General features: G+C 71.5%; 55 protein-coding genes and 1 pseudogene (1 of these 56 only partly in view). 19 read left to right on the top strand and 37 right to left on the bottom strand.

Annotation, left to right across the window (positions count from 1 at the left end; translation table 11 throughout):
- Positions 1-438 precede the first annotated feature (438 nt).
- Positions 439-2,604 (top strand): DEAD/DEAH box helicase, encoded by a 2,166-nt coding sequence (locus tag QBL25_RS26870; protein ID WP_409059534.1) that lies wholly within the window; start codon positions 439-441, stop codon positions 2,602-2,604.
- 135 nt (positions 2,605-2,739) lie between these two features.
- A complete protein-coding gene (locus QBL25_RS26865; RefSeq protein WP_409059533.1) occupies positions 2,740-3,594 on the top strand; it encodes an alpha/beta fold hydrolase in 855 nt (284 codons plus the stop codon).
- Between the two features lie 28 nt (positions 3,595-3,622).
- Here QBL25_RS26865 and QBL25_RS26860 read toward each other — a convergent pair whose 3' ends face one another.
- Positions 3,623-4,546, bottom strand: coding sequence for an NYN domain-containing protein (locus QBL25_RS26860; protein ID WP_409062793.1), 924 nt, complete (start codon positions 4,544-4,546; stop codon positions 3,623-3,625).
- Positions 4,547-4,743: 197 nt separating this feature from the next.
- Between QBL25_RS26860 and QBL25_RS26855 the strand changes: the two genes are divergently transcribed.
- Positions 4,744-4,896: a hypothetical protein gene (locus QBL25_RS26855; RefSeq protein ID WP_363308038.1), complete on the top strand. Its 153-nt coding sequence runs from the start codon at positions 4,744-4,746 to the stop codon at positions 4,894-4,896.
- Between the two features lie 151 nt (positions 4,897-5,047).
- Here QBL25_RS26855 and QBL25_RS26850 read toward each other — a convergent pair whose 3' ends face one another.
- The 3 genes from QBL25_RS26850 to QBL25_RS26840 all read right to left on the bottom strand — a co-directional run bounded on the left by QBL25_RS26850 (position 5,048) and on the right by QBL25_RS26840 (position 7,570).
- The gene (locus tag QBL25_RS26850) at positions 5,048-5,653 is read right to left on the bottom strand and encodes a MarC family protein (protein ID WP_409059532.1); all 606 of its coding nucleotides are present in this window, start codon (positions 5,651-5,653) and stop codon (positions 5,048-5,050) included.
- A gap of 73 nt (positions 5,654-5,726) precedes the next feature.
- Positions 5,727-6,602, bottom strand: a complete 876-nt coding sequence (locus QBL25_RS26845; protein WP_409059531.1) for a PHP domain-containing protein — start codon at positions 6,600-6,602, stop codon at positions 5,727-5,729.
- A gap of 326 nt (positions 6,603-6,928) precedes the next feature.
- Positions 6,929-7,570: a DUF6758 family protein gene (locus QBL25_RS26840; RefSeq protein WP_409059530.1), complete on the bottom strand. Its 642-nt coding sequence runs from the start codon at positions 7,568-7,570 to the stop codon at positions 6,929-6,931.
- Between the two features lie 172 nt (positions 7,571-7,742).
- Between QBL25_RS26840 and QBL25_RS26835 the strand changes: the two genes are divergently transcribed.
- On the top strand, positions 7,743-8,996 hold the full coding sequence (locus QBL25_RS26835; RefSeq protein WP_409059529.1) for an MFS transporter: 1,254 nt from the start codon (positions 7,743-7,745) through the stop codon (positions 8,994-8,996).
- A gap of 48 nt (positions 8,997-9,044) precedes the next feature.
- Here the strand turns inward: QBL25_RS26835 and QBL25_RS26830 are convergent, their stop codons facing one another.
- Positions 9,045-9,629 (bottom strand): suppressor of fused domain protein, encoded by a 585-nt coding sequence (locus QBL25_RS26830; RefSeq protein WP_409059528.1) that lies wholly within the window; start codon positions 9,627-9,629, stop codon positions 9,045-9,047.
- Positions 9,630-10,101: 472 nt separating this feature from the next.
- Between QBL25_RS26830 and QBL25_RS26825 the strand changes: the two genes are divergently transcribed.
- Positions 10,102-11,217 (top strand): magnesium and cobalt transport protein CorA, encoded by a 1,116-nt coding sequence (locus tag QBL25_RS26825; RefSeq protein ID WP_409059527.1) that lies wholly within the window; start codon positions 10,102-10,104, stop codon positions 11,215-11,217.
- 42 nt (positions 11,218-11,259) lie between these two features.
- Complete coding sequence (locus tag QBL25_RS26820; RefSeq protein ID WP_409059526.1) at positions 11,260-11,784, top strand: hypothetical protein; 525 nt, start codon at positions 11,260-11,262, stop codon at positions 11,782-11,784.
- Between the two features lie 6 nt (positions 11,785-11,790).
- On the opposite strand, the gene QBL25_RS26815 is transcribed toward QBL25_RS26820, so the two are convergent.
- On the bottom strand, positions 11,791-12,510 hold the full coding sequence (locus QBL25_RS26815) for a hypothetical protein (RefSeq protein WP_409062792.1): 720 nt from the start codon (positions 12,508-12,510) through the stop codon (positions 11,791-11,793).
- Between the two features lie 268 nt (positions 12,511-12,778).
- On the opposite strand from QBL25_RS26815, the gene QBL25_RS26810 reads away from it, so the two are divergent.
- From QBL25_RS26810 to QBL25_RS26800, 3 genes are read left to right on the top strand one after another with little or no spacing between them, the layout of a single operon-like run.
- The gene (locus QBL25_RS26810) at positions 12,779-14,035 is read left to right on the top strand and encodes a magnesium transporter MgtE N-terminal domain-containing protein (protein ID WP_409059525.1); all 1,257 of its coding nucleotides are present in this window, start codon (positions 12,779-12,781) and stop codon (positions 14,033-14,035) included.
- Positions 14,022-14,597, top strand: coding sequence for a DUF1003 domain-containing protein (locus QBL25_RS26805; protein ID WP_409059524.1), 576 nt, complete (start codon positions 14,022-14,024; stop codon positions 14,595-14,597). Before QBL25_RS26810 ends, QBL25_RS26805 begins: the two co-directional genes overlap by 14 nt.
- Positions 14,598-14,641: 44 nt before the next feature.
- Positions 14,642-15,775, top strand: a complete 1,134-nt coding sequence (locus QBL25_RS26800; protein ID WP_409059523.1) for an Mrp/NBP35 family ATP-binding protein — start codon at positions 14,642-14,644, stop codon at positions 15,773-15,775.
- 90 nt (positions 15,776-15,865) lie between these two features.
- Here QBL25_RS26800 and QBL25_RS26795 read toward each other — a convergent pair whose 3' ends face one another.
- From QBL25_RS26795 to sigE, 5 genes are all read right to left on the bottom strand, one after another.
- Positions 15,866-16,537, bottom strand: coding sequence for a hypothetical protein (locus tag QBL25_RS26795; protein WP_409059522.1), 672 nt, complete (start codon positions 16,535-16,537; stop codon positions 15,866-15,868).
- Positions 16,538-16,723: 186 nt separating this feature from the next.
- Positions 16,724-17,206, bottom strand: coding sequence for a sec-independent translocase (locus tag QBL25_RS26790; RefSeq protein ID WP_409059521.1), 483 nt, complete (start codon positions 17,204-17,206; stop codon positions 16,724-16,726).
- Between the two features lie 82 nt (positions 17,207-17,288).
- The gene (locus QBL25_RS26785; RefSeq protein ID WP_409059520.1) at positions 17,289-18,917 is read right to left on the bottom strand and encodes a trypsin-like peptidase domain-containing protein; all 1,629 of its coding nucleotides are present in this window, start codon (positions 18,915-18,917) and stop codon (positions 17,289-17,291) included.
- A 666-nt stretch (positions 18,918-19,583) separates the two neighbouring features.
- Positions 19,584-20,675 (bottom strand): anti-sigma factor family protein, encoded by a 1,092-nt coding sequence (locus QBL25_RS26780; RefSeq protein ID WP_409059519.1) that lies wholly within the window; start codon positions 20,673-20,675, stop codon positions 19,584-19,586.
- Positions 20,672-21,439 (bottom strand): RNA polymerase sigma factor SigE, encoded by a 768-nt coding sequence (sigE, locus tag QBL25_RS26775; protein ID WP_409059518.1) that lies wholly within the window; start codon positions 21,437-21,439, stop codon positions 20,672-20,674. The genes QBL25_RS26780 and sigE overlap by 4 nt, the downstream gene beginning before the upstream one ends.
- Positions 21,440-21,592: 153 nt before the next feature.
- Between sigE and QBL25_RS26770 the strand changes: the two genes are divergently transcribed.
- A complete protein-coding gene (locus tag QBL25_RS26770; protein WP_409062791.1) occupies positions 21,593-22,291 on the top strand; it encodes an O-methyltransferase in 699 nt (232 codons plus the stop codon).
- A gap of 98 nt (positions 22,292-22,389) precedes the next feature.
- Here QBL25_RS26770 and QBL25_RS26765 read toward each other — a convergent pair whose 3' ends face one another.
- A complete protein-coding gene (locus tag QBL25_RS26765; protein WP_003966491.1) occupies positions 22,390-22,557 on the bottom strand; it encodes a DUF3117 domain-containing protein in 168 nt (55 codons plus the stop codon).
- Between the two features lie 320 nt (positions 22,558-22,877).
- Here QBL25_RS26765 and QBL25_RS26760 point away from each other — a divergent pair, with 320 nt between their 5' ends.
- The gene (locus tag QBL25_RS26760; protein WP_409059517.1) at positions 22,878-23,678 is read left to right on the top strand and encodes an enoyl-CoA hydratase/isomerase family protein; all 801 of its coding nucleotides are present in this window, start codon (positions 22,878-22,880) and stop codon (positions 23,676-23,678) included.
- Here QBL25_RS26760 and QBL25_RS26755 read toward each other — a convergent pair.
- On the bottom strand, positions 23,675-24,268 hold the full coding sequence (locus QBL25_RS26755) for a DNA-3-methyladenine glycosylase I (protein ID WP_409059516.1): 594 nt from the start codon (positions 24,266-24,268) through the stop codon (positions 23,675-23,677). The genes QBL25_RS26760 and QBL25_RS26755 overlap by 4 nt on opposite strands.
- Entirely contained in the window at positions 24,265-24,669 is a 405-nt protein-coding gene (locus tag QBL25_RS26750; protein ID WP_409059515.1) for a DivIVA domain-containing protein, read from the bottom strand. Before QBL25_RS26750 ends, QBL25_RS26755 begins: the two co-directional genes overlap by 4 nt.
- A 124-nt stretch (positions 24,670-24,793) precedes the next feature.
- Between QBL25_RS26750 and folP the strand changes: the two genes are divergently transcribed.
- Positions 24,794-25,654, top strand: a complete 861-nt coding sequence (gene folP, locus QBL25_RS26745) for a dihydropteroate synthase (RefSeq protein ID WP_409059514.1) — start codon at positions 24,794-24,796, stop codon at positions 25,652-25,654.
- A gap of 50 nt (positions 25,655-25,704) precedes the next feature.
- Here folP and QBL25_RS26740 read toward each other — a convergent pair whose 3' ends face one another.
- Together QBL25_RS26740 and dapE are read right to left on the bottom strand one after the other, a co-directional pair.
- Complete coding sequence (locus tag QBL25_RS26740) at positions 25,705-26,457, bottom strand: TIGR00730 family Rossman fold protein (protein ID WP_409059513.1); 753 nt, start codon at positions 26,455-26,457, stop codon at positions 25,705-25,707.
- Between the two features lie 88 nt (positions 26,458-26,545).
- Positions 26,546-27,637 carry a succinyl-diaminopimelate desuccinylase gene (gene dapE / locus QBL25_RS26735; protein ID WP_409059512.1) on the bottom strand — a complete coding sequence of 364 codons (1,092 nt, stop codon included), beginning with the start codon at positions 27,635-27,637 and terminating at the stop codon, positions 26,546-26,548.
- 62 nt (positions 27,638-27,699) lie between these two features.
- Between dapE and QBL25_RS26730 the strand changes: the two genes are divergently transcribed.
- Entirely contained in the window at positions 27,700-28,617 is a 918-nt protein-coding gene (locus QBL25_RS26730) for a heavy metal transporter (RefSeq protein ID WP_409059511.1), read from the top strand.
- Between the two features lie 303 nt (positions 28,618-28,920).
- Positions 28,921-29,391 carry an ATP-binding protein gene (locus QBL25_RS26725; RefSeq protein ID WP_409059510.1) on the top strand — a complete coding sequence of 157 codons (471 nt, stop codon included), beginning with the start codon at positions 28,921-28,923 and terminating at the stop codon, positions 29,389-29,391.
- Between the two features lie 70 nt (positions 29,392-29,461).
- On the opposite strand, the gene QBL25_RS26720 is transcribed toward QBL25_RS26725, so the two are convergent.
- Both QBL25_RS26720 and fdxA read right to left on the bottom strand, forming a co-directional pair.
- Positions 29,462-30,565 (bottom strand): bifunctional succinyldiaminopimelate transaminase/glutamate-prephenate aminotransferase, encoded by a 1,104-nt coding sequence (locus QBL25_RS26720; RefSeq protein ID WP_409059509.1) that lies wholly within the window; start codon positions 30,563-30,565, stop codon positions 29,462-29,464.
- Between the two features lie 93 nt (positions 30,566-30,658).
- Positions 30,659-30,979 carry a ferredoxin gene (gene fdxA, locus QBL25_RS26715; protein WP_030573070.1) on the bottom strand — a complete coding sequence of 107 codons (321 nt, stop codon included), beginning with the start codon at positions 30,977-30,979 and terminating at the stop codon, positions 30,659-30,661.
- Between the two features lie 143 nt (positions 30,980-31,122).
- Here fdxA and QBL25_RS26710 point away from each other — a divergent pair, with 143 nt between their 5' ends.
- Positions 31,123-32,142, top strand: a complete 1,020-nt coding sequence (locus QBL25_RS26710) for a GNAT family N-acetyltransferase (RefSeq protein WP_409059508.1) — start codon at positions 31,123-31,125, stop codon at positions 32,140-32,142.
- A gap of 40 nt (positions 32,143-32,182) precedes the next feature.
- Positions 32,183-33,019 (top strand): tetratricopeptide repeat protein, encoded by an 837-nt coding sequence (locus QBL25_RS26705; protein WP_409059507.1) that lies wholly within the window; start codon positions 32,183-32,185, stop codon positions 33,017-33,019.
- A gap of 79 nt (positions 33,020-33,098) precedes the next feature.
- On the opposite strand, the gene QBL25_RS26700 is transcribed toward QBL25_RS26705, so the two are convergent.
- Complete coding sequence (locus QBL25_RS26700; RefSeq protein ID WP_409059506.1) at positions 33,099-33,917, bottom strand: AraC family transcriptional regulator; 819 nt, start codon at positions 33,915-33,917, stop codon at positions 33,099-33,101.
- Positions 33,918-33,966: 49 nt separating this feature from the next.
- On the opposite strand from QBL25_RS26700, the gene QBL25_RS26695 reads away from it, so the two are divergent.
- The gene (locus QBL25_RS26695; RefSeq protein ID WP_409059505.1) at positions 33,967-34,518 is read left to right on the top strand and encodes a DUF2000 family protein; all 552 of its coding nucleotides are present in this window, start codon (positions 33,967-33,969) and stop codon (positions 34,516-34,518) included.
- Between the two features lie 69 nt (positions 34,519-34,587).
- Positions 34,588-35,433 (top strand): transglutaminase family protein, encoded by an 846-nt coding sequence (locus tag QBL25_RS26690; protein WP_409059504.1) that lies wholly within the window; start codon positions 34,588-34,590, stop codon positions 35,431-35,433.
- An 18-nt stretch (positions 35,434-35,451) separates the two neighbouring features.
- Here QBL25_RS26690 and QBL25_RS26685 read toward each other — a convergent pair whose 3' ends face one another.
- The 7 genes and pseudogenes from QBL25_RS26685 to QBL25_RS26655 all read right to left on the bottom strand — a co-directional run bounded on the left by QBL25_RS26685 (position 35,452) and on the right by QBL25_RS26655 (position 41,947).
- Positions 35,452-36,081 carry a response regulator gene (locus tag QBL25_RS26685; protein WP_409059503.1) on the bottom strand — a complete coding sequence of 210 codons (630 nt, stop codon included), beginning with the start codon at positions 36,079-36,081 and terminating at the stop codon, positions 35,452-35,454.
- Positions 36,078-37,298 (bottom strand): sensor histidine kinase, encoded by a 1,221-nt coding sequence (locus QBL25_RS26680; RefSeq protein WP_409062790.1) that lies wholly within the window; start codon positions 37,296-37,298, stop codon positions 36,078-36,080. The genes QBL25_RS26685 and QBL25_RS26680 overlap by 4 nt, the downstream gene beginning before the upstream one ends.
- Positions 37,299-37,330: 32 nt before the next feature.
- Positions 37,331-37,633: pseudogene (locus QBL25_RS26675) on the bottom strand (ABC transporter permease); the annotation flags it as partial.
- Positions 37,634-37,860: 227 nt separating this feature from the next.
- The gene (locus tag QBL25_RS26670) at positions 37,861-40,068 is read right to left on the bottom strand and encodes a hypothetical protein (RefSeq protein ID WP_409059502.1); all 2,208 of its coding nucleotides are present in this window, start codon (positions 40,066-40,068) and stop codon (positions 37,861-37,863) included.
- A 170-nt stretch (positions 40,069-40,238) separates the two neighbouring features.
- Positions 40,239-40,697, bottom strand: coding sequence for a DUF6113 family protein (locus tag QBL25_RS26665; RefSeq protein WP_409059501.1), 459 nt, complete (start codon positions 40,695-40,697; stop codon positions 40,239-40,241).
- Entirely contained in the window at positions 40,694-41,668 is a 975-nt protein-coding gene (gene mshB, locus QBL25_RS26660; RefSeq protein WP_409059500.1) for an N-acetyl-1-D-myo-inositol-2-amino-2-deoxy-alpha-D-glucopyranoside deacetylase, read from the bottom strand. The genes QBL25_RS26665 and mshB overlap by 4 nt, the downstream gene beginning before the upstream one ends.
- Before the next feature lie 84 nt (positions 41,669-41,752).
- Positions 41,753-41,947 carry a hypothetical protein gene (locus QBL25_RS26655; protein ID WP_344521425.1) on the bottom strand — a complete coding sequence of 65 codons (195 nt, stop codon included), beginning with the start codon at positions 41,945-41,947 and terminating at the stop codon, positions 41,753-41,755.
- A 149-nt stretch (positions 41,948-42,096) separates the two neighbouring features.
- Between QBL25_RS26655 and QBL25_RS26650 the strand changes: the two genes are divergently transcribed.
- Entirely contained in the window at positions 42,097-44,280 is a 2,184-nt protein-coding gene (locus QBL25_RS26650; protein WP_409059499.1) for a prolyl oligopeptidase family serine peptidase, read from the top strand.
- Between the two features lie 159 nt (positions 44,281-44,439).
- On the opposite strand, the gene QBL25_RS26645 is transcribed toward QBL25_RS26650, so the two are convergent.
- From QBL25_RS26645 to QBL25_RS26595, 11 genes are all read right to left on the bottom strand, one after another.
- Complete coding sequence (locus QBL25_RS26645) at positions 44,440-45,513, bottom strand: ABC transporter ATP-binding protein (protein WP_409062789.1); 1,074 nt, start codon at positions 45,511-45,513, stop codon at positions 44,440-44,442.
- Positions 45,514-45,565: 52 nt separating this feature from the next.
- A complete protein-coding gene (locus QBL25_RS26640) occupies positions 45,566-46,612 on the bottom strand; it encodes an ABC transporter ATP-binding protein (RefSeq protein ID WP_409059498.1) in 1,047 nt (348 codons plus the stop codon).
- A 6-nt stretch (positions 46,613-46,618) separates the two neighbouring features.
- On the bottom strand, positions 46,619-47,596 hold the full coding sequence (locus QBL25_RS26635) for an ABC transporter permease (RefSeq protein WP_409059497.1): 978 nt from the start codon (positions 47,594-47,596) through the stop codon (positions 46,619-46,621).
- On the bottom strand, positions 47,589-48,512 hold the full coding sequence (locus QBL25_RS26630) for an ABC transporter permease (RefSeq protein WP_365861848.1): 924 nt from the start codon (positions 48,510-48,512) through the stop codon (positions 47,589-47,591). Before QBL25_RS26630 ends, QBL25_RS26635 begins: the two co-directional genes overlap by 8 nt.
- A gap of 66 nt (positions 48,513-48,578) precedes the next feature.
- A complete protein-coding gene (locus tag QBL25_RS26625) occupies positions 48,579-50,213 on the bottom strand; it encodes an ABC transporter substrate-binding protein (protein WP_409059496.1) in 1,635 nt (544 codons plus the stop codon).
- A gap of 123 nt (positions 50,214-50,336) precedes the next feature.
- Positions 50,337-50,990 (bottom strand): hypothetical protein, encoded by a 654-nt coding sequence (locus tag QBL25_RS26620; RefSeq protein WP_409059495.1) that lies wholly within the window; start codon positions 50,988-50,990, stop codon positions 50,337-50,339.
- Positions 50,983-51,528, bottom strand: a complete 546-nt coding sequence (locus QBL25_RS26615; protein WP_409059494.1) for a SigE family RNA polymerase sigma factor — start codon at positions 51,526-51,528, stop codon at positions 50,983-50,985. The genes QBL25_RS26620 and QBL25_RS26615 overlap by 8 nt, the downstream gene beginning before the upstream one ends.
- Before the next feature lie 139 nt (positions 51,529-51,667).
- Positions 51,668-52,816, bottom strand: a complete 1,149-nt coding sequence (locus tag QBL25_RS26610; RefSeq protein WP_409059493.1) for an ABC transporter ATP-binding protein — start codon at positions 52,814-52,816, stop codon at positions 51,668-51,670.
- Positions 52,809-53,870, bottom strand: a complete 1,062-nt coding sequence (locus QBL25_RS26605; protein ID WP_409059492.1) for an ABC transporter ATP-binding protein — start codon at positions 53,868-53,870, stop codon at positions 52,809-52,811. The genes QBL25_RS26610 and QBL25_RS26605 overlap by 8 nt, the downstream gene beginning before the upstream one ends.
- Before the next feature lie 11 nt (positions 53,871-53,881).
- Positions 53,882-54,838: an ABC transporter permease gene (locus QBL25_RS26600; RefSeq protein WP_409059491.1), complete on the bottom strand. Its 957-nt coding sequence runs from the start codon at positions 54,836-54,838 to the stop codon at positions 53,882-53,884.
- Positions 54,831-55,340: the 3' portion of an ABC transporter permease gene (locus tag QBL25_RS26595; RefSeq protein WP_409059490.1), read on the bottom strand. 420 nt of this gene lie beyond the right edge of the window; only the last 510 of its 930 coding nucleotides appear in the window; its start codon lies beyond the right edge, outside the window — the gene reads right to left on this strand; the stop codon is at positions 54,831-54,833. Before QBL25_RS26595 ends, QBL25_RS26600 begins: the two co-directional genes overlap by 8 nt.

The following is a 55,340-nucleotide window of genomic DNA, read 5'->3' as shown; positions in this document are numbered from 1 at the left end:
GCAACGTGTAAGGGCCTGGTCAGTGACTGTGACGACGACTACGTGACCAATTCGCCAGACACGGCTGCGAGATTCCGGGGTACAGTGGTAATGCGCCTGCCGAATATTCGACGGGCCGTACGAATGAGGATGCCCGGTCGGAGGCCCGATCGGCTCCGACCCGACAGCCCTCCAGGCGGCCCGCACAGTGCGGACGGCACGAGGAGGGAACCTCAGCGGTACGAGCGCTCGAGCGCAGGCAGTGGTCCCGCGCCCCCGGCCCCGCCCCCCAAGCAGCCGGCGGTAGTGGCACGGTCACGACCCCCAGCGTTCGCCTCGGACTGCGTCCACAGAAGAGGCAATGCCCTGACTACGACTTTCCGCGATCTCGGAATTCTTCCCGAGACGGCCGAGGCCCTTGAGGCCGTCGGCATCATCAGCCCTTTCCCCATCCAAGAGATGACGCTGCCCGTGGCGCTCTCCGGGACCGACGTCATCGGCCAGGCCAAGACCGGCACCGGCAAGACGCTCGGCTTCGGACTGCCGCTCCTGGAGCGCGTCACCGTCCCCGCGGACGTCGAGGCGGGCCGGGCCAAGCCCGAGCAGCTGACCGACGCCCCGCAGGCGCTCATCGTCGTCCCCACCCGTGAGCTGTGCCAGCAGGTCACGAACGACCTCCTGACCGCCGGCAAGGCGCGCAACGTCCGCGTCCTCGCCATATACGGCGGCCGTGCCTACGAGCCGCAGGTCGAGGCCCTCAAGAAGGGCATCGACATCGTCGTCGGCACGCCGGGCCGGCTGCTCGACCTCGCGGGCCAGAAGAAGCTCAACCTCAAGCACATCAAGTGCCTGGTCCTCGACGAGGCCGACGAGATGCTCGACCTGGGCTTCCTGCCCGACGTCGAGCGCATCATCAACATGCTGCCGCCCAAGCGCCAGACGATGCTGTTCTCGGCGACCATGCCGGGCGCGGTCATCGGCCTGGCCCGTCGCTACATGTCGCAGCCCACGCACATCCGCGCCACCGCGCCGGACGACGAGGGCCAGACCGTCGCGAACACCAAGCAGCACGTGTACCGCGCGCACAACATGGACAAGCCCGAGATGGTCTCGCGCATCCTCCAGGCCGAGGGCCGCGGACTCGCGATGATCTTCTGCCGCACGAAGCGGACCGCCGCGGACATCGCCGAGCAGCTCGAGAAGCGCGGCTTCGCCTCGGGCGCCGTGCACGGCGACCTCGGCCAGGGCGCCCGCGAGCAGGCGCTGCGCGCCTTCCGCAACGGCAAGGTGGACGTGCTCGTCTGCACGGACGTCGCCGCGCGCGGCATCGACGTCGGTGGCGTCACGCACGTCATCAACTACCAGTCCCCCGAGGACGAGAAGACCTACCTGCACCGCATCGGCCGCACCGGCCGCGCGGGCGCCAAGGGCATCGCGATCACGCTGGTCGACTGGGACGACATCCCGCGCTGGCAGCTGATCAACAAGGCGCTGAACCTCGGTCTCAGCGACCCGGTCGAGACGTACTCCAGCTCTCCTCACCTGTACGAGGAGCTGAACATCCCGGCGGGCACGAAGGGTGTGCTGCCGCGCGCCGAGCGGACCCGTGCCGGGCTCCGTGCCGAAGAGGTCGAGGACCTCGGCGAGACGGGCGGCAAGGGTGGCTCGCGCGGTCGCGACCGCGGTGGTCGTGACGGCCGGGACAGCCGTGACCGTGACCGTGGTGGGCGCGCCGCCGAGGCGGAGCGCGAGCCGCGTGAGGCGCGTACGCCGCGTCGCCGCCGCCGCACCCGTTCGGGTACGCCGCTGGAGGCTCCGGCGGCAGTGGTCGCCGAGGCCGCCGCTCCCGCACCCGTGGCCGCCCCCGCCGCCACCGAGCCGACGGAGCCGCGCACGCCGCGTCGCCGCCGCCGGACGCGGAGCGGTTCCGAGGCGGCGGAGGCCGCGGTCGCCACGGTCGAGGCCGTGGAGACCCCCGTGGCCGAGGCCCCCGTGGCCGAAGCCCCGGCGACGAAGCCGCGCCGCAGGACCCGCAAGGCCGCGGAAGCGGTCGTCGACGCGGTCGAGGCAGTCGTGGAGACGGCGGAGCCGGTCGCGACGAAGCCGCGCCGCACTCGCAAGACGGCGGCGCCCGCCGTCGACACGGCGGAGACGGCCGAGGCCGTCGTGGAGCCGGTGGCGACGAAGCCGCGCCGGACCCGCAAGGCCGCCGAGCCCGTGGCCGAGACGGCGGAAGCCGCCGAGGCCCCGGCCACCAAGCCGCGCCGCCGCACCCGCAAGGCCGCGGAAGCGGCCGTCGACGCGGTCGAGGCCGTCGTGGAGACGGCGGAGCCGGTCGCGACGAAGCCGCGCCGCACCCGCAAGGCCGCCGAGCCCGTGGCCGAGACGGCGGAAGCCGCCGAGGCCCCGGCCACCAAGCCGCGCCGCCGCACCCGCAAGGCGGCCGAAGCGGTCGTCGACACGGTCGAGGCCGCGGAGATCCCCGCTCAGCCGACGGAGGAGACGAAGCCCCGCCGCCGGACGCGCAAGGCCGCGGAAGCTCCGGCTGCCGCCGAGGAGACGGCGGTCGCGAAGCCGCGCCGCCGCACCCGCAAGGCGGTCGCTGCGCCGGCCGAGGAGAGCTAGACCGCTCCGCGAAGGCGAACCCACGAGAAAGGCCCGGCCCCCGAGGGGGGGACCGGGCCTTTCCCGTACCCGCACACCGCCCAGGGCGACCCAACCCCCGCCCCGCAAGAACGCCTCGGCGGCTAACCTCGACCCATGAGCAGGCCCCCCACCTTCATCCCACCCCCCGGCGTGGACGCCCGCGTCCTCAAGACGGCCAGGGGCGACTTCGCCGTCCTGGAGGCCCGCCCGGCGGGCGAGGCCAAGGGGACCGCCCTCCTCCTCCCCGGATTCACCGGCAGCAAGGAGGACTTCATCGCCCTGCTGAGGCCCCTCGCAGAGGCCGGGTACCGGACCATCGCCGTGGACGGTCGCGGACAGTACGAGAGCACGGGCCCCACCGACGACGAATCCCCTTATGAACAAGGGGAGTTGGCCCAAGACGTCCTCGCTCAAGCCGACGCCGTGGGCGGCACCCCGCACCTCCTCGGCCACTCCCTCGGCGGACTCATCGCCCGCGCCGCCGCCCTCCGCGCCCCGGCGGACACCTTCGCCTCGCTCACGCTGATGGCCTCGGGCCCGGCCCGCATCGCGCCGTCGCAGCAGGCCCGCGCCACGATGCTGACGGACGCGCTCGGGGTCCTGTCGATGGCCGAGGCCTGGGCGGCCATCCAGGCCATGGATCCGCCGGAGGACGCCGACCTCGACGGCACCGCCCTGCGCGATCGCTGGCTGCGGCACAGCCCCGCCCAGCTCATCGCCACCGGCAAGCAGCTCTGCGTGGAGCCCGACCGCGTCACGGAACTGGCCGCCGTCCCGCTGCCCAAGCACGTCGTCTCCGGCGAGCGCGACGACACCTGGCCCATCCCCTGGCTCGACGACATGGCGGCCCGCCTGCACGCCCACCGGACGGTCATCTCCGGGGCCGAGCACTCCCCCAACACCGACCGCCCCGCGGAGACGGCTGCCGCCCTCATCACCTTCTGGGACCGGACGGCCAAGCGGCCCTGACGGACCACACCGGCACCGACGACCCCCGCTAATACTGCGTCTGAAGGTGCTCCCAGAACCCGTCCCGCAGCGCCCGCCGCAGATCCGACTGCCCCCGCAGCGAGTACGCGAGCAGCTTCTCGGCCTCCACCAGGAGCTCCTGGTCCACGGAGCCGGGCAGGTACGGATGGCCCGGCAGCAGATCCACCAGGGCCTCACGGCCCCGCGCCGCCAGCCACTTCGCGGCGATCTGCGCGCCCACGAACCGCACGTCGTCCCGCGCGGGCCGCGGCGTGCCCGCGTTCTCGTAGGTGGTGTACGTCGAGACGTTGCGCCGGGAGACGTACGGCTTGAAGAAGTCGAGGTCGAACGTGCGCTGGCTGTCGACCTCCCACAGCAGCGGCTCCGCCTGATTGCGGCCCTCGGCCGCCTCGATGCCCCACAGATGGACCCGCGCGCCGTACCCCTGCGCCGCCTCGACCGCCGAGACCAGGTCCTCGTCGCCCCCGATCAGGGCCGCGTCACTGATCGCGCGGTGCCGGGCGAGCGACTCCAGATCCGTCCGGATGAGTGAGTCCACGCCTTTCTGCTGATTGTTCGCGTTGAGGTTGCCGAGCCGCACCTTGACGTCAGGCAGCTCCGCGATCGACTGCTGCTCGACGGTGTGGATGCGGCGCCGCGCGCCGTCGTACCAGTAGACGCGCAGCAGACGGCTGTCCGCGAAGATCGTGCGCGCCTTGTCGATGAACGCCTCGATCAGGCCCTCCGCGTCCAGGTCGAAGGCGCGCCGGTCCTCCGTGCCGACCGCGAGCCGGCCCGCCGCCGCGTAAACGTACCCGGCGTCGACAAAGATCGCGTGGGTGGACGGCGTCTTCGCCACCTCGGCGAGCACGCGCTCCAGGAGTCCGTTGGCCCGCTCCAGCTGAGCGCTGATCTGGGCGCTGATCTCGATCTCGTCGTTCATCGGGGCCATTGTCCCGTCGGTCACGCAGCGAACACAACCGGTCTCGCTACTCGCGAGTAATTAGCCTGTCGAAAAATTTCTTTAGCGTAGGGAATGTTTGCTGGGGGCAACTCGTTGTACCCGTATGGAACGCCGGACACAGCTGTCCCGGTGGCCACTCCAGTAGTTCTCCTTCAGGAGGATGACCAGACGAAGGGAGAAGCCATATGCGCTTCGAAATCATGCGACTCGACGACGTCGACGGCTCCGCCGTGGACCGGACCGTCGTAGACGCCGCCTCCGTCAATCGGATCGTGCAGCAGGCCGCAGCGATCGGCCAGCGCATCTATATCCGACCGGCCGAATCCCCGGCCTCGTAACGCACAGGTTGAGATACAGGTTGAGGGGCCCCCGTACACCTTTGGTACGGGGGCCCTTGGCATGCCCGGGAGGGTCGGGAGAGCCGGGCGCACCGACCGGCAGGCCCGGGAGAGCCGGGCCGCGCCGCCGGCCCGCGCCCGGCGCGCGGGTCTAGCCGCCGTTGATCACCTGCGTCACGCCGTTGATGATCTGCTGCACGGCGATCGCGGAGAGCATCATGCCCGCGAGCCGCGTCACGAGGACCACGCCGCCGTCCTTGATGACCCGGATGATCAGCAGCGAGTAGCGCATCACCAGCCACAGCACGACGTGCATGGCCACGATGGCCGCCCAGACGGAGATCTGCGTGCCGAGACTGTCGGCGTCCTGCACGGCGAGGATGACCGAGACGATCGCGCCGGGGCCCGCGAGGAGCGGCATGCCGAGCGGGACGAGGGCGACGTTGACGTCCTTGGTCTGCGTCGGCTCGTCCGACTTGCCGGTGAGCAGGTCGAGCGCGATGAGCAGGAGCAGCAGCCCGCCCGCGATCATCAGCGCGGGGACGGAGACGTGCAGGTAGTCGAGGATCTGGTGGCCCAGGACCCCGAAGACCGCGATCACGCCGAAGGCGACGCACACGGCCTGGAAGGCCATCTTCTTCTGCACCTTGGCGGGACGGCCGGAGGTGAGTCCGAGGAAGATCGGGGTGATCCCGGGGGGATCCATGATGACGAAGAGGGTGAGGAAGAGGGATCCGAAGACGGCAGCGTCGAACACAGTGATGGCCTTGCAGTGAGTCGTACGAGAGTGCCGCGCGGGGGCGGCGGAAAAGGTGGGGAGCGGAGCCGCGTTACGCGGACGGGCCTCCGCCCGCGCCCGGCACCGGGAACGCCCCGGTCGCCCGGCGCGTGATCTCCCCGTAGATCTCGGGGTCGGTGGTGAACTCCCCGAGGACACAGGTCTTGCGGCTGCCGTGGTAGTCGCTCGACCCCGTGGCCAGCAGGCCGAGGTCCGCGGCGAGGCCGTGCAGCCGGGTGCGGGTGGCGGGCTCGTGGTCCATGTGGTCGGCCTCGATGCCGTCGAGGCCCGCTGCCGCCAGTTCCGCTATCGCCGACTCCGGCACCACCTGACCGCGCTTGACGGCCGCCGGGTGCGCGAAGACGGTGACACCGCCCGCCGCCTTGACCAGGCGGATCGCGTCGAAGGGGTCCAGTTCGTGCTTCTCGGCGTACGCGCGGCCGCCGTCGGCGAGCCAGTCCCGCGTGAAGGCGTCCGAGACGGTGGGCACGACGCCCAGTTCCACCAGGGCCTCGGCGATGTGCGGGCGGCCGACCGAGCCGTCGCCCGCGATGCGCGCGACCTGCTCCCAGGTGACGTCGACGCCGAGCTCCCGTAGCTTGCCGATCATCGCCTTGGCGCGGGGCACGCGGTCGTCGCGCACCAGCTCGCGCTCACGGGCGAGTTCCGGCTCGTCGGGGTCGAAGAGGTACGCCAGCATGTGCAGGCCCACGCCGTCGAGGCGGCAGGAGAGTTCGGCGCCGGTGACGAGGGTGAGGTCCCGGTCGAGGGTCGCGAGCGCCGCGACCGCCTCCGCGTGCCCGCGGGTGGTGTCGTGGTCCGTCAGCGCGACGACGTCGAGACCGGCCGCGGCGGCGTTGCGCACCAGCTGGGCCGGGGTGTCCGTGCCGTCGGACGCGGTGGAGTGGGTGTGCAGGTCGATGCGCACGACGCGGACTCCAGGCTCTGACGGGACGGACGGGACGGACGGGTCTGACGGGTCTGGCGGTGCTGACAGATCTGCCGGGCCGGCCGCACTGACGGGGCCGGCTGACCGATCTGACGAGGGGGACGCTCAAGGATAACGGGACTCGACCGTTCCGCCGCCCGCTCTCAAGGAGACACCTCTCACCCCCGCACGCCCCCCAAGGAGACACCCCTCACCGCCGCCCGGCACCGACGCGCCACCCGGAAAAGACCGCACGGCCGTCCGCCCCGCCCGCCACGCGCCGCACCGGGTCGATCAGCCCGCGCCCCTCACCCTCACCCTCACCCTCACGGCGACAGAATCCGCGGCGAAAGCGCCCCGCACGGCAGCAGGTCCACCTCGGCTCCCGCGTCCCGCAAGTCCGTGAGCACCAGTTCGTCGTACATCAGGAGCCCCGACTGCTCCGGCCACGCGATCGCCCACAGCCACAGGCCGCGCGCCTCGCCCGCGAAGACCGCGCGGTCGTCCGGCGTGCCCGCCACGTGCCACATCGGGGTCGGCCGGCCCGCCGCGAGGAGCTTGGCCTGCGGCGGCTTCTCGACGTTCAGATAGGGACCCGGGTCCGGGCCGTCCACGCCCGCGTACCGCGCGCCGAGGCCGACGCCGAGCTCCTCGGCGACCAGGACCAGCTCGCCCATGCCGCCGAGCGGCGCGGGACCCGAGCAGGCCACGACGGTCGCACGGCCGCCACTGCGGTCGTCGCCCGCGCAGGCCACGCCCGTGAACAGCCAGCCGACCGGCAGCGGCCACGGCATCCACACCGGTACCTGAGCGCGGTGCACCACGACCTGGAGGGCCTCGACGCTGGGCGGGATCACAGGTTGCAGCGGATGTACCGTCCCGTGCACATCACACTGCCAGGAATCGGCAAAGAGACCGGGAGCCCTGACCCGGCCACCACACTTCGGGCAACTGGGTTCGCCCCTCATAACGACCAACGGTCCTCCCCGGCCGTCGCCCCGTCAAGGACGATCACCCGTCCGGTGGCCCCACCACCAGGGGAAACTAGATGTAGCTTGCATCTTTTAGCTTGGCTAACTAATATGTGCATACGTCAACGATCTCGACGGAAGCCACCAGGTACGCCGCTAAGGAGCAGGCATGAACAGCAGCACCGGAGGTCCCGCGGAAGGGGACCCGTTCGACGAGGGGGCGACCAGTCTGCTGCGTCAGCCGAAGGCCGTCTGGGCCACCGCGGGCGCCTCGGTCGTCGCCTTCATGGGCATCGGGCTCGTCGACCCGATCCTCCCCTCCATCGCCAAGGGTCTGGACGCCTCCGCAAGCCAGGTCTCCCTGCTCTTCACCTCGTACTTCCTGATCACCGCCGTCGCGATGCTGGTGACCGGGTTCGTCTCCAGCCGGATCGGCGGCAAGAAGACCCTGCTGCTCGGCCTCGCGCTCGTGGTGGTCTTCGCCGGCCTCGCCGGAACCTCGGGATCGGTCGGCGAGCTCGTCGGCTTCCGCGCGGGCTGGGGGCTCGGCAACGCGCTCTTCGTGTCGACCGCCCTCGCCGTCATCGTCGGCGCCGCGGCCGGCGGCAGCGCCGCCGCGATCCTGCTCTACGAGTCGGCGCTCGGTCTCGGCATGGCGTGCGGACCGCTGCTCGGCGCGGTGCTCGGCAACGCCAGCTGGCGCTACCCCTTCTTCGGCACCGCGGCCCTGATGGCGGTCGGCTTCCTGTGCATCACGGCGTTCCTCAAGGAGCAGCCGAAGCCCGCGGAGAAGACGTCCCTGCTCGCGCCGATCAAGGCGCTGGGCCACGGCGGGCTCGCCTCGGCCGCCGCATCCGCCTTCTTCTACAACTACACGTTCTTCACGGTCCTGGCCTTCACGCCGTTCGTGCTGAACATGACCCCGTACAAGTCGGGTGCGATCTTCTTCGCCTGGGGTCTGCTGCTCGCGGTGTTCTCGGTGCTCGTGGCCCCGCGGCTCCAGGCGCGGTTCGGCTCGCTGAAGGTGCTCGGCGGTTCGCTGGTGCTCCTCGCGGCGGACGTCCTGGTGCTCGGGTACGGCGACCACGCCACGGCCATCGTCTGCACGATCCTGTCCGGCGCCTTCATCGGCGTGAACAACACCGTCTACACCGAGCTCGCGCTCGGCGTCTCCGACGCGCCGCGCCCGGTGGCCAGCGCCGGTTACAACTTCGTCCGGTGGTTCGCGGCCGCCGCCGCGCCGTTCTTCGCGCCGAAGATCGAGGAGTGGAGCGACATCCACGTGCCGTTCCTGGTCGCGGCCGTCACGGCGGTGCTCGGCGCGGTCGTGGTCTGGGTCCGCAAGGACTCCCTCACCCACGAGGCGGCCCGGCTCGAACCGCGGCACGCGACGGAGGACGGCGTCACCGTCTTCGCCAACTGATCATCCTCGTACGGGATTTCGGTCCAGGGAGCTTCGGTCCCGGCACCGTCAGTCCAGGGACACGGACTTGCGCAGCGGATCGCGCAGGTCCGTCCCGCTGTTCAGCCAGCGCTCCTGCAAGGCCTGCGCGCCGTGCACCCGCTTCCACGCGCCCTCGTTCGGCGTCATGGGCAGCAGCGGCAAGAACCGTACGGGCTCCATCGGCTCGTCGAGCTCCAGGTCCTCCACCAGGCCGCCGGGCTCCGCGACCAGGACCGAGGTGAACTGCGCCCCGGGCCACAGCGGTTCGCCCACGTCGAGCGAGGCGCCGGGGGCCACGATCAGGCCCTCGACCTGGGGTGAGGCGGCCAGTACGGCGAGGGGGCGCAGCACCTTGTCCGTGTCCGCCTCGCCGCCGCGCACGGAGAGGATCAGCTCGGCGCGCGGGCCCTTGACGGGGTCGGCCAGGGCGGCGGTGGGGTCGGCCATCGGCTGGGCCGACATGCCGAGCGTGGCGTACCGCACCACGTCGCCGTCCGTGAAACGCAGCACTTCGACGCGGTCGGTGCCGAGGAAGGTCACCGCGGCGCGGGCGTCCGGTTCACCGAGGCCCGTGCGGAGACGGGCTTCGACCAGAGCAAGAACATCAGCCATGCCGCGAGCATAGAACTCGTCAGTGGCGGGTAAAGGCGGGGCTTGACACTTCAGTCGGCTGATAGTGTTGGCCGCTGGTCCCGGGCAGCACGCAGAGCGCGCTCTCAAGCCCGGGCAGATGACTTCGCGCGCTACGCGCTTGGGACTTCCCCCACGGGGGACCGGCCGGAGGAGGTGGGGCTGCCATGGATCGAAGTCGACCGTGCAGTACCACCCGTTCTTCCGTCTGACACCTCACGCAGCCCTGTAGCTGCCACTGTGCGCCCGTACTCCCCGTGCTCGCGTACGACGGAAGAGCACTTCGTTTCCACCTGATCTCTCTGAGTTCTCTGAATCTGAGTCAGTAGCGAAGCTGCCACCGCGATGGTGCGGTGCTCCCCGCTTTGTGGACGTGCCAAACATCCTCAGCAGGACGTCCCCATTCCGGGTAGTTCCACCCGCCGCCGGCGGCCTCCGTCAAAGGAGCCTGCCCATGTCGATGATCCGTGACCTCCGCGCCGCCGTCCGCCCCTCGCTCCGCAAGGACGGCGGCGCCTACAACTCGTACGACCCCACGCGCGACCCCACCGCCGCCTCCGCCGTCGTCGACTGTGCCGTCTACCGCGACGGGCGCCGCGCGGCCTGCGACGACACGCTCACGCCGCACGAGGCGATGCTCCAGGTGCGGCGCGACGGCGGCTTCGCCTGGATCGGCCTGCACGAGCCTACCGAGGCCGAATTCTCCGGTATCGCCGCCGAGTTCGGGCTGCACCCCCTCGCCGTCGAGGACGCGGTCCACGCCCACCAGCGGCCCAAGCTGGAGCGCTACGACGACACGCTGTTCACCGTCTTCAAGACCATCCACTACGTGGAGCACGCCGAACTCACCGCCACCAGCGAGATCGTGGAGACCGGCGAGGTGATGTGCTTCACCGGGCGGGACTTCTTCATCACCGTGCGGCACGGCGGGCACGGCTCGCTGCGCGGCCTGCGCCGCCGCCTCCAGGAGGAGCCCGAGCTCCTGGCCAAGGGCCCGTCCGCCGTCCTGCACACCATCGCCGACCACGTCGTCGACGGCTATCTCGCGGTGGCCGACGCCATGCAGGACGACATCGACGACGTGGAGACCGAGGTGTTCTCCGCGCCGGGCAAGGGCACCTCGCGCGGTGTCGACGCCGGGCGGATCTACCAGCTCAAGCGCGAGGTCCTGGAGTTCAAGCGGGCCGTGTCGCCGCTCCTGCGTCCCATGCTGCTCCTGAGCGAGCGGCCGATGCGCCTGGTCGACCCGGACATCCAGAAGTACTTCCGGGACGTCGCCGACCACCTGGCCCGCGTCCAGGAGCAGGTCGTCGGCTTCGACGAACTGCTCAACTCGATCCTCCAGGCCAACCTCGCGCAGGCCGCGGTCGCGCAGAACGAGGACATGCGCAAGATCACCTCCTGGGCGGCGATCATCGCCGTGCCGACGGCGGTCTGCGGGGTCTACGGCATGAACTTCGACCACATGCCCGAGCTGCACTGGCGCTTCGGCTACCCGATGGTCCTGGCCCTCATCGCGGGCGCCTGCTGGACCATCCACCGCACCCTCAAGCGCAACGGCTGGCTCTAGGGCCTCTCGTCCCGGCCCGGCGCTCGTCGATAGGCTGCGCGCATGACAGAAACGCTGCTCGCCCAGGCCCTCGTCGAGGAGGCCACCAAGAAGTCGGGCCTCATCTGGGTGCGCGGCGAGGAGCCCGCGCGCGCCCTGTGGCACGTGTGGCACGAGGGCGCGGCGCACCTGATCGGCGACGGCCCCGGCGAGCAGCCGCTGCCGGGTCTCGTCGACGGCGGCACGGCCGAAGTGACCGTACGCAGCAAGGACAAGGGCGGCCGGCTCATCGCGTGGACGGCGAAGGTGACCGAGCTCGCGCCGCGCTCCGCGGCGTGGGAGGCGGCCGTCGCCGAGCTCAAGGGCAAGCGCCTGAACGCCCCCGACGGCGAGCGGATGCCGCAGCGCTGGGCGGACGAGTGCCGGGTCGTGAGCGTCACCCCGCAGGACACGATCACCGACCTGCCCGACGGCTCCCTCGCGGCCCCGCCCGTGCCGACCGGGGCGACCACCCGCAAGCCGGTGCCCGAGGCGCTGCCGCGGCTGCTGTTCAAGCGCAAGAAGCGGCGGGGCCAGAAGCCGTCGTAGGCCGGTCTACGAGTCGGGCAGCTGCTCGCCGTAGTCCACCATCTCGTCCGCGTCCGGCTCGCCGAGGGAGAAGTCCCTGCCCCAGTCGCTGAGCCGCAGGGTGCCCGCGTCACCGGCGCGCACCAGGCGCAGCGGGTAGGGCTTGCCCTTGAGGGAGACGTCCAGGGTGCCGCCCGCGCCCTTGTCGCCGGTGATCTTGATGCTGGGGTTGCCCGACGTCGTGCCGCGCTCGCCGGTGGCCAGCTTGCCGTGCAGGGTGAGCATGCCGTCCAGGAGGACGTCCTTGTCGGTGAAGCCGCTCAGCTGCCGGTAGGCCGGGTCCTCCTCGGGGACCTTCACGTACTTGCCGTCGAGCTTGGCCGCGGCGTCGTCGTCCGCCTTGCCGGGCTTCTGGCCGCCCTTGGCGTCCTCGTGCGTCCAGAAGGCGGAGTCGGCCATCAGGAAGAGCTGCTTGCCGACCCGCAGCAGCTGGAACGTCTCGCCCTTCGAGGTGACCGAGCCGGTGCCGCCCTCGTCCTTGAGGCGCATGTCGAGCTTGTACGTGTGGCCCTTGCTGACCAGCGTGCCCGAGAGCCGCACCGCGGGCGCCGCGTCGGCGGCGGCGCGGGACTTGCTCTGGATCTTCGCGGCGGAGAGCTTGCCGATGCCGTTCGTGCCGGCGTCCGGGTCCTCCTCGCTGCTGCACCCGGTCAGACCGGCGGCCCCCAGGACGAGACCCGCGCACATCGCGCTCACGAGTGCCGTCTTACGGGCGCGGCGGACCGGGGGAATCGCTGACACAGGGGGCGCTGCCTCTCGTGGGGACGACGGCTACGGCTACGGCAGTACGGCAGCGTACCCGTGCTGACTAGGTGGATCGTCGCCAGTGCGGTCGGACGCTCCGCCGGGGCGTATCCGACCGGGACGGGCTAGCCTGAAGCCCGCATTGCCCGACAGAACGACACAAAAGCCCACGAGCGGACCAGGCCGGACCAGAGCAGAGGAGGCGCGCGCAATGGCGGCAAGCACCTCCCGGGTCTTCGTCTCGCATCTGGCCGGCACCGCCGTCTTCGACCCGAACGGCGACCAGGTGGGCCGGGTGCGCGACCTGGTGGCGATGCTCCGGGTGCAGCGCAGACCGCCCCGCCTCCTCGGCCTGGTCGTGGAGCTGTCCACGCGGCGCCGCATCTTCCTGCCCATGACCCGGGTGACCGGCATCGAGTCGGGCCAGGTCATCACGACCGGCGTACTGAACGTACGCCGATTCGAGCAGCGGCCCACCGAGCGGCTCGTGCTCGGCGAGATGCTCGACCGGCGGGTCAGGCTCGTCGAGTCGGACGAGGAGGTGACCGTCCTCGACGTGTCGGTCCAGCAGCTGCCGGCCCGCCGCGACTGGGAGATCGACCGGGTCTTCGTGCGCAAGGGGAAGGGGGGCACCTTCCGGCGCAAGGGAGAGACCCTCACCGTCGAGTGGGGGGCCGTGGAGGGTTTCTCCCTGGAGGAGCACGGCCAGGGCGCCGAGAGCCTGCTCGCCACCTTCGAACAGCTGCGCCCGGCCGACCTGGCCAACGTCCTGCACCACCTGTCGCCCAAACGGCGGGCCGAGGTGGCCGCGGCGCTCGACGACGACCGGCTCGCGGACGTCCTCGAAGAGCTGCCCGAGGACGACCAGATCGAGATCCTCGGCAAGCTCAAGGAGGAGCGCGCCGCCGACGTCCTGGAGGCGATGGACCCGGACGACGCCGCCGACCTGCTCGCCGAGCTGCCCGAGGACGACAAGGAGCGGCTGCTCACGCTGATGCAGCCGGACGACGCGGCCGACGTGCGGCGCCTGATGGCGTACGAGGAGCGCACCGCCGGCGGTCTGATGACCACCGAGCCGATCGTGCTCAGGCCGGACGCGACGGTCGCCGACGCCCTCGCGCGGGTGCGCCAGCAGGACCTGTCCCCCGCGCTCGCCGCGCAGGTCTACGTGTGCCGCCCGCCGGACGAGACGCCGACGGGCAAGTACCTGGGCACGGTGCACTTCCAGCGGCTCCTGCGCGATCCGCCGTACACGCTGGTCAGCTCGATCCTCGACGACGATCTCCAGACCCTCGCGCCGGAGACCGCGCTGCCGCAGGTCGCCGGGTTCTTCGCCACGTACGACATGGTGGCCGCGCCCGTCGTCGACGAGGGCGGCTCGCTGCTCGGCGCGGTCACCGTCGACGACGTGCTCGACCACATGCTGCCCGACGACTGGCGCGAGACCGAGTTCCATGCCGCCGGCTGACCGCGAGCGGGACGGCCGCCCCGAGCCGCGGACCGCGCCCCGCTTCCGGCTCGACCAGCCCCGGCCGCCGCGCCGCAAGTTCCTGCCGGAGTACGACCCCGAGGCCTTCGGCCGGCTGTCGGAGCGGATCGCGCGGTTCCTGGGCACCGGGCGCTTCATCGTCTGGATGACGGTCACGATCATCGTGTGGGTCGCCTGGAACGTCTGGGCGCCCGAGGTGCTGCGCTTCGACCCGTTCCCCTTCCTGTTCCTGACCCTCGCGCTCTCCCTCCAGGCGTCCTACGCGGCTCCGCTGATCCTGCTCGCGCAGAACCGGCAGGACGACCGGGACCGGGTCAACCTCGAACAGGACCGCAAACAGAACGAGCGGTCCATCGCGGACACCGAGTACCTGAGCCGCGAGATCGCCTCGCTGCGCATGGGCCTGGGCGAGGTGGCCACCCGCGACTGGATCCGCAGCGAACTCCAGGACCTGGTCAGGGAGCTGGAGGAGCAGCGCAGGGGGCCTCGCGCCGTATTCCCGGCCGAGGAGAGCGGCGGGCGTGACGTAGGCGACCGTTGACCGCTCTTTCCGGGGCGGGGTTACCGCGCCGTACTATCGGTTGTATGGCTACGGAAGACGCGGTGCGTGAAGCACTGGCGACGGTGAACGACCCCGAGATCCACCGACCCATCACCGAGCTGGGGATGGTCAAATCGGTGGACATCTCCCCGGACGGGGTGGTGGCGGTCACCGTGTACCTCACGGTCTCCGGGTGCCCGATGCGCGAGACCATCACGAAGAACGTGACCGACGCGGTCGCCGCCGTCGAAGGCGTCACGCGCGTCGACGTCACCCTCGACGTGATGAGCGACGAGCAGCGCAAGGAGCTGGCGAGCGCGCTGCGCGGCGGCACCGCCGAGCGCGAGGTGCCCTTCGCCAAGCCCGGCTCGCTGACCCGTGTGTACGCCGTCGCGTCCGGCAAGGGCGGCGTCGGCAAGTCCTCGGTGACGGTGAACCTCGCGGCCGCGATGGCGGCGGACGGCCTGAAGGTCGGCGTCGTGGACGCGGACATCTACGGCCACTCCGTGCCCCGGATGCTGGGTGCGGACGGCAAGCCCACCCAGGTCGAGGACATGATCATGCCGCCGTCGGCGCACGGCGTGAAGGTCATCTCGATCGGCATGTTCACCCCGGGCAACGCACCGGTCGTCTGGCGCGGCCCGATGCTCCACCGCGCCCTCCAGCAGTTCCTCGCGGACGTCTTCTGGGGCGACCTGGACGTCCTCCTGCTCGACCTGCCCCCGGGCACGGGAGACATCGCGATCTCCGTGGCGCAGCTCGTCCCGAACGCCGAGATCCTGGTCGTGACGACGCCCCAGCAGGCGGCGGCCGAGGTCGCCGAGCGCGCGGGCTCCATCGCCGTACAGACCCATCAGAAGATCGTCGGTGTCGTCGAGAACATGGCGGGCCTGCCCTGCCCGCACTGCGGCGAGATGGTCGACGTCTTCGGCACCGGCGGCGGCCAGCGGGTCGCCGAGGGCCTCACGAAGACGACGGGCGCCAGCGTCCCCGTCCTCGGCTCCATCCCGATCGACGTCCGCCTGCGCGAGGGCGGCGACGAGGGCAAGCCGGTCGTCCTCACCGACCCGGAGTCCCCCGCGGGCTCCGCGCTGCGCACGATCGCGGGCAAGCTGGGCGGCCGCCAGCGCGGCCTTGCGGGCATGACGCTGGGGATCACCCCGCGCAACAAGTTCTGAGGCTTCCTCCGGGCTTCTGTGCCGTACGCCGATGGGGGCGCCGCTCGTCATGAGCGGCGCCCCCATCGGCGTACGTGTGCGGTGGCCGGGCTAAGCGGCGTACTCGTGGATGTCCTTGACCACCGAGAAGCCCAGGCCGTACGCGCTCATGCCGCGCCCGTAGGCGCCCAGGGGCACGCCGTCCCGGGTGGAGCCCGCGAGCACCCAGCCGAACTCCGACTCGCGGTAGTGGAACGAGGTCGGCACCCCGTCCACCGGGAGCGAGAGCGTCGACCAGTCCTCGCCCTGAAGATCGTCCGCGAGCACCCAGGCGGTCTCGGTCTGCTGGTCGAGCCAGTCGTCGCGCAGGCTGTGGTCCATCTGGCTGGGCCAGGTGAAGGACAGCAGCCCCACACCGGCGAGCCAGGCCGCGGACGACACCGAGGTCGCCTCCAGCAGGCCCGTGCCGTCCGGGCTGCGGCGCACGGGGTTGGCCGCGACGGTCACCACGACCGCGAAGCGCTCCTTGTCGCTGCTTCCGAAGGGTCCGTCACTCCGTACCGACGGCTCATCGCCGTGCCCGATGGAGCCGTGCTCCACCGCGCCGTCCGCGGCGGTGCCGACCTGCATCAGCCAGCGCTCGCCCGTGAAGGCCTCGTCGAGGCCGTACCAGGGGAAGGGCGCCAGCAGATAGCTGTCGACCGTGCGCCGGGCGGAGGGCATCGCTTGTGCGGTGCCGTCCGCGGCCGGCGCCTGTGCGCCTACGCGACTTGTCGTCTCCATGTACCCGGCCGCCTCCTCGTTCTCATCGGTCCGCAGGGCCCGCCCCCCTCGGGCGTCCTCAGCCGGACAACAAGGCAGGATAGCCACACCCGTTCCGGAAGCTGGGACACCGGTCGGCGTACGGGTGTCCGGAAAGACGTGCCGCGGGGTGGGTCGGGGGGCGTGCCGCGGGTGCCGCGGAGGAGGTCAGGTGGCGTCCGCGTCGAACGGCGGCGGGTCGGCGGGCGCGGCCTTGCCGGACTTCTTGTCCATGTCGACGGGGGCGCCGGGGCCGTCCTTCTTGGCCATGTCGACGCGGCCGCCGGCGGCGCCGGACGTGCCGTCCGAGCCCTCGGAGGATTCGCTCTCCCGCCCGTGGACGGCGTCCGTGACCTCGGCCATCTCCTTCTTGAGGTCGAAGCCGTTCCGGATTTCCTTCAGGCCCAGCTCGTCGTTGTCGAGCTGCTTGCGGATGAAGGTCTTCGGATTCAGGTCCTCGAACTCGAAGTCCTTGAATTCCGGGCCCAGTTCACTGCGTATATCCGCCTTGGCGCTGTCCGAGAATTCCCGGATCTTGCGTATGGTCCGCGAGGCGTCCTGAATGAGCTTGGGCAGCTTGTCCGGGCCGAAAACGAGCACGGCGAGGACGACCAGCGCCACTACCTCGAGCGGGCCAATGTCTGAGAACACCTTGAGCTCCTTGCCATCCGGACCGGGTCCACGGTACCCGGCGTTCCTGTCCGTCCGGTAGCCGCTGGGCGACGGACGTGGATCAGTTCCCGTCCGATGCGCCGAGCACCAGCGTCACTTTCCGGTCCTTTCCCGCTCGCCGGACGGTCAATTCAAGGCTGTCCTTCGGGCGGTGGGCGCGGATCTTCACGATGAGTTCGTCGCCGGAGTGGATGCGGCGGCCGTCCACGGCGGTGATGACGTCGCCCGCCTTGATCCCGGCACGGTCGCCGGGGCCGCCCGTGTTCACGGCCGGGCCGCCGTCCTTGCCCTTGTCGCCGACGCGGGCGCCGTCGCCGTTGTACTCCATGTCGAGCGTGACGCCGATCACGGGGTGCACGGCCTTGCCGGTGTTGATCAGCTCCTCGGCGACGCGCTTGCCCTGGTTGATGGGGATGGCGAAGCCGAGGCCGATGGAGCCCGCCTGGCCGCCTTCGGGCGCGGAGCTGTCGTCGGCGGAGCGTATGGCGCTGTTGATGCCGATGACGCGGGCCTCGGAGTCCATCAGAGGGCCGCCGGAGTTGCCGGGGTTGATGGGGGCGTCGGTCTGGAGCGCGTCGACGTAGCTGACGTCGCTGCCGTCGCCCTTCTCCCCGCCCGCGGTGATGGGGCGCTCCTTGGCGCTGATGATGCCGGAGGTGACGGTGTTGGGCAGGTCGAAGGGGGCGCCGATGGCGACCACGGGGTCGCCCACCTGCACGTCCTCGGAGTTGCCGAGGGGCAGCGGCCTGAGCCCGCGTACGCCGGAGACCTTGACCACGGCGAGGTCGTACCCCGTGTCGCGGCCGATGACCTCCGCCTTGGCGGTCTGGCCGCCGCTGAAGGTCACCGTTATCTCGCCGCCGGTCCCCGCGGGCTCCACGACGTGGTTGTTGGTGAGGATGTGGCCCTTGCCGTCCAGGACGAAGCCGGTGCCGGTGCCCTGGGCGTCGTCGCCGCTGACGTGCAGGGTCACGACGCCGGGCAGCGAGCTCGCCGCGATGCCGGCGACGCTGTCCTTGGCGCGGGCCTTGTGCTCGGAGTCCGCCTGCGGCAGCTCGATGTCCGAGACGCCGGCGTTCCGCTCCAGGTAGGCCCCGAGGGCCCCGCCCAGGCCTCCGGCCACGAGGGTGATGACGGCGATCCCGACGAGAATGACCCGCCGCCCCCGCTTCCGCTGCCGCTCCTTGTCCGCGGCAGTCACGGGAACGGCCCCGTTCTGCTGAAGGGGCGCGTTCCAGGGGTCATAGGCCTGCCGGGGCGGGACGGCTTGGGGGTGGGGCTGGGGGTGGGACGGCTGCGGGGGCTGGGGACCCGGGTGGGGCTGGGGCTGCGGGGTGCCGTGGGGCGGGGTTCCGCCGTGGTTCGCCGCCGGGACCTGCGTGCCGTGGGCGGGGGTCGCCGCCGGGTGCTGCACGGGCGGAGCGGGCGCCCAGGGACCGGGCTCACCATAGGGCGGAGTGCTGTACGGGTCGGGATCGTGCAACGGACGAGGCCGGTCGGCGGAAACGCCGGGGGCGGAGGCGTCCTGCGACGGGCCACCGGAGCCGGAACCACCGCCCACCGGGACCGAGGCCCCCGAAGCCGAGCCACCGGGAGCGGCGTCACCGGGGGCACGGCCGCCGGGGGCAGTGCCCGTCTGGCTGGGAAAACCCGGATCAGGAGTTCCTCCCGCCGGGACCGAGGCACCCAAAGCCGGACCAGCAGGAGCGGCGTCACCGGGGGCAGGATTACCCGGCCCTGCGGGAGCACTACCCGCCTGAGCGGGAACGCCCGGCCCGGGAGCGCCGACCGCCGAGGCCGAGGCCCCCGAAGCCGAGCCGCCGGGAGCGGCGTCGCCCCGGGCAGGGTTGCCCGGTCCGGCGGGGGCAGTGCCCGTCTGGGTGGGGAAAGCCGTTCCCGGGGTGCCCTGAGCCGGGGTGTCGGGAGCGGGCTCACCGTGGCCCTCGGCGGGCCCGGAGCCGGTCCCGGGGCGGGTCGTCTCGGCGCCGGCGCCGGCCCCGGGTGCAGCCGTCTCAAGGCTCGCCCCAGGCTGTGGGGCCCCCTCGGCTGCCCCCGGCAAGGTCCGGTCAGGTCCCGCGGCAGGCGGAACCGCTGCGGCCAGGGTGAAGTCGCCCGAGGCGTCTTCCGCTCGGGCGGTGCCTATGGCCTCGTCCGGGCCGCCCCGCTCCCCCTCGGAGGCCGACCTGGGGCGGCTCCACCACTTCGCCTTCGTGGGCTTGCCCTCGTCCATGCTCTCCCCACACCTGGCTCACGGCGAACGCCGATCACGTGCTCAACTCCGCGCCCGCCACACGCCTCGGGCAGGCACGGCCCACCGAGGATTCAACCAGGTTCCCGCGCGGAAGCGCAGGGCACGTCAGCGGATCTGCGAAGTGCCCTGAAGCGTGCCCTCCACGGGTGCCGACGCCGTGGCGCGCGTGGGGTCCGCCGCGTCGTTCGATGCCGCACCGCCCCCGGAGACCCCGTCCAGCCGCGGGACCGTACCCGCGAGGGACGTGCCGGGCCGGACGACCGGGGTGAGCGGCCGGATCAGCGGGGACATGATCGCCGCACCGGTCAGCATCGGCGCCGCGAACTGATGCCCCGCGGCGACGGGCTGGGGCTGCTGGACGCGAGGCCCCCGAGCGGGCACTCCGGGCAGCAGGGGCCCGGTCGCCTGCGTCGGCGCGACCGGCGCCGCGAGGACCCCGGGACGCTGGCCCTGCACGGAGAGCAGTCCACTGCCCCGGCGGCGGACGGAGTCGGGCGCCACGCTGGCGGCCGCACCCGGCGAGCGCGTCGGCGAGGCGTTGCTGTTGTTGCTGCCCGAGGTGCTGCTGCCCGAGCTGTTGCTGCTGCCGGAACCCGCGCGCGGGTCACCCGGGTCGGCGGGGATGCCCGTCGTGACGCCGCCCAGGGCTATCGCGGCAAGCGACACCGCCCCGGCCGCGGCAAAGGCGAACCGGCGCCCGCGCCACAGCGACCGCTCGGCCTCGTGGCGCCCGACGTCACGGCGGTCGACGTCATGGCGGTCGACGTCATGGATGCGGAAACCGCGCCCGGAACTCGGCAGCACCGCGGCATGGCTGCCCGATGGCGCGTAGCCGAAGGTCTCCGGACGCACGCCGAAGACACCGCTCGGCGGCAGCCCCGACTCGCTGTCCGCGGTGGCGAAGCCGCCGCCGGGAGCCTTGGGCCCGGAAGGAGGCTCACTGCCGCCGCCGGGAAGGCCTTGCAGCCGGGCGAGGAAACTCTCGGAGGGAGGCGGCGGCGCCGCCTCGGCGAAGACGCTCTTGAGCCGCCGCTGGGCGTCGGCCTCGGTCTTGCACTTCGGACAGGTCGCGAGATGAGCGAGGACCCGCTCACGCGCGTCATGGCCGAGCTCACCGTCCACCAGGGCGGCGAGTCGGTCCCCCAGATGCTGCTCGGCCAGATGCCGCTCGGCAGGATTCGACCGTGATCCACTCACGCGGTCGCGCCCCCTCCTCCCAGCGCCACGGCTCCTGCGAGCGAGCGGCGCTCGGCGCGGGCTTCGGGCGACCGGTGCTGAAGGGCCTTGCGCAGCTGCGAGCGGCCACGGTGGATACGGCTGCGGACCGTGCCCAGCTTGACGCCCAGGGTCGCGGCGATCTCCTCGTACGAGAGACCTTCGATGTCGCACAGGACCACGGCCGCGCGGAACTCGGGGGCGAGGGTGTCGAGCGCCTGCTGCACGTCCGCGTCGAAGTGCGTGTCGTTGAAGACCTGCTGCGGTGACGGCTCACGGCTGGGGAGGCGCTCGGCCGCGTCGTCGCCGAGGGCGTCGAAGCGGATCCGCTGCTTGCGGCGCACCATGTCCAGGAAGAGGTTCGTGGTGATGCGGTGCAGCCAGCCCTCGAACGTGCCGGGGGTGTAGGTCGACAGGGACCGGAAGACACGGACGAAGACCTCTTGCGTGAGGTCCTCGGCGTCGTGCTGATTGCCGGTCAGGCGGTACGCCAGGCGATAGACCCGTCCGCTGTGCGTGCTGACGATCTCCTCCCAGGTGGGCGGAGTCCACGCCTGCGATTCCGCGTCAGCGGCAAAGGTCGCGGTCTGAGCGGAACTGGCGGTGTGGAAACGGTCAGCGGTCTCGGTCACGGATTTCGGCTCACCCGCCAACCGAAGAAAGCGCTTCAGCGCTCCTCCCCGATCCGCGGACGCAGCCGCACCTCCCCTGTCGGCTCTGGTGGTGTCCAGTGGAGCCCCTACCATAACCACCTCGCCCGTTAGCTCCGGATAAGCGTTTTTACTGGAATTTGGTACGGGCTTCTTGCCCGCTGTCCTGCCTGGTCGAAGGGCCCGCAGCCAGTCTTGATCCATTCGTTACCCCCGGGGTCCGCCTACCCCTACTAAACGCCCGGTCCCATCTGCGGGTTCCCACCCCCAACGGATACAGTCACGGCCAGGCATCCACGGGGACAGGAGAGGGCCATTACCGGCAACCGGCAGACGAGCTGGGCGTTCGCCGACGCCTTTGTCGCCGAGGACGAGGCCACACGCTGGGCCCGTGACCGGGCCGAGGACGCGGGCCTGCCCTCGGTGTCTCCCGGTACCGGCGCCGCGCTGCGCCTGCTGGCCGCCACCGCGGACGCCAAGGCCGTCGCCGAGATCGGCACGGGCACGGGCGTGTCCGGGCTCCACCTGCTGCACGGAATGCGGCCCGACGGCGTCCTGACGACCGTCGACCCCGAACCCGACCGCCAGCAGTTCGCCCGTGAGGCGTTCCGCGCCGCCGGGTTCGCGGGCAACCGCGCGCGGTTCATCCCCGGCCGCGCACTCGACGTACTGCCGCGTCTCGCGGACGGCGGCTATGACCTCGTGTTCTGTGACGGCGACCGCACGGAGTACCTGGACTACCTCGCTGAATCGTTGCGCCTGCTCCGCCCCGGCGGGCTCGTCTGCTTCGAGGGCGCCTTCTCCGACGGCCGCACCGTGGACTCCGGCCCGCAGCCCGTCGAGGTGCTGCGCATCCGGGAGCTCCTGCGCACCGTGCGCGAGAGCCAGGACCTGATGCCGGCGCTGCTCCCGGTGGGCGACGGGCTGCTCTGCGCCGTCAAGCGCTGACCCTCCGCGGGGCACCGGACCCGCCCGCACCGGACATAGCACTGCCCCGGCATGTCTTGACGATGCCGGGGCAGTGAAAAAGTGTGGGCGCTTCCGCGTCAGCCGACGACCTTCTTCAGGGCGTCGCCGAGTGCATCGGCCTCGTCCGGAGTCAGTTCGACGACAAGTCGTCCGCCGCCTTCGAGCGGAACGCGCATGACGATGCCCCGCCCCTCCTTGGTCACCTCGAGCGGGCCGTCGCCCGTCCGCGGCTTCATGGCCGCCATGCTCGTTCCCCTTCCTGAAACCAGCTCATCGCAGCCGACAACCCAGGTGTCACCGGCATCGAACACATTGCTTCCAGGCCATTATCCCGCATGGCGGGACCCGATGACCAACATCGGTCTGCATCGCTTGCGCAACGCGCGCCCGCAAAACCACTCAATTCGGCGATGTGGCTGCGATACTGCGCCACTTCTTACCCCTCGACGGCCAGGAATTCTTTGACGCAGGTCACATATCTCCCCTCATGTCGGAGCCCGATGATCTCCGTCATGCTGGGCTCGGACAAAGATGACCGCCGCAGGACCACCGGAGGGGATACACCATGGCCGACACCGTGCTCTACGAGGTGAGCGACGGGCTCGCGACCATCACGCTCAACCGCCCCGAGGCGATGAACGCGATGAACGTCGAGGCCAAGGTCGCGCTGCGGGAGGCGGTGCGCTCGGCCGGGTCGGACCCCGCGGTCCGTGCCGTACTGCTCACCGCGACCGGGCGCGCCTTCTGCGTGGGACAGGACCTGAAGGAACACGTCGGCTCACTCATGGCGGACCGCGCGGCGGGCACCGGGCAGACGATGAGCACGGTGCGGGAGCACTACAACCCCGTCCTGCGGGCGCTCACCGGGATGGCCAAGCCGGTCGTCGCGGGCGTCAACGGCGTGGCGGCCGGCGCGGGCCTCGGCTTCGCGCTCGCCGCCGACTACCGGATCGTGGCGGACACCGCACGGTTCAACACGTCCTTCGCCGGGGTCGCCCTGACCGCCGACTCGGGCGTCTCCTGGACGCTCCAGCGCGTGATCGGCCCCGGCCGCGCGAGCGATCTCCTGCTCTTCCCGCGCAACATCGGCGCGCAGGAGGCGTACGACCTGGGCATCGCCAACAAGGTCGTCCCCGAGGCGGAGTTGGCCGCGGAGGCGGAGAAGGTGGCCCGCACCCTCGCCGAGGGCCCCACGCTCGCCTACGGGGCCCTCAAGGAGTCGCTCGCCTACGCCGCGGGCCACACCCTGGAGGAGGCCCTGGAGAAGGAGGACGAGCTCCAGGCGAAGGCGGGCGCGTCCGAGGACCACGCGATCGCCGTCCAGGCCTTCCTGGACAAGGCCAAGCCCAAGTACCTCGGCCGCTAGGCGGCCGCTCCCGGGACGCGGATCACGCAGTCCTCCAGGTGGTCGTTCACCAGGCCGCAGGCCTGCATCAGGGCGTACGCCGTGGTCGGGCCGACGAACCGGATGCCGCGCTTCTTCAGGTCCTTGGACAGGGCCGTGGACTCGGGCGTGATCGCCGGTACGTCGGCCAGCGCGCCCGGTGCCTTGCGGGACGCGGGGTCCGGCGCGTACGACCAGATGAGTGCGTCGAGCTCTCCGGCGCTCCAGCCGGCGAGCACGCGCGCGTTGGCGAGCGTCGCGTCGACCTTGGCGCGGTTGCGGATGATGCCGGGGTCGGCCAGGAGGCGCTCCCGGTCGGCGTCCGTGAACCGCGCGACCTCGGCGATCTCGAACCCGGCGAAGGCGGCGCGGAAGCCCTCGCGGCGGCGCAGGATCGTGATCCAGGAGAGGCCCGACTGGAAGGCCTCCAGGCAGAGCCGTTCGTACAGCGCGTCGTCCCCGTGGACCGGGCGGCCCCACTCCTCGTCGTGGTACGCGACGTAGTCCTCGGTCGACAGGCCCCACGGACAGCGGAGTCTGCCGTCCGGACCCGCCACGGCGTCGCCGCTCATCGCCCGTCCTCCCCTTCGGCCGCGTCCTTCGGCTCCGGCTCGTCCTGGAGCGCGGCCGGGGCGTGCGTCTTGAGGAGTCCCGCGCCGCCGACCGCGGTGGCCTGGGCGCCGGCGAGCGCCGCCTCCAGCTCCGCGATGTGGGCGTCACGCTCGGCCAGTTCGGCGGCGATGCGGCCGAGCGCCTCGTCCACGTCCCACATGCGGTAGCCCCGCAGGGTCAGCGGGAAGCGCAGCGCCTCCACGTCCGCGCGGCGCAGGGCGCGGTCCTGCGGCAGCGGATCGGTGAACCGCTCCGCCGCGACGTCGGGCAGCACGGCGCGCTCCCCTCCGCCCACCACGGCCAGGGTCACCGCGCCGACCACCACGACGAGGGCGATGACCAGGAACAAGAACAAGACCATCTCTTCAGGCCCCCACGCTCGACTGCCGTGCTGAAACTGTCAGGGTCCGATCGTGCCATGACCCCGTGACGGTTAAGGTCGCAGGCGGCCGAACCACGGCACCGACAGAGGAGGCTCACCGGGGATGCTCAGGCTTGGCAGGCGTGAATTCGACGCGCACGAGCCGGTGATCATGGCGATCGTGAACCGGACCCCCGACTCCTTCTACGACCAGGGCGCCACGTTCCGCGACGAGCCCGCGCTCGCCCGCGTGGAGCAGGCGGTGGCGGAGGGCGCCGCCATCATCGACATCGGCGGGGTCAAGGCAGGCCCCGGCGAAGAGGTGACCGCCGAGGAGGAGGCGCGGCGTACGGTCGGCTTCGTCGCCGACGTGCGCAAGCGGTTCCCCGAGGTCGTCATCAGCGTCGACACCTGGCGGCACGAGGTCGGCGAGGCGGTCTGCGAGGCGGGGGCGGACCTCCTGAACGACGCGTGGGGCGGGGTCGACCCCCGGCTCGCCGAGGTGGCCGCGCGGTACGGCGTGGGCCTGGTGTGCACGCACGCGGGCGGCGCCGAGCCGCGGACCCGCCCACACCGCCTGACGTACGACGACGTGATGGCCGACATCCTCTCGGTCACCCTCGGCCTGGCCGAGCGCGCGGTCGCGCTCGGGGTGCCGCGCGAGTCCGTGATGATCGACCCCGGGCACGACTTCGGGAAGAACACGCGGCACTCCCTGGAGGCGACGCGGCGGCTCGGGGAGATGGTGGACACCGGGTGGCCCGTGCTCGTGTCCCTGTCCAACAAGGACTTCGTCGGCGAGACGCTCGACAAGCCGGTCAAGGAGCGGGTGGTGGGGACCCTCGCCACGACCGCGGTGTCGGCCTGGCTCGGGGCGCAGGTGTACCGGGTGCACGAGGTCGCGGAGACCCGGCAGGTGCTCGACATGGTCGCCACCATCGCCGGGCACCGGGATCCGGCCGTGGCCCGCCGGGGGCTCGCCTAGGACCCGCGTACGGACCCCGTGCGAACCGCCCGGCGCGGCCCGGCCGCGCGCTAGCGGCCGACCTCCTTGGTCACCAGGGAGACCGCCTCGTCCACGTCGTCCGTGACGTGGAAGAGGTGCAGGTCGTGCTCCGACGCCTTGCCGCCCGCCACGACCGTGTCGCGCAGCCAGTCGACGAGACCGCCCCAGTACGCCGAGCCGAAGAGGACGATCGGGAAGCGGGTCACCTTGCGGGTCTGGACGAGGGTGAGCGCCTCGAAGAGCTCGTCCAGGGTGCCGAGACCGCCGGGCAGGACCACGAAGCCCTGCGCGTACTTCACGAACATGGTCTTCCGCACGAAGAAGTAGCGGAAGTTCACGCCGATGTCGACGTGCTCGTTCAGGCCCTGCTCGAAGGGCAGCTCGATGCCGAGGCCCACGGAGACGCCCTTGGCCTCCCGCGCTCCCCTGTTGGCCGCCTCCATGGCGCCGGGGCCGCCCCCGGTGATCACGGCGAAGCCCGCGTCGACCAGCGCCTTGCCGATGCGGATGCCCGCCTCGTACTCGACCGAGCCGACCGGGGTGCGCGCCGATCCGAAGACGCTGATGGCGCTGGGGAGTTCGGCGAGCGCGCCGAAGCCCTCCACGAACTCCGACTGGATGCGCATGACCCGCCAGGGGTCGGTGTGCACCCACTCCGACTCACCCTCGGCGTCGGAGTCGAGGAGCCGCTGGTCCGTCGTGCCGGGGGTGATCTGCTCTCGCCGCCGCACCACGGGCCCCAAGTGCTGCTCCTCCGGGTACTGCCCTGCTGGACTGCCCATGAACGTCCCCTTCCGCTGACGGTCCTGCTCGACGTGCCACTTCAGCGTAGGTCTACGGGCGTTACAGGCGTCGCATCCTTAACAGAACTCAGGATGTCAGCCAGTCGCTCAGCCGCTTCTCCGCCTCCGGGATCAGCGAGGCAAGGACGCGCTCGTCGATCTTGTGGGCGAGCAGCGGGTCGCCCGGGCTGTAGTTCACGGCGGGCACGCCGAGCGCGCTGAAGCGCGAGACGTCCGTCCAGCCGAACTTCGGGAAGGCCTTCCCGCCGACGGCGGCCATGAAGGCCGCGGCGGCCGGGTGGTTCAGGCCCGGGCGCGCCCCGCCGGTGTGGTCGTCGACGACGAACTCGTCGATCTCGCAGTCGGCGAAGTAGTCCTTCACGAAGGCGAGCGCCTCGTCCTCGGAGCGGTCCGGGGCGTAGCGGAAGTTCACGACGACGGTGCACTCGTCGGGAATGACGTTGGTCGCGACACCGCCCTCGACGCGTACGGCGTTGAGGCCCTCGTGGAACCGCAGGCCGTCCACGACCGGTGTGCGCGGCTCGTACGCGGCGAGCTTCGCCAGGATCGGCGCGGCCTTGTGGATGGCGTTGGAGCCCATCCACGCGCGCGCGGAGTGCGCGCGCGTGCCCTTCGTCTTCAGCAGGACCCGCAGCGTGCCCTGGCAGCCGCCCTCGACCTGGTTGTCGGTGGGCTCCAGGAGGACCGCGAAGTCACCCGCGAGCCAGTCGGGGTGGGCTTCGGCGACGTGGCCGAGGCCGTTCAGGTGGGCGGCGACCTCTTCGTTGTCGTAGAAGACGAAGGTGAGGTCGCGGTTGGGCTCGGTCACCGTCTGCGCGATGCGCAGCTGGACGGCGACGCCCGCCTTCATGTCACAGGTGCCGCAGCCCCACAGGACGCCGTCCTCGTCCAGGCGGGAGGGGACGTTGTCCGCGATCGGGACCGTGTCGATGTGCCCGGCGAGGATCACGCGCTCGGCCCGGCCCAGGTGCGTGCGCGCCACGACGTTGTTGCCGTGCCGGTCCACCGTGAGGTGCGGCAGACCGCGCAGCGCCGTCTCGATCGCGTCCGCGAGGGCTTTCTCCTGGCCGCTCGGCGAGGGGAAATCGACCAGCTGGGCGGTGAGCGCGGCGGCGTCGAGCGTGAGGTCGAGCGACGCTTCGTGTGAGGTCTGGGCCATGGCTTCGACCCTAACGCCCCTCGGCGCACGGCCCTGTCGGTGCCCTCCAGTACCTTGGTCGCGTGCCTGAGCCCCCCACCCTCGTCCGGCGCGGCCGCCTCGTACGCATCGGGGCCGCCGTCGCGGTCCTTCTCGCGCTCGTGGCCTATGTGGCCGTGCAGTACGTCTTCGGGGGCAAGGCCGACCCGCGCTGCCGGGTGGTCTCGGGCAACGGCGACGGGGCGAGCTACGAGTTCGGCGCCGACCAGGCGCAGAACGCGGCCACGGTCGCCGCCGTGGGCACCTCGCGCGGGATGCCGGAGCGCGCGATCACGATCGCCCTGGCGACGGCGCTCCAGGAGTCGGGGCTGCGCAACATCAGCCACGGTGACCGGGACTCGCTCGGCCTCTTCCAGCAGCGGCCCACACAGGGCTGGGGCAACGAGAAGCAGATCATGGACCCGGCGTACTCCGCGGAGCGCTTCTACGCCCATCTGAAGGACGTCCCGGGCTATTCACGGCTGCCCCTGACGGTCGCCGCGCAGCGCGTGCAGCGCAGCGGCTACCCCCAGGCGTACGCGAAGCACGAGCCGGACGCCGCGCTGCTCGCCGCCGCGCTGACGGGCCGCGCGCCCGCCACCCTCACCTGCGAGGGCCGCACGGCCGACGACCCGGGCGACCCGGCGAAGGTGACGAAGGCCCTGGTGCGGGACTTCGGCCGGGACGTGACGCCCCGGAGCGGCGGGCGCACGGTCACCGTGCCGGTGGACTCCGTGGCGGGCGGCGCGGAGGGCCGCGCCGAACAGCGGGGCTGGGAGCTCGCGCAGTGGGCGGTGGCCCGGGCGTCGGAGCTCGGCATCGAGCGCGTCACGTACGGCGGCCGGGAGTGGAGCGCCGACTCCGGGCAGGAATGGCGCAAGCCGGGCAAGGCGGGCGCGGGCGGACCGTCCACGGGGGCCAGGACGGGCGCGGACCAGGTCCGAATCGTCCTTGGTCAGTAGTGCGGGCGGTCCCCCGAACGAGTCACGCTGATCACTGGCGGGCGATGGGCCGTCCAGACTTTCGCGCGCCCCTCCCCACACCTGCCGGGCCCCTTGCGAACACAGGGCATTGACGTTTCAGCAGACCCGCGCGAGCTGATCCTTTTGCCCGTTTTTATCCACAGCCGATTATGCGATGCATTGCGGATTCTTTACGTCGGGCCACCGCAACCTTCGAGGACTTCGAGCGGTAGTCACTGCGTCCGAGCGCCGGACCCCATCCGGCCGGACACCCCACCGTTCTCTCCCGTCTGAAGGAGCATCATGTCCCTCCCCCTGACCCGTCGGATCGCCCGCGCCGCGCTGCTGATCGCAGCGGGGGCGGCTCCCGTGGTCGGTGCGGCCGGCTCCGCAAGCGCCGCCGAGCTTCCGGCCACCCCCGACCTGGGCGGCGTCACCGCTCTGGACAGTGCCGGTCTGGGCGACACCGTCGACGGCGCGGCGCAGAACACCACCGGACTCGCGGGCGAGACCGGCAGCAAGGCCGTGAAGAAGGGCGTCCCGACCGCGGGCAAGGTCGTCGGCTCGGGCGCCAAGACCACCACCCCCGTCGCACAGAAGGCCGCGGGCGACCTCGCGGGCAACGCCGGTGACGTGGTCGGCGACACCGCGAGCACGGCCACCGAGGACGGCCTGCCCACCGACGCCGTGGGCGGCGGCCTGCCGACGGACGCGGTCACCAAGGGCGGCCTGCCCACCGACCAGCTGCCGGTCAAGAGCCTGCCGATCGGCTGATCCCCGCGCACACCCGACGAGGGCCCGGAGCCAGTGGCTCCGGGCCCTCGTCACGTCTGTGCCGGCCCGCTCAGGCCAGGCGCCGCACCGCCGCCGCCACGCGCTCGTCCGACGCCGTCAGGGCCACCCGTACGAATTCGGCGCCCGCCGGCCCGTAGAAGTCGCCCGGAGCCACGAGGATGCCGAGCCCTGCGAGGTGGGCGACGGTGTCCCAGCAGGACTCCTCGCGGGTCACCCAGAGGTAGAGGCTCGCCTCGCTGTGCTCGATGCGGAAGCCGTGCTTCAGGAGGGCATCGCGCAGGGCGGTACGGCGGGCCGCGTACCGCTCGCGCTGCTCCCGCACGTGCTGGTCGTCCCCGAGCGCCGCGACGACCGCCGCCTGCGTCGGCGCGGACGTCATCATGCCGCCGTGCTTGCGGATCTGGAGCAGCTCGCCGAGGACGTCCGCGTCACCGGCGGCGAACGCCGCGCGGTAGCCCGCGAGGTTCGAGCGCTTCGAGAGCGAGTGGACGGCGACGATGCCCTCGTACGAACCACCGCACACGTCCGGGTGGAGCACCGAGACGGGCTCCGCCTCCCAGCCGAGTTCCAGGTAGCACTCGTCGCTGACGAGGAGCACGCCGTGCTCGCGCGCCCAGGCGACCGTGCGGATCAGCTCGTCCTTGGACAGGACGCGACCGGTGGGGTTCGAGGGCGAGTTGAGCCAGAGGAGCTTGAGCCCCGTCGGGTCGAGCTCCGTCGGTTCGTCGTACGCGACGTACTCCGCGCGGGCCAGCCGCGCGCCCACCTCGTACGTCGGGTAGGCCAGGCGGGGGTAGGCGACGACGTCGCCCGGGCCCAGGCCCAGCTGCGTCGGGAGCCAGGCCACCAGCTCCTTGGAGCCCACGACCGGCAGGACGTTCCGGTGGGTGATGCCGCGGGCGCCCAGGCGCCGCTCGCACCAGCCGGTGATCGCGTCCCGCAGCTCGGGCGTGCCCCAGACCGTCGGGTAGCCCGGCGAGTCCGCCGCCGCGACCAGTGCTTTCTGGATCAGCTCGGGCACCGGGTCGACCGGGGTGCCGACCGACAGGTCGACGATGCCGCCCGGATGGGCGGCCGCCGTGGCCTTGTACGGCTCGAGCTTGTCCCAGGGGAAGGCGGGAAGGCGGCCGGAGAGACCGGAGACTACGGACACGTGCTGACTCCCGTGCTGCGTGTATGGGCAAATGCCTCGGTCCCGTACGGCGACGTGTGCCGTACGGGACCGGGGCGGCGCTTCAAGCCGCCGTTACTGGTTCTGCGGCGGCAATGCGGCGATGAAGGCGTGGTCGCGCTCGATCAGACCGAGCTTGCTGGCACCACCGGGCGATCCGAGCTCGTCGAAGAACTCGACGTTCGCCTTGTAGTAGTCCTTCCACTCTTCCGGGGTGTCGTCCTCGTAGAAGATCGCCTCGACCGGGCAGACCGGTTCACAGGCTCCACAGTCGACGCATTCGTCCGGGTGGATGTACAAGGACCGGGAGCCCTCGTAAATGCAGTCGACCGGGCACTCCTCGATGCACGCCTTGTCCTTGACGTCGACACAAGGCTGCGCGATGACGTAGGTCACGCTGTCGTTCCTCCTCGATACGGGCGTTGGCGGGCCGTCTTCAGGCTCCGCTCGCCTGGCGCGCGGGAGCGCGGCGTCGTCGATGCCCGCCTCTAGTATCTCCGTTCCCGGGCATGATCCGAACAGGAGGGGCGTACAGAGCTGTGGAATTCACTGCGGGCGGACGGCTTGAGGTGCGCATCACCCCTGCTGACGTGGGCAAACGGGTCTCCGTTCGGCGCCTGTACGAAGGGACTGGCCCGGCCGGCAAGTTCACTGACACGGTGGGTGTTCTCACATCGTGGAACGACGGTGTGGTACTGATCACACGTCGCGACGGTGAGCGTGTCCGCATCGTGGAAAGTTCCCTGGTGGCGGGCAAGGTCGTCCCCGCCGCCCCGGCCCGCAGGCGCGGCCCGGCGGCTTCCTACGCGGAGCTGGCCCGCGTGTCCGCCCGCGCCTGGCCCCCCGTGGAGAGCGAGCTCCTCGGCGCGTGGGAGCTGCGCGCGGCGGGCGGATTCACCCGGCGGGCCAACTCGGTGCTGCCGGCGGGCGATCCGGACCGGCCGCTGGACGACGCCCTCACCTACGTGCGCGAGTGGTACGCGGCGCGGGAGCTGCCCGCGTACATCCAGACCGCGACCGGGGCGGAAGGCACCCAGGAGGTGCTCTGCGCGCACCTGGAGGAGCGGGGCTGGGAGCGCGAGGTGAGCGCGGAGCTCCACATCGGCGCTCTCGCGCCCCTCGGCGATCTGGACGTGCCCGGAGCAGGCGTGGAACAGGTGCGTCTCGCACGCTCTTTCGACGAGGCCTGGCTGCGGCGCTACAAGCGATTCGGGGTCGCCGGACCCCATGTGGACAAGGTGCTGGCGGGCGGCCCCTCGGTGTGGTTCGCTTCCGTGCCCGGGGCCTCTCCCGAGACGGGGCCCGCGGCGATCGGGCGGTGCGTCGTGGACGGGCGCTGGGCGGGATTCATGGCGGTCGAGGTGGATCCGGCGCACCGCAGGCAGGGACTGGCGACCGCGGTGATGGCCGCGCTGTCCCGGCAGGCGCTCGCCGAAGGCGCCTCGGCGGCCTGGCTACAGGTCGAGGACGACAACGAGGGTGCGCGGGCGCTGTACGGCGGTCTTGGCTTCGCCGCGCACCACACGTACCACCACTATCGATACCCGTCGGCCCGGTAGCTCCTACCGGCCGGCGCGGTAAGTAAGGCACGAGGCACGCATGCACGAGGAGTCAAGGACGGCCGCGTCCCGGCGGCGGTTCGCCGAGGAAGCCAGGTCCGAGCGGCCCGACCTGTCCCTGCTGTGCCTCCTGCTGGGCGCGGAGGCCGACCCGGAGCTCGGCGACGACGGCATCGACGCGGCGCAGATCGAGCTGGACGGGCTCGCCGGGCAGCTCCCCTACCGCCCCGGCGGAGCCCGCGAGTGGGCCGCCGCGCTCGCCGAACTCCTGGGCGCACGCCAGGGGTTCATGGGCACGCCCGCCGACTACCAGCGCCTGGAGTCCTCCCTCCTCCACGAGGTCCTCCGGCGCCGCCGCGGGCTGCCGATCCTGCTCTCGGTGGTGTGGATCGAGGTGGCGCGGCGGGCGGGCGCACCCGTCTACGGCGTCGCGCTGCCCGGTCATTTCGTGGTCGGTTTCGGCGCCCGCGAGGAGCAGGTCCTCACCGATCCGTTCGCCGGGGGCCGGATCCTCACGGGCGAGGACGCGGAACTGCTCGTCGCCGGGTCGTCGGGCGGCACGGTGTCCGCCTCGATGCTGACGCCCGCCGATCCGCTGAACATCGTGCTGCGCATCCTGAACAACATCCGGGCGTGGGCGGCGGCCCGCCCCGAGCGCTCGGACGTCGCCCTCTGGGCCGTGGAACTCTCCCTGCTGCTGCCCGCCCATCCGGCGCGGCTGCGCTACGAGAGGGCTCAACTCCTGGTCCAGCGCGGGGACTTCCTCAAGGGGGCCGCGGAGCTGGAGGAGTACGCCGACGTGGTGACGACGGTGGAGCCGACCACCGCCGACCGGGTCAGGGACCAGGCCCGGGCGGCACGGGCCATGCTCAACTGACGTTCCAGGCGCGGTTGTTGCGCAACTGACCTCCCACGTAGAGCCTTTGCCCAACAGCCCTCCCACGTAAGGTCTTTGCTCACCCGGTCGCTCTCGTACGGGCGTAGCGTCCGGGAGCGATGCCCACCACCCGCTTGAAGTGCCGGGTCAGGTGCGACTGGTCGTAGAACCCCGCGGCGGTCGCCACCTCGCCCGCGGGCCGGCCCGCCAGCAGGAGCCGGCGGGCGTGGTCGACGCGGCGGGACATCACGTACTGGTGCGGCGCGATGCCGAAGGCCCCGCTGAAGGCGCGGACGAGATGGGTGGGGTGGGCGTGGACCAGGCGCGCGGCCTCGTCCAGGGTCACGCCGTCCAGCAGCCGCTCGTCGAGGAGGTCACGGAGGTCCCGCGCGACGCCCCGGCCGGGGGCGCGGGAGGGGGCGCCGGGCGCCTCGGGGGTGATCCTGGGGCGCAGGTGGCCGCGCAGCCGCTCGCCGATCAGGGCCAGGCGGCTCTCGGCCTCCAGCTCGTCGCCCGGGTGCGCCAGGGCCGCGTGCAGCTGCCCCACGCGGCGGCGCAGGACGGGGTCGACCAAGTCCGGGCCGTCCACCGCGGGGCCGATGAAGCTCGCGTCCAGCTGCGTCATGTCCAGGTAGAGCACGCGCTTGCGGAAGCCCTCCGGGGTGGCGGGCGAGCCGTTGTGCGGGACCTGGGGCGGCAGCAGGGAGACGGTGTCGCCGGGTGTGCCGTGCGCGTGGCGCTCCAGGTCGTAGCGGACGGCTCCGTCGTCGACGATCAGGAGGGTCCACGCGTCGTGGACGTGCATCGGGTACGCGTGCTCGGTGAAGTGGGCGTGGAAGACCTCCACGACACCCGCGACCGGCGGGCGCCATGCGGATATCTCCTGCCGGACCACCATGCAAAGAACGTACAAGACGGGACAGGGGCCCACTCGGCAGTCTCGACGCATGAGAACCACCCCTGAGACAGAGAACGCCGGGCAGGAAGCCGCACCGAAGGCCGCACAGGCCGCCACGGGCGCCCCGCAGGCCGCGGCGGCCCCGGCGGGCGCCGTCACCGGCGTGAGCGAGGTCACGGACTCCGTGCCCGTCCGCTTCGACACGAAGATCGCCGTGCTGCTCCGGGACGACCTGGAGTCCTGGCAGCGCCTGAATGTGACCGCGTTCCTGGTCAGCGGGCTCGGCACGACGGTGCCCGAGGTGGTCGGCGAGCCGTACGAGGACGCCGACGGCACCCCCTACCTGCCGATGTTCCGCCAGCCCGTGATGGTCTTCGAGGGGTCGAAGGAGACCCTGACCGCCGCGCACGGCCGCGCGCTCTCCCGTGCGCTGCCGCGGGCCGTGTTCACGTCCGACCTGTTCGCCACCGGCAACGACCGCGACAACCGGGCCGCCGTGCGGGCCGTCCCGAAGAGCCGCCTCGACCTGGTGGGGATCCTGGTCCACGGGCCGCGCAACGCGGTCGACAAGGTCCTCAAAGGGGCCCGGATGCACCCTTGACCGACGGGGGCGCGGGCCCGGGGCGAGATCGGAGCGCTAGCGATCGGCCCGGCCGGGCACGAAGCAGCTATGCACCCCCAATCCCCGGAGCGGCGACGCCTCTTCGCCGATCAGGCACGGTCCGCGCGGCCCGATCTCGCGCTGCTGTGCCTGCTGATCGGCGCGGAGGCCGACCCGGATCTCGACGACGCGGGCCTGCGCGCGGCGCCGCGCATCCTCGACCGCCTCGCCGGCCAGCTGGCGGAGCTGCTGACCGACGACCGGACCGGCGGCCCCCGGTCCTGGGCGCTCGCGCTGGCCGAACTGCTCGGCGCGCGGTACGGGTTCAAGGGCAGGCCCGGCGAATACCAGCACCTTCGTTCCGCGCTGCTGCACGAGGTGCTGCGGCGGCGCAGAGGCCTGCCGATCCTCCTGTCGGTGGTGTGGATCGAGGTCGCGCGGCGCGCGGGCGTCCCCGTCCACGGGGTGGCCCTGCCCGGCCACTTCGTGGTCGGCTTCGGCGCGCGGGAGGAACAGGTACTCGCCGATCCGTTCGCGGGAGGGCGCGTCCTGTCCGCCATGGACGCGGAGCTGCTGGTGGCGGGGGCCACGGGCGCGCCGCTCGTGCCGTCGATGCTGAGCCCCGCCGGGCCCCTCGACATCGTCCTGCGCGTCCTCAACAACATCCGGGCGTGGGCGGCGGCCCGCCCCGAGCGCTCGGACGTCGCGCTCTGGGCCGTCGAACTCTCCCTGCTGCTGCCCGCCCACTCCGACCGGCTGCACTACGACCGGGCCCAACTGCTCGTCCGGCGCGGCGACTTCCTGGCGGGCGCCCTGGAGATCGAGACGTACGCCGACGCCCTGGCCGCCACGGACGAGGCGGCGGCGGTGCGGCTGCGCCAGGAGGCACACGGGGCGCGGGCGATGCTGAACTGAGGCCCGGCAGCCGGTGGTTCAGAGCCAGCCCTTGTCCCGGGCCACCTTGACCGCTTCGGCGCGGTTGCGCACGGCGAGCTTCTGGATGGCCGTGGAGAGGTAGTTGCGGACCGTGCCCGCGGAGAGGTGCAGGGCCGTGGCCAGCTCGGCGTTGGTCGCTCCGTCGGCCGCGGCGCGCAGGACCTCGCGCTCGCGGTCGGTCAGCGGGTTCGCGCCCCCGGCGAGGGCCGCCGCGGCGAGCGTGGGGTCGATGACCCGCTCCCCCGCGAGGACCTTGCGGACCGCGTCGGCGAGCTGGGCCGCGGGCGCGTCCTTGACGAGGAAGGCGTCGGCGCCCGCTTCCATGGCGCTGCGGAGGTAGCCGGGCCGGCCGAAGGTGGTGAGCACGACGATCTTCACCTCCGGCAGCTCCGCGTGGAGTTCGGCCGCGGCCTCGATGCCCGTGCGGCCGGGCATCTCGATGTCGAGGAGCGCCACGTCCACCGCGTGCTCGCGGGCCGCCGCGAGGACCTCGTCGCCGCGGGCCGCCTGGGCGACCACCTCGATGTCCGGCTCAAGACCGAGGAGCGCCGCCAGCGCCTCGCGGACCATCGACTGGTCCTCGGCGAGGAGCACCCGGACGGCGGGGCTCCCGCTGTTCGTACTCATGCGGAGGATCCTAGGGGTGAAGATCCCCGGGCGGACGCGCCGTTGCCGATGTCACCGCCTTCGCCCCTGGCCTCGCCCGCGCCGACGCCCAGCGGCACCCGGGCCGTGAGCCGGAAGCCGCCCCGGGTGCCGGGCCCCACGTCGACGGCGCCGCCGGCCGCCTCCACCCGCTCGGTCAGGCCGGTGAGGCCGTTGCCCCGGGCGGCGGAGGAACCGCCCCTGCCGTCGTCCTCCACGGACAGCTCGACGACCGGCCCGTCCAGGGTGTGCCGTGACGTGAGCGCCACCGTGCAGCGGCGCGCACCGCTGTGCCGCACGACGTTCGTCACCGCCTCGCGCAGCGCCCAGGCCAGCGCCGTCTCCCCCTGCTCGGCGGGCAGCGCGCCGGGCACCTCCAGGGGTACGTCGGCCTCGACACCGGCGGCCGTCAGCGCCGTACGGGCGCCCGCGAGCTCACCGGCCAGGGTGCGCCTGCGGTAGCCGGAGACCGCCGCGCGCACGTCCACCAGGGCCTGGCGGCTGACCTGCTCGATGTCCGCGACCTGGGCCGCGGCCTTGTCGGGGTGGTCCGGGAGCATCCGCCCGGCCAGCTCGCTCTTGAGCGTGATGAGGGAGAGCGAGTGCCCCAGCAGGTCGTGCAGGTCCCGGGCCAGCCGCAACCGCTCCTCGTTCGCCGCCAGTTGGGCGACGGTGGCCCGCGCCTGGCGCAACTGGATGGTCGTCCGCACCAATTGGCGTACGCCGGTCATCGCGAAGCCGACGAGGAGGGTCAGCACCGCGAGGCTGCCGAGCAGGTCCTTGACGCTGTCGGTGCGCAGCCCCACGGCGACCATGACGCCGGTGACGGCCGGGATGACCCACGTCGCGTGCCACAGCGGAAGGACGGCCCCGGCGGAGACGGCCACGTACACGAAGAGTCCGAGCCAGGCCGTGCCGAAGGCGAACGAGAGGACGATCGCGAGCGCGAGCAGCACGGCGAACGACGCGTGCACCACGCGCCACTCGGACACCTTGGAGGTGTAGCGGAAGACCAGGGTCAGATAGCAGCACACGAAGGCGGCGAGGCCGAGCCAGCCGAACGCCTTCGCCGCGGCGCCGCGCTCCGTGCCCAGCAGGTCCTGCACCGGACCGGCCAGGAAGACCAGCCAGATGCCGATCCAGAGCACCTTGGTGAGGACTTGCCGGCGGCCGGACGCCGGGTGCCCGAAGGTGTCCATCGGATGCGCCCGCTCGGAGCGGTCGGTCTCGTTCACGCCTTCGATGTGTCCTTCCGGTACAGCCGTGCGGCGCCGCCCGCGAAAAGGACGAAGTACCCGGCGAGGAGCGCGATGTCCCTCGCGTGCGGGGCGTCGCCCGGTTCGATGGCCTGTCCGAGGGCAGCGTACGCATGGGTCGGCGGCCAGGCTGGTCGCCAGGTGGCCGATGGCCGGGCCGAGCGCCGCCAAGCAGAGGCTGCCGGCCCAGATCGCGCCGGTCACAGCCGGCCCACCCAGCCGTTCTCGCGCTGCTTGGCGATGCGCTCGCTGTCGCCCATGAGGACGGCGGTGAGGGCGTCGGCGGCGCGGACGTCGCCGTAGCTCTTGCTCGCCGTGTCGAAGCTCACCGCGGTGGCGGGCGGTGCTGCGGTCGTCGTCATGCGCCCCATCGTCGCGGGGGGCGGGGCGGTGGCGGCAGTGTCGTGTGTGCCGGCTCCGGGATGACAGATGTCATGCCGCGCCGGACGAGAACCGGGCGGCCCCACAGGAGGGGGCCGCCCGGCGTCGCGTGGAGGTCAGCGCATCAGCTGGCGTTGGTCTCGATCACTCCGACCCGCTTGGCCGGCGTCTTGCCGATGAGCGCCTTGTTCATCGCGGCGGCCACGTCCGTCGGCTGGACCGGGGTCTTCTCGCCGTTGCCGCGCTGGATGAGGATGCCGTCGAAGACGTTGCCGTAGAGCTTCTTGAGCTCGACGGTGTTGTAGTGCACCTGGAGGGTGCCGTTCTTGAGCACCTTCGTCTCCAGGACCTTCGGCAGCGACTTGGCCGGGCCGAACGGGATCGAGGCGGTGCCCGCCTTGATGGTCACGTTGGCCGACATGGCGGGCTTCGCGAAGCGCGTCATGAACTTGTCGACCTCGGCGTTCGGGACGGTCGGCTTGCGGGTCGTGACGGGCACCTCGACCGTACCGGCACTGCCGGTCTCGACCTGCTTCTTGTACGCGTCGGACACGGCCTTCGTGGAGGCGTCGACGTCGATGCCGTTGCCCGCCTTGCCGTACACGGGCACGGCCTTGCCGGGCACGAACTTGACCGTGCCCTCCTTGGCCGTGCCGGAGCCGCCCGCGGCGCGCTCCAGGGCGGCCGCCAGCTTCTCCTCGTCCACGGGCATGACCGGCTCGGCGACGCGCGCGCCGCCGAAGAGCGACCCGATCACCGACACGGGGTTGTAGTCGCTGCCCGCGGCCTCGCGGACGGTCGCCTGGCTGTCCAAGGTCAGACCCGCCTGGTCCGGCTTGAGCGAGACCGTCTCGCCGTCGACCGACAGCTTCAGGGGCTTGGCGACGCGCTGGCCGATCGCCGCGTCGAGCTTCTTCACGGCCTCGTCGCGCGTGCCGCCGCCGATGTCGACGCCGAGCACGGTGGTGCCCTTCGGCACGTCGGCGTGGTTCATCAGGAGACCGGCGCCGTAAGCACCGCAGGCCACGACGACCACGGCGACGGCCACCAGGACGAGCTTGTTGCGCCCCTTCTTCTTGGCCGGGGCCGCGGCGGCGGGCACGTTCGGCTGCACCGGCTCGGGCAGCTTGGGCGGGGTGTGCGGCAGGGGTCCGTCGCCCTGCGGGCCCGCGGCGAACGGCGAGTTCTGCGCGGGCGGTACGACGGGGATACCGCTGGTGAGGGTGTCGCCCGAGACGTTGGTGCCGGGGGTCGGCGCGCTGGGGCCGCCGGGGATGGAACCGGGGCCGCCGTGGACCGGGCCGCCGCCGGGGCCCTGGAGGGGGCCGGCCTTCTGCGGGGTGAGGATGGCGGTGTCGTCGCCCAGGACGGGCGCGCCCGCACCCGAACGGGCGGCGGGGTTGCCGGAATTGGCGGGTTTGCCGGGATTGGCGGCATGGGGGCGATTGCCCGGACCACCCGGATTGCCCGAGAAACCCGAATTGCCTGTGTTGCTCGTGCTGCCTGTGTTGCCGGGAACACCCTGGTTCGGCGAAGCCATCGGGTTCGCGCGGCCCGCCGGGTTGGCCGGGTCGGACGGACCGGACGGACCGGCGGGCTTGGCCGCCATGGGGCCTTCGCCGGTCATCGGTCCGCTGGTCGGACCGGACGGTCCGCGGCCGTCGTCGCCCGCGCCGCCTCCGGAGAAGTACGGCAGGTCACCGCGCTGCGCGTCGCCGCCCTGCGGCGCACCCGTGCCGAGCGGGCCGGACGCCACGGCGCCGGACACGTCGAAGGAGCCCGTACCGGAGCCGTTCGATCCCTGGCCGAGGGTCCCGGACGTGCCGTTCCCGCCGGCTCCCCCGCCGCTCTTGCGCGGCGCGAACCAGTCGCTCGTCTTCTCCTCCGCCGGAGCGGAGGGCGTCTGCGGCCCGGCGGAGGACGGTCCGGCGGGCGCGGAGCCCGCGGCGGGCAGCCCGGCGGAGCCGGGACCGCCCGCGCCGTTCGCGGATCCCGGGCGCGCCGTGGCGTCCCCGCCGTCGGACCCGTCCGACGAACGGCCCGCGTTCAGTGGACGGGACGCACCGGGGTCGGTGTCCACGACGGGCGTGCGCATGACGACCGGGGGGATGGGCCGCGATCCGGGGATGTTGATCCGGATGCGCGTGGTCAGCGTGGTCTCGGTCTTGGGCTCGTCGGGCCGCCCCTCGGCGGGCTGCCGCTGTGCGCCGTCCGCGGCGCCGTCCGACGCGGCACCCTGCGCGGGGGAGCCGTACGGCGGCGTCCCCGAGGGGTAAGCGGCTCCACCGCGCCCCTGGGGCCCGGAGGACGAACTGTCAGTTTCACGACTCAAGGCAGGTTCTCCCGGTTGGCTCCACCGCCCGTGCTCCCCGCGCGGAGGGGGATTCCCCCCGGCCGGAGGCTGGGGGAGGCTCGGCGGCGCGCACCACCATACTGGCCGCCGTCCGCACTCATCCTGTGACCGCCGTCAAACCCGGGCAGGACACGGGCTGAAGTGGTACGTCACTTGCCAAGTCGGGCGGCGGGCCCGGCTGGTTGCGGTCGTACGCCGAGGGTGGCACACATCACAGCGACCGCCATCCCGCCGAGCAGGAAGGCGTACGAGCCGAGTCCCGCGCCGAAGAGGAAGTCCCCCTCGGGCCGGGTGGCCGTGAGCAGCATGACGGAGACGAGCCAGCCCGCCGCCGGCGCCACCGCCCCCGCTCTGGTGCCGAAGAGGCGCACCCCTCCGTAGAAGAGCCCCGCGGCCCCCAGGAGCGCGAGCAGCAACCCGCCCGGGAACCAGCCCCCTTGGACGAGCGCACCGGCGGTGCCGATGAGCGCCCCCAGCACGAAAAGCCCTGCGTACGAGGCGAGACGGCCGAAGTTGAGCGGCTGGGCCAGGAAGCCGCCGCCCGGCGGCGGGGCCGCGGAGGACGAGCCGGAGCCCGGCGTGGACGTGGCACGCGAACGAGTGCTCATCGCGGCGTCACCCCTTCGTTTCCCGTGCCCGCAGGTCCCGCGGCTCCCGCAGGTCCCGCGGCTCCCGCAGGTCCCGCGGCTCCCGCGAGCCCCGCGAACAGATCCGTCTCACGTCCGCCGTCCACCGCACCTGCCTCTCCTCGCACCAACTCGTAGTACTCCACGTCGAAGACCGGCTGCGCGAGCCCGTTCGACAGGACGAAGAGCGGACCCTGCACCTCGATCTGGGTGGCGTGCGCGCGCATCGCCGCGGCCTTCGCCCGCGCGTGGGCCGTTCCGTCGATCTCCGTCGTGATGCGTTCGTCGTCCGTCACACCGGGCACGTCCGCGGGCACGCCGGGGGTCGTGAACGACGTGTGCCGCAGGGCACCCGCCATCCACCGGAACCGCTCTTCGACGACCGAGCGCGGCGCGCGGTTCCAGTAGATCTTGTCGATGGTGTGCGGTGCGCCGAGATCGGCGCGGAAGGCGCTCTCGGCCGCGAGGTCCGCGGCGCGCATCGCGACCCGGTGGGCCTGGATGTGGTCGGGGTGGCCGTACCCGCCGTCCGGGTCGTACGTCACGAGCACCTGGGGCCGCACCTCGCGGATCACCTCGACGAGGTGCGCGGCGGCTTCGTCGAGATCGGCGGACCAGAAGGCGCCCGGGCGGTGGTTCTGCTCGATGCCCATCATCCCGGAGTCGCGGTAGCGGCCGGTGCCGCCGAGGAAGCGGTGGTCGGTGACCCCCAGCTCCTTCATCGCGGCGGCCAGCTCGCCGATGCGCCGCGGACCGAGCGCGTCCTCGCGGTCGGGCGCGAGATGGGCGAGGTCGGGCGGGATGACCTCGCCCTCCTCGCCCAGCGTGCAGGTCACCAACGTGACATGGGCGCCGTCGGCCGCGTACTTGGCCATCGTCGCGCCATTGTTGATCGACTCGTCGTCGGGGTGCGCGTGCACGAGCAGCAGACGCCGGGCGGGCAGTTCCGTCATGGGACCACCCTACGAGCACCCCGCGCACCGGTCGGAACGTGCTGCGCTCCGACCGGAACGTGGTGCGCGCGGATCAGAAGCGGATCAGAACTTGATGTCGCCGATCATCCCCGCCACGTTCGTCGTCAGCTCGTTGATCGTCGGGGCGATGGAGGAGCTCGCCAGATAGAAGCCGAGCAAGACACAGACGATCATGTGGCCCGCTTTCAACCCTGACTTCTTGACCAGCAAGAAGACAATGATCGCCAGCAGCACCACCGCCGAAATCGAGAGTGCCACGGCGGCTCACCTCCAAGTCCCAGACCCTGCACCAGTGCGGACGCCAGCAGGTACATACCCACTAAGCGCTACGGATCATAACTATCCGTGGGTCCGCATGACTCGGAGCATGGCAGCACAGGGGGGCGCATGCCCCATAGGCTCGGAGGATGACCACCGAGACGCCCGGAACCGCCGGGCCCGCCGAGAGTCACGCGCCGCGGCTCTCCTTCCCCCGCCTGCACGCCCGCACGCAACGCTTCACTCTCGGTGCGCCCCGCGCGTTCACGGTGGCGCCGGACGGGTCCCGCGTCGCCTTCCTGCGCTCGCCGTCGGGCACGGACCGGGCGAACCAACTCTGGGTCCTCGACCTGGCGGACGGCGCCGCCGAGCGGGTGGCGGCCGACCCCCGGGCCCTGCTGAAGGGCGCCGTCGAGCGGCTCTCCGCCGAGGAGCGGGCCCGCCGTGAGCGCAGCCGCGAGGGCGGCGCGGGCATCGTGGGCTACGCGACGGACGCGGCGGTGGAGCTCGCCGCCTTCGCGCTCTCCGGGCGGCTCTTCGCCGCGGAGCTGCGGGTGGGCACGGCGCGCGAACTGCCCGCCCCCGCGCCGGTGATCGACCCGCGCCCCTCGCCCGACGGGCGCCACATCGCGTACGTCGCCGGCGGCGCCCTGCGGGTGACGGGCGCGGACGGCGAGGGTGACCGGGCGCTGATCGAGCCGGAGCCGGACTCCGTCGAGAGCCAGACCGTGACGTACGGCCTCGCGGAGTTCATCGCGGCCGAGGAGATGCAGCGGTCGCGGGGCTTTTGGTGGTCTCCGGAGTCGGACCGGCTGCTGGTCGCGCGCGCCGACGACGCTCCGGTGCGGCGCTGGTGGATCGCCGACCCCGCGCACCCGGAGACGGAGCCCGCGCGGGTGGCGTACCCGGCGGCGGGCACGGCCAACGCGGACGTACGGCTCTTCGTCGTCGACCTGGACGGCACGCGCACCGAGGTGACGTGGGACCGCGCCCGCTATCCGTACCTGGCGCGGGTGCACTGGTCGGCGGCCGGGGCGCCGCTGCTCCTCGTCCAGTCGAGGGACCAGCTCAGCCAGCTCTATCTGGCGGTGGACCCGGACGACGGGTCGACCCGGATGGTGCACGCGGAGGAGGATCCGCAGTGGCTCGAACTCTTCCCGGGCGCGCCGTCCTGGTCCCCCAGCGGGCGTCTCGTGCGGATCGTGGACGAGGGCGGCGCGCGGGTGCTCGCGGTGGGCGAACGCCCGCTGACGGGCCCGCAGCTGCATGTGCGCGCGGTGCTCGACGTGGCCGACGACGACGTGCTCGTCTCGGCGTCGGCGGGCGCGGCGGCCGCGGCTCCGGAGACCGGCGAGGTGCACGTCTACCGGGTCAACGAGCTGGGCGTCGAGCGGGTCTCCGCCGAGCCGGGGGTGCACTCGGCGGTGCGCGCGGGCGGCCTCACGGTGCTCGTGTCGGCCACGCCGGGTGAGGCGGGCTCCCGGATCCAGGTGCTGCGTGACGGCAAGCAGGTGGCCGTCATCGCCTCGCACGCGCGCCATCCGGGGCTCACCCCGCGCGTGACGTTGACCGAGGGGGGCGCACGCAAGATCCCGTGCGCCGTCCTGCTCCCCACGGACTACCAGGAGGGTTCGGGCCCCCTGCCCGTGCTCCTCGATCCGTACGGCGGCCCGCACGGCCAGCGGGTCCTCGCGGCCCACAACGCGTACCTCACGTCCCAGTGGTTCGCCGACCAGGGTTTCGCGGTGGTCGTCGCCGACGGCCGGGGCACCCCGGGCCGCTCCCCCGCCTGGGAGAAGGAGATCCGCCGGGACTTCACGCTGACCCTGGACGACCAGGTGGACGCGCTCCAGGGCCTGGCCGCCGACCATCCGCTCGATCTGGAGCGGGTGGGCATCCGGGGCTGGTCCTACGGCGGCTACCTCGCCGGGCTCGCGGTCCTGCGCCGCCCCGACGTCTTCCACGCGGGGGTGGCGGGGGCGCCGGTGACGGACTGGCACCTGTACGACACGCACTACACCGAGCGGTACCTCGGCGACCCCGGGGAGGACCCGCAGGCGTACGCCCTGAGCTCGCTGGTGACCGAGGAGGGCCTGGTGGCGCCGGAGGGCCCGCACCGGCCGCTGATGATCGTGCACGGCCTCGCGGACGACAACGTGGTGGTGGCGCACGCCCTGCGGCTGTCGTCGGCGCTGCTCGCCGCGGGCCGCCCGCACGAGGTCCTGCCGCTCTCCGGGGTGACGCACATGACCCCGCAGGAACAGGTCGCGGAGAACCTGCTGCTGCTCCAGGTCGACTTCCTGAAGCGCTCGCTGGGCCTCCCCCGCCCCTGACCCCGGCAAGACGACCGGCCGGGGCGACATGGCTTGCCCCGGCCGGTCTACGGCACCCGCACGGCCGTACGTTCCTCAGCCTGCCGGGTGTGTGTGGCGGGACGGGGTCGCCGGGGTTGCCCGTATGTTTCCTTGCCGCTCGGCGCCGGCCTCGCCGGGCTACGGCACCACCTGCTTCTCCTCCGCGAAGTGGCAGGCCGAGTCGTGGGCCGCGGGGCCCGTGACGTCCCGGAACTCCGCGGGGACGGCCAGGACCGGGACCTCCAGGGCGCAGCGTTCCCGTGCCTTCCAGCACCGGGTGCGGAAGCGGCAGCCCGAGGGCGGGTTCGCCGGGGACGGCACGTCCCCGCTCAGGATGATCCGCTCGCGGTGGTCGCGCGCCTCGGGGTCGGGCACCGGCACCGCCGAGAGCAGCGCCTGCGTGTACGGGTGCGTCGGGTGTTCGTAGATCTCGTCCTCGGAGCCGATCTCGACGATCCGGCCCAGGTACATCACGCCGACCCGGTCGGAGATGTGCCGCACGATCGACAGGTCGTGGGCGATGAACACGTACGACAGGTCGAACTCGTTCTGGAGCTGGTCCAGGAGGTTCACCACCTGCGCCTGCACCGAGACATCGAGGGCCGAGACCGGCTCGTCGGCCACGATGATCTCGGGCCGCAGCGCGAGGCCACGCGCGATGCCGATGCGCTGGCGCTGGCCGCCGGAGAACTGGTGCGGATAGCGGTTGATGTACTCCGGGTTCAGCCCGACCACGTCGAGCAGTTCCTGCACCTTCTGCCGCCGCGAGCCCTTCGGCGCGACCTCGGGATGGATCTCGTACGGCTCCCCGATGATGTCGCCGACCGTCATGCGGGGGTTCAGCGAGGTGTAGGGGTCCTGGAACACCATCTGGATGTTGCGCCGCACGGCCTTCAGCGCGCGCCCGGACAGCTTGGTGATGTCCTCGCCCTTGTAGCGGATCTCGCCCGCCGTGGGCCGCTCCAGGTTCACCAGCATCTTGGCGACCGTCGACTTGCCGCAGCCCGACTCCCCCACGATGCCGAGCGTCTCGCCCCGGCCGAGGTCGAAGTCGACGCCGTCCACGGCCTTGACCGCACCCACCTGCTTGCGGATGACGATGCCCTGGGTGAGCGGGTAGTGCTTGACCAGACCCCGCACCTGGAGGATCGGCTCACGGCCCGACGCCGAGCCGTGCGCGGCGAACTCGCTCTCGGCCCGCGCCTTGTGCATCAGCTGCCGCGCCGTCTCGCCCTCCTCCTCCAGCTGCCTCTTGCTGACGTGCTCACCGTGCGGCATCGAGCGTCTCCTTCCAGAAGTGGCAGGCGCTCCTGCGGTCGGCGGCCAGACCCTCGTACGCCACCTGGTGGAGCGGCGGCACGTCGGTCCTGCACACGTCCTGGGCCATCGGGCAGCGGGGGTTGAAGGCGCAGCCCGGCGGGATGTTCATGAGGTTGGGCGGCAGGCCCTTGATCGCGTAGAGCTCCTGGCCCTTCTGGTCGAGCCGGGGGATCGACTCCAGGAGGCCGCGCGTGTACGGGTGCGCGGGCGCCTTGTAGATCTCGTGGACGGGGGCCTTCTCGACGATGCGGCCCGCGTACATGACGGCGATGGTGTCGGCGACGTCCGCCACGACGCCCAGGTCGTGGGTGATGAGGATCAGGCCCATGTGCAGCTCGCGCTGGAGCTCGGCCAGGAGGTCCATCACCTGGGCCTGGACGGTGACGTCCAGGGCGGTGGTCGGTTCGTCGGCGATGATCAGCGAGGGTTCGAGCGCCATCGCCATGGCGATCATGATGCGCTGGCGCATGCCGCCGCTGAACTGGTGGGGATACTGCCCGACGCGTTCCTTCGCGGCCGGGATGCGCACCCGGTCCATCAGCTCGACGGCCTTGGCCTTGGCGTCCTTGCGGGACATCCCCTGGTGGACCACGTACATCTCGCCGAGCTGCTGGCCGACGCTGAGCACGGGGTTCAGGGACGACAGGGCGTCCTGGAAGATCATCGCCATGCCGGCGCCGCGCGTCCTGCGCCGCTCCTCGGGCTTGAGCTTGAGGAGGTCCTGGCCCTTGAAGAGGATCTCGCCGCCGGTGATCTTGCCGGGCGGCATGTCGAGGATGCCCATGATGGCCTGCGCGGTCACGGACTTGCCGGACCCGGACTCGCCGAGCACGGCGAGCGTCTCGCCCTCGCCGACCGTGTAGTCGACGCCGTTGACGGCCTTGGCCACGCCGTCCCGGGTCCGGAACTCCACGTGCAGGTCGCGCACTTCGAGCAGCTTCGCTGTGCCGGGCGCTCCGGATGCGGACGCCTCGGATGCCACGGTTGCCATGGGCGCCTACCTCAGCTTGGGGTCGAGGGCGTCGCGCACCGCGTCGCCGAGCATGATGAACGCGAGCACGGTGATCGCAAGCGCTCCGGCGGGCCAGAGCAGCATGTGCGGGGCGTTGCGGATGTACTGGGAGGCGGCCGAGATGTCGATGCCCCAGCTGACGGTCGGCGGCTTCAGACCGACGCCGAGGTACGAGAGGGTCGCCTCCAGGGCGATGTACGTGCCGAGGGCGATGGTGGCCACGACGATCACCGGGGCGACCGCGTTCGGCGCGATGTGCCGCAGCAGCATCCGCGAGTTGGAGGCCCCGAGCGCGCGGGCCGCCTGGACGTAGTCGTTCTGCTTGGCGGTGATGACCGACCCCCGGGCGATGCGCGAGAGCTGCGGCCAGCCGAGCAGGACCATGAAGCCGATCACCGGCCAGACGGTGTTGCTGGTGACGACCGACAGGAGCACCAGGCCGCCGAGCACGACGGGGATGGCGAAGAAGACGTCGGTGATGCGGGAGAGGATCGCGTCCCAGAACCCGCCGAAGAAGCCCGCGAGACCGCCGAGCACACTGCCCAGGATCGCGACGCCGAGCGTGGCGCAGACGCCGACGGTGACCGAGGCGCGGGCGCCGTACACGGTCCGCGTGTAGACGTCGCAGCCCTGGCCGTCGAAGCCGAAGGGGTGCCCGGCGGCGGAGCCCTTCTGGGCGTTGGAGAGATCGCAGTCGAGCGGGTTGCCGGAGGCGATCGCGGACGGCCAGAGGGAGATGAAGACGAGGAAGAGGATGATGAGGCCCGAGATGATGAAGACCGGGTTGCGCCGCAGCTCGTGCCAGGCGTCGGACCACAGGCTGCGGGCCGGGGACGAGGGGCCGGTGCCCGCCGGTCCCCCGGGGGTCTTCTCCAGCGTCGCCCCCTCGGTCGCCGCGAGGTCCATCGCGCCGCCCGCACCGGTCGGGGCGATGGCTCCGTCTGGCTCTCGGGGTTCAGGCATAGCGGATCCTCGGGTCGAGTACGGCGTACAGGAGGTCGACGATCAGGTTGGCCACCAGGAAGACCAGGACGAGGACGGTCACGAAGCCGACGACGGTCTGGGTGCTCTGGCGGAGGATCCCCTGGTAGAGCTGGAAGCCGACGCCGTGGATGTTGAAGATCCGCTCGGTGACGATCGCGCCGCCCATCAGGGCGCCGATGTCCGTGCCGATGAAGGTGACCACCGGGATGAGTGAATTGCGCAGCAGGTGCCGGGTGATGACGCGGCGCCTGGGGAGCCCCTTCGCGATGGCCGTACGGACGTAGTCGGCGCGGCGGTTCTCGGCGATGGAGGTCCGGGTGAGCCGGGTGACGTAGGCCAGGGACACCGAGGCGAGCACGAGCCCCGGCACGATGAGTTCGTTGACCGGTGCCTCCGAGGAGACGGAGGGTTTGATGACGCCCCATTCGACGCCGAGCAGCAGCTGGAGCAGCAGGCCGGTGACGAACGTGGGGATCGCGATGACGACGAGCGTCAGGAGCAGGACCACGGTGTCGATGGGCCGCCCGCGCCGCAGTCCGGTCACCACGCCCAGGGAGATGCCGATGACGATCTCGAAGACGATCGCGACGAGCGTCAGGCGGATCGTGAGCGGGAAGGCCGTCGACATCAGCTCGGTGACCTTCTGGCCGTTGAAGGCCGTGCCGAAATCACCGGTGAAGACATTGCCCATGTAGGTCGCGTATTGCTGCCACACGGGTTTGTCGAGGCCGAACTCCTTCTTCAGCTGGGTGGCCGTCGCGGGGTCGCACTTTCGGTCCCCGCACAGTCCCGCGATGGGGTCGCCCATCACGTTCACCATCAGGAAGATCAGCAGCGTGGCGCCGAAGAAGACCGGGATCATCTGCAGCAGACGCCGGATCACATAACGTCCCATGAGGGGCTCCGGAAGTAATGGGAGCGGTCGTCCGGCGCGCGACGCCGGACGACCGCTCCCTGGGCCTCAGCTGACCTTGATCTCGTTGTAGACCGGGACGCTGAACTGGTTCAGGGCCACGTCGGAGATCTTCTCCGAATAGCCGGCGCTGCCGTTCTGGTACCAGAGCGGAATGACCGCCATCTGGTCGGCGAGCACCTTTTCGGCGTCCTGGAACGTGGAGACGGCCTTCTTGGTGTCGGTCTCGGCGTTGGCCTTGTCGACGAGCTCGTCGAATTCCTTGTCGGACCACTTGCCGTCGTTGGACGGGGCGTCCGTGTAGTACAGCGGCTGGAGGAAGTTCTGGATCAGCGGGTAGTCCATCTGCCAGCCCGCGCGCCAGGCGCCGTCCAGCTTCTGCTGGGAGGCCTTGCTGCGGAAGTCGGCGAAGGTGCCGACCGGGCTTCCGACGCAGGACTTGTCGTTTCCGAGGGCCTTGTTGATGGAGTTGCAGACCGCGTCGACCCATTCCTTGTGCGAGCCGGTGTCCGCGTTGTACGTGATCTTCAGCGTGCCGCCGGGGATGCCGCCGCCGTCCGCGATCAGCTTCTTGGCCTTGGCCGCGTCGTACTTGCAGGGGTCGCCGCAGAGGCCGGACTTGTAGCCGCCGGCCTCGCCGAGCACCGGGGACGTCCAGTCGGTGGCCGGGGTGCGGGTCTTCTGGAAGATGGTCTCGGTGATCTGCTCGCGGTTGATCGCCATGGAGAGTCCCTGCCGGACCTTCTCCGTTCCCGCCTTCGACCACTTGCTGTCGTAGAAGGGGAAAGCGAGCGTCTGGATGATGCCGGCCGGGGTGTTGATGTAGCGGTCACCCAGGTCGTTCTTGGCGTTCTTGAGCTGGGACGCGGGAACGTCGTCGACGAGGTCGAGGTTGCCCGCCATCAGGTCCGTGTAGGCGGTGTTGTTGTCGGTGTAGACCTTGAGGTCCACGCCGCCGTTCTTCGCCTTGTCGTCGCCCTTGTAGTCGTCCCACTTCCGCAGGGCCATCTTGGAGCCCTTGTCGTACGAGTCGACGGTGTACGGGCCGTTTCCGACGGGCTTGGCGAGCCAGGCGTCGTGGTCGTCGTAGAACGCCTTGGGCAGGGGCGCGAATGCCGGATAGCCGAGGGTCTTGGGCCAGGTGGAGAACTTCTGCGTGAGCTTCACCGTGAAGCTGGTGTCGTCGACGACCTTGAGGCCGGAGAGCTTGTCGGCGGTGGCGTCGCCCTTCTCCGGGTGGACCTTGTCGTAGCCCTCGATGTAGCCGAAGAAGTAGGCGTTCTTCTGGTTGTTCTTCAGATGGGCGCCGTAATTCCAGGCGTCGACGAAGGACTTCGCGGTGACCTTTTCGCCGTTGCTGAACGTCCACCCGTCCTTGATCTTCACGGTGAAGTTCTGCGAGTCCTTGGTGTCGATCTTCTCGGCGATCATGTTCTTGGCCTCGCCGGTCTTCGGGTCGTACCGCATGAGACCCCGGAAGATCATGTCGAGCACCTTGCCGCCCTGCACCTCGTTGGTGTTGGCGGGCTCCAGCGGGTTCTGCGGATCACCCCAGGAGGACCCCACGATCCCGGAGCCGTCGCCGCCACCGCCGCCGCTGTCCCCGCCTCCGCCACAGGCAGTCGCCGCGAGCGCGACGGTCACCGCACATGCGGCCCACTTGGCGTGCGTGGCTCCACGCATGGAGAGCCTCCCTTTTCAGACCTAAGCCTCACTTAGGCCCAAATACACCCCAATGCCGGGCGCCGCGCATCTTGATGGGGTCTTTCCGGGGGAGCCGACGCGATAACCTCCACCGCCGCCGCGTCAGTCCCACCCCTCCACCTCGACCTCCACCACGGAGACCCACTCCCGCCAGCGCTCGACCGTCACCCGCAGCCGTGACGAGGACGCGGTGGTGCCGGACCAGTAGGGGGTCACCCCCTCCGTCTGCTCCCGCAGGCCGCATTCGGTCAGCGTCCGGCGCAGGAGCGAGACCTCGTCCGCCGCGACGGACACACGGTCGTACTCGGTGACGCGCTGCCGGGCCCCGGCGTCCTTCTCGCTGTAGTACTCCGTGCCGTACTGGACCTGGCCGGGCGCCTTCCCCGCGGTGTGCGAACCCGGGCAGCTGTTCTCGAAGCCCACCCGCGGCAGTGGCAGATCCGGCATCTCCTCCTCCATGCCCTTCCAGTGCCACTTCGCGTCCTGCGGCATCAGCTCGGGCGACAGCAGGCGCACGACCCCGCCCACCTTGAACGGGTTCTTCGTCGGCGTGACCGCGGGCCTCACCTCCCTGCCGTCGCCGCCTCCTCCGCCCGAGACCGCACCCCACGTCAGCGCGCCCGCGAGCACCGCCGCGACAGCCGCTCCCCCAGCCGCCCGCCGCCGCACGGTCCGCCTGCCGCCCCGCGCCCGCAGCTCCGCGCCGCTCGGCATCCGTACCGTCACGTCGTCCAGCAGCTCTTCGACCTCAGCCATGGTGGGCCGCCCCTTCCGCGGTGAAAGCAGTCCTGTCGGTCAGGCGCTCCCCCAGCGCCTTGCGGGCCCGGCTCAGCCGGGTGCGCACCGCCCCGTTCGACGCGCCCGTCTCCCGGGCGACCTGTTCCACGGGGAGGTCGAGCAGGTGATGCAGCACCACCGCCCGGCGCTGCTGCGGCGGCAGCTCACGCAGCGCCGCGAGCAGGGCCACCCGGTCCGCGGAGAGCTCCGGGGCGTCGGGCGCGACACCGTGCCTGAGCTGCGCCCGCAGCCGGTTCCTGGTCCGGCGCCAGGTACTGATGGCGAGCCGCGAGGCCACCGTCCGCACCCACGGCAGCGGATCCCCTTCCCGCGTCAGCCGCTCCCACCGCTGCCACGCCCGTACGTACGCCTCCTGCACCGCGTCCTCCGCCTCCGCCAGATCACCGGTCATCGCGTAGACCGCGGCGACCATCCTCTTGGCGGTGGCGGCGTAGAACGCGTCGAACTCCTGCGCGTGGTCGGTGGCCTGGTCGGGCCCTTCCGGTCGCTGCGTCATCGTCCCCCGTCCGTCCCTAGGTCATCTCCTGACACCTTCACGCCCGGCGGCGCCCAGACGTTACGCGCGAAAATGGGGACGCCCGGAACCTGGTGGTTCCGGGCGTCCCCATTGCGTACGGCCATGAGCCGGGGCAGAGCTACGCCGCGTGCACGACGTCCTTCTCCTCCGCGAAGTGACACGCCGACTCGTGGGCCGCCGGGGTGTCCTGGCCCGCGAAGCGCTGCGGGATCGCGAGCAGCGGGGTCTCCTCCGCGCACTTCGCCTCCGCCTTCCAGCAGCGGGTGCGGAAGCGGCAGCCCGAGGGCGGGTTCGCGGGGGACGGCACGTCACCGGTGAGGATGATGCGCTCGCGGCCCTCGCGGGCCTCCGGGTCCGGCACCGGCACGGCGGAGAGCAGCGCCTGCGTGTACGGGTGCGTCGGGTGCTCGTAGATCTGCTCGTCGGAGCCGATCTCCGCCATCTTGCCGAGGTACATCACGCCCACGCGGTCCGAGATGTGCCGGACGATCGACAGGTCGTGCGCGATGAAGAGGTAGGAGAGGTTGAACTCGTCCTGGAGCTTCTCCATCAGGTTGATGACCTGGGCCTGGACGGAAACGTCCAGGGCCGAGACCGGCTCGTCGCAGATGATGATCTCGGGGTTCAGGGCCAGACCGCGGGCGATGCCGATGCGCTGGCGCTGACCGCCCGAGAACTGGTGCGGGTAGCGGTTGATGTACTCCGGGTTCAGGCCCACCACGTCCAGGAGGTCCTGGACCTTCTGGCGGCGCGAGCCCTTGGGAGCCACCTCGGGGTGGATCTCGAAGGGCTCCCCGATGATGTCGCCCACCGTCATACGCGGGTTGAGCGAGGTGTACGGGTCCTGGAACACCATCTGGATGTTGCGGCGGACCGCCTTCAGCGCGCGCCCGGACAGCTTGGTGATGTCCTGGCCCTTGTAGAAGACCTCGCCGGCCGTGGCACGCTCCAGCGTCATCAGGAGCTTGGCGACCGTGGACTTGCCACAGCCGGACTCGCCCACGATGCCCAGCGTCTCGCCCTGGTAAAGGTCGAACGAGATGCCGTCGACCGCCTTGACCGCGCCGATCTGCTTCTTGATCAGGATTCCCTGCGTGAGCGGGAAGTGCTTGACCAGGTTGCGGACCTGGAGGATCGGCTCGCCGCGCCCGACCGGCGCCTCGATGGCCGCGACGGCCTCCTCGGCGGTGGCCGCGTCGACCGTTTCCACCTCGGAGACGTTCGGGGTCGCGTCCTGAGGCTCGCCCGTCTTCTTGAGCTCAGCCATGGATCGTCTCCTTCCAGAAGTGGCACGCGCTGCCGCGGCCCGGCAGTTCCGCGCCGTCCCGCTCCGTCACCTGCACCAGCGGCGGGACGTCCGTACGGCAGATGTCCTCGGCCTTGGGGCAGCGCGGGTTGAAGGCGCAGCCCGACGGGATGCGGAGCAGGTTGGGCGGCAGGCCCTTGATCGCGTAGAGCTCCTGGCCCTTCTGGTCGAGCCGGGGAATCGACTCGAGCAGACCGCGCGTGTACGGGTGCGCGGGGCGCTTGTAGAGCTCGTGGACCGGCGCCGTCTCGACGATCCGGCCCGCGTACATCACCGCGATCTTGTCCGCGACGTCGGCGACCACGCCGAGGTCGTGGGTGATCAGGATCAGGCCCATGTTGTACTCGCGCTGAAGGTCCGCCAGCAGGTCCATGACCTGCGCCTGGACCGTCACGTCGAGAGCCGTGGTGGGCTCGTCCGCGATGATCAGGTCGGGTTCGAGGGCGAGCGCCATCGCGATCATGATGCGCTGGCGCATACCGCCGGAGAACTGGTGCGGGTAGTCGTTCACCCGCTCCTTGGCGGCCGGGATCTTCACCCGCTCCATGAGCTCGACGGCCTTGGCCTTGGCTTCCTTGCGGCTGAGCCCGTCGTGCACCCGGAACATCTCGCCGAGCTGGTAGCCCACCGAGAGCACGGGGTTGAGGGACGAGAGCGCGTCCTGGAAGATCATCGCGATCTTGCGGCCGCGGATCTTCCTGCGCTCCTCGCCGGACATCTTCAGCATGTCCTGGCCCCGGAACAGGATCTCGCCCTGCGGGATCTTGCCGGGCGGCATGTCGAGGATGCCCATGATGGCCTGGGCCGTCACGGACTTGCCGGAACCGGACTCACCGAGGACGGCGAGCGTCTCGCCCGCGTCCACGCTGTAGTTGACGCCGTTGACTGCCTTGACCACACCTTCGCGGGTGTGGAACTCGACGTGCAGGTCCCTGACGTCCAGGAGCCTGCCGCTCTTTTCCTCGCCCGAGCGGGGGGCGGGAACCGAGTCTTCCTTGATGTCGATGCTGGTCATTTACGCCTCCCTCAGCGCAGCTTCGGGTCGAGGGCTTCGCGTACGGCGTCGCCGAGCATGATGAACGCCAGCACGGTCATGCTGAGCATCCCGGCGGGGAAGATCAGCGTGTGCGGGTTGTTCCGGATGTCGCTGAGGGCGTCGGAGATGTCGCCGCCCCAGGAGAGCGCGTCGTCACCGAAGCCGAGGCCCAGGTAGGACAGCGTCGACTCGGCGACGATGTAGGTGCCGAGCGCGATGGTCGAGATGACGATGACCGGGGCGATGGCGTTCGGCAGGATGTGCCGGAAGAGGATCCGCTTGGTGTCCGCTCCGAGGGCACGTGCCGCCACCACGTAGTCCGAGTGCTTCGTCGTGATCACCGCACCGCGCATGACGCGGGCGATCTGCGTCCAGCCCAGGAAGGCCAGCGCGCCCGTGATCACCCAGACGTTGCGCTCGGTGAAGGCGTTCAGGACGACCATGGCGCCGAGCAGGAACGGGATGCCGAAGAACACGTCGATGAGCCGGGACAGCAGGCTGTCCCAGAATCCGCCGAAGTATCCGGCGAGCATGCCGACCAGGCCGCCGAAGAGGGTGACCAGGATGGTCACGCCGAGGCCGACCATGATCGAGTTACGTGCGCCGTACACCACGCGGGCGTAGATGCTGCGCCCCTGGCGGTCGTAGCCGAACCAGTCCGGCTGGAAGACGTGACCGAGGTTGGGCTTCTGGAGGAAGTGGTTCGTCAGGTCGCCTGAACTCGGACTCGCGCTGGTGAACAGACCGGGGAAGGCCGCCACGAGCAGCAGCACCAGGATGAGCGCCGACGAGATGAGGAACAGCGGCCTGCGGCGCAGATCGCGCCAGGCGTCGTCCCAGAGGCTGCGCGGCTTGCCGGGCGCCTCGCCCGCGTCGGCGACGGCGGCCACGTCCGCGGCGATGACGGCCTGGTCGTCCGTGGCTGCGGTCTTGGTGATGTCAGGCATAACGGATCCTCGGGTCCAGGACCGCGTAAAGCAGGTCGACGAGCAGGCTGGCGAGGAGGTACACGAGCACCAGGACGGTGACAACTCCGACGATGACGGCTCCCTCGCGCTGGAACAACGCTCGGTAGAGCAGATTTCCGACGCCGGTCACGTTGAAGATGCCCTCGGTGATGACCGCGCCACCCATCAGGGTGCCGATGTCCGTGCCGAGGTAGGTGACCACCGGGATCAGCGAGTTGCGCAGCAGGTGCCGGGTGATGATCCGCTTGCGCGGCAGACCCTTGGCGACAGCCGTACGGATGTAGTCCGCCTGCCGGTTCTCGGCGATGGAGGTGCGGCTGAGCCGCGCCACGTACGCCAGACCGACGAGGCCGAGCACGAGGGCCGGCAGGATCAGCTCGCCGAAGTTCTCCGAGTCCTGGACCGTCGGCGTCACCCAGCCGAGCTGGTTGCCGAAGATCAGCTGGAGGAACAGGCCGAACACGAAGATCGGCACGGAGAT

Origin of the sequence: Streptomyces sp. SYP-A7185, assembly GCF_046103685.1 — a bacterium.
GTDB lineage: Bacteria > Actinomycetota > Actinomycetes > Streptomycetales > Streptomycetaceae > Streptomyces.
Note: the sequence above shows the minus strand (reverse complement) of the source record. Positions and strands in the feature narration are given on the sequence as shown.

Bases quoted from the DNA above. Each gene is read 5' to 3' on its own strand.
- folP (WP_409059514.1), top strand. From the start codon at position 24,794: ATGCTCAGGCTTGGCAGGCGTGAATTCGACGCGCACGAGCCGGTGATC.
- QBL25_RS26640 (WP_409059498.1), bottom strand. From the start codon at position 46,612: ATGGCAACCGTGGCATCCGAGGCGTCCGCATCCGGAGCGCCCGGCACA.
- QBL25_RS26650 (WP_409059499.1), top strand. From the start codon at position 42,097: ATGACCACCGAGACGCCCGGAACCGCCGGGCCCGCCGAGAGTCACGCG.
- QBL25_RS26690 (WP_409059504.1), top strand. From the start codon at position 34,588: ATGCACCCCCAATCCCCGGAGCGGCGACGCCTCTTCGCCGATCAGGCA.
- mshB (WP_409059500.1), bottom strand. From the start codon at position 41,668: ATGACGGAACTGCCCGCCCGGCGTCTGCTGCTCGTGCACGCGCACCCC.
- QBL25_RS26725 (WP_409059510.1), top strand. From the start codon at position 28,921: ATGTCCCTCCCCCTGACCCGTCGGATCGCCCGCGCCGCGCTGCTGATC.
- QBL25_RS26805 (WP_409059524.1), top strand. From the start codon at position 14,022: ATGCCGCCGGCTGACCGCGAGCGGGACGGCCGCCCCGAGCCGCGGACC.
- QBL25_RS26750 (WP_409059515.1), bottom strand. From the start codon at position 24,669: ATGGTCTTGTTCTTGTTCCTGGTCATCGCCCTCGTCGTGGTGGTCGGC.
- QBL25_RS26860 (WP_409062793.1), bottom strand. From the start codon at position 4,546: ATGGCCCCGATGAACGACGAGATCGAGATCAGCGCCCAGATCAGCGCT.
- sigE (WP_409059518.1), bottom strand. From the start codon at position 21,439: ATGGTAGGGGCTCCACTGGACACCACCAGAGCCGACAGGGGAGGTGCG.
- QBL25_RS26835 (WP_409059529.1), top strand. From the start codon at position 7,743: ATGAACAGCAGCACCGGAGGTCCCGCGGAAGGGGACCCGTTCGACGAG.
- QBL25_RS26755 (WP_409059516.1), bottom strand. From the start codon at position 24,268: ATGAGCGGCGACGCCGTGGCGGGTCCGGACGGCAGACTCCGCTGTCCG.
- QBL25_RS26695 (WP_409059505.1), top strand. From the start codon at position 33,967: ATGAGAACCACCCCTGAGACAGAGAACGCCGGGCAGGAAGCCGCACCG.
- QBL25_RS26865 (WP_409059533.1), top strand. From the start codon at position 2,740: ATGAGCAGGCCCCCCACCTTCATCCCACCCCCCGGCGTGGACGCCCGC.
- QBL25_RS26870 (WP_409059534.1), top strand. From the start codon at position 439: ATGACGCTGCCCGTGGCGCTCTCCGGGACCGACGTCATCGGCCAGGCC.
- QBL25_RS26815 (WP_409062792.1), bottom strand. From the start codon at position 12,510: ATGTGCGCGGGTCTCGTCCTGGGGGCCGCCGGTCTGACCGGGTGCAGC.
- QBL25_RS26615 (WP_409059494.1), bottom strand. From the start codon at position 51,528: ATGACGCAGCGACCGGAAGGGCCCGACCAGGCCACCGACCACGCGCAG.
- QBL25_RS26645 (WP_409062789.1), bottom strand. From the start codon at position 45,513: ATGCACAAGGCGCGGGCCGAGAGCGAGTTCGCCGCGCACGGCTCGGCG.
- QBL25_RS26605 (WP_409059492.1), bottom strand. From the start codon at position 53,870: ATGACCAGCATCGACATCAAGGAAGACTCGGTTCCCGCCCCCCGCTCG.
- QBL25_RS26700 (WP_409059506.1), bottom strand. From the start codon at position 33,917: ATGGTGGTCCGGCAGGAGATATCCGCATGGCGCCCGCCGGTCGCGGGT.
- QBL25_RS26705 (WP_409059507.1), top strand. From the start codon at position 32,183: ATGCACGAGGAGTCAAGGACGGCCGCGTCCCGGCGGCGGTTCGCCGAG.
- QBL25_RS26600 (WP_409059491.1), bottom strand. From the start codon at position 54,838: ATGCCTGACATCACCAAGACCGCAGCCACGGACGACCAGGCCGTCATC.
- dapE (WP_409059512.1), bottom strand. From the start codon at position 27,637: ATGGCCCAGACCTCACACGAAGCGTCGCTCGACCTCACGCTCGACGCC.
- QBL25_RS26800 (WP_409059523.1), top strand. From the start codon at position 14,642: ATGGCTACGGAAGACGCGGTGCGTGAAGCACTGGCGACGGTGAACGAC.
- QBL25_RS26760 (WP_409059517.1), top strand. From the start codon at position 22,878: ATGGCCGACACCGTGCTCTACGAGGTGAGCGACGGGCTCGCGACCATC.
- QBL25_RS26620 (WP_409059495.1), bottom strand. From the start codon at position 50,990: ATGGCTGAGGTCGAAGAGCTGCTGGACGACGTGACGGTACGGATGCCG.
- QBL25_RS26610 (WP_409059493.1), bottom strand. From the start codon at position 52,816: ATGGCTGAGCTCAAGAAGACGGGCGAGCCTCAGGACGCGACCCCGAAC.
- QBL25_RS26810 (WP_409059525.1), top strand. From the start codon at position 12,779: ATGGCGGCAAGCACCTCCCGGGTCTTCGTCTCGCATCTGGCCGGCACC.
- QBL25_RS26625 (WP_409059496.1), bottom strand. From the start codon at position 50,213: ATGCGTGGAGCCACGCACGCCAAGTGGGCCGCATGTGCGGTGACCGTC.
- QBL25_RS26855 (WP_363308038.1), top strand. From the start codon at position 4,744: ATGCGCTTCGAAATCATGCGACTCGACGACGTCGACGGCTCCGCCGTG.
- QBL25_RS26680 (WP_409062790.1), bottom strand. From the start codon at position 37,298: ATGGACACCTTCGGGCACCCGGCGTCCGGCCGCCGGCAAGTCCTCACC.
- QBL25_RS26685 (WP_409059503.1), bottom strand. From the start codon at position 36,081: ATGAGTACGAACAGCGGGAGCCCCGCCGTCCGGGTGCTCCTCGCCGAG.
- QBL25_RS26825 (WP_409059527.1), top strand. From the start codon at position 10,102: ATGTCGATGATCCGTGACCTCCGCGCCGCCGTCCGCCCCTCGCTCCGC.
- QBL25_RS26820 (WP_409059526.1), top strand. From the start codon at position 11,260: ATGACAGAAACGCTGCTCGCCCAGGCCCTCGTCGAGGAGGCCACCAAG.
- QBL25_RS26740 (WP_409059513.1), bottom strand. From the start codon at position 26,457: ATGGGCAGTCCAGCAGGGCAGTACCCGGAGGAGCAGCACTTGGGGCCC.
- QBL25_RS26795 (WP_409059522.1), bottom strand. From the start codon at position 16,537: ATGGAGACGACAAGTCGCGTAGGCGCACAGGCGCCGGCCGCGGACGGC.
- QBL25_RS26630 (WP_365861848.1), bottom strand. From the start codon at position 48,512: ATGGGACGTTATGTGATCCGGCGTCTGCTGCAGATGATCCCGGTCTTC.
- QBL25_RS26665 (WP_409059501.1), bottom strand. From the start codon at position 40,697: ATGAGCACTCGTTCGCGTGCCACGTCCACGCCGGGCTCCGGCTCGTCC.
- QBL25_RS26840 (WP_409059530.1), bottom strand. From the start codon at position 7,570: ATGAGGGGCGAACCCAGTTGCCCGAAGTGTGGTGGCCGGGTCAGGGCT.
- QBL25_RS26830 (WP_409059528.1), bottom strand. From the start codon at position 9,629: ATGGCTGATGTTCTTGCTCTGGTCGAAGCCCGTCTCCGCACGGGCCTC.
- QBL25_RS26635 (WP_409059497.1), bottom strand. From the start codon at position 47,596: ATGCCTGAACCCCGAGAGCCAGACGGAGCCATCGCCCCGACCGGTGCG.
- QBL25_RS26765 (WP_003966491.1), bottom strand. From the start codon at position 22,557: ATGGCGGCCATGAAGCCGCGGACGGGCGACGGCCCGCTCGAGGTGACC.